This window comes from Streptomyces sp. NPDC104309 (assembly GCF_055584025.1).
In genome coordinates this window covers 1-55,010 of the sequence record NZ_JBVJMV010000042.1, presented here as the reverse complement: position 1 = coordinate 55,010, position 55,010 = coordinate 1, and the positions used below count along the sequence as shown (strand labels likewise).

Annotated in this window: 59 protein-coding genes and 6 pseudogenes (1 of these 65 running past the window's edge); 13 read left to right on the top strand and 52 right to left on the bottom strand. The window is 66.5% G+C overall.

The genetic code is table 11. The features are described from left to right. The 4 genes and pseudogenes from ACZ68L_RS37530 to ACZ68L_RS37515 all read left to right on the top strand — a co-directional run. Window positions 1–318, top strand: the 3' portion of a protein-coding gene (locus tag ACZ68L_RS37530) for a hypothetical protein (protein WP_469586729.1). It extends 24 nt beyond the left edge of the window; the window shows 318 of its 342 coding nt (coding positions 25–342); its start codon lies off the left edge, out of view; the stop codon is at window positions 316–318. A gap of 212 nt (window positions 319–530) precedes the next feature. Beyond that, window positions 531–950, top strand: a pseudogene (locus ACZ68L_RS37525) (NADAR family protein); the annotation flags it as partial. Window positions 951–1,020: 70 nt separating this feature from the next. Next, window positions 1,021–1,512, top strand: coding sequence for a hypothetical protein (locus ACZ68L_RS37520; RefSeq protein WP_469586726.1), 492 nt, complete (start codon window positions 1,021–1,023; stop codon window positions 1,510–1,512). 210 nt (window positions 1,513–1,722) lie between these two features. Beyond that, window positions 1,723–2,427, top strand: coding sequence for a hypothetical protein (locus ACZ68L_RS37515; RefSeq protein ID WP_469586722.1), 705 nt, complete (start codon window positions 1,723–1,725; stop codon window positions 2,425–2,427). A 9-nt stretch (window positions 2,428–2,436) separates the two neighbouring features. On the opposite strand, the pseudogene ACZ68L_RS37510 reads toward ACZ68L_RS37515, so the two are convergent. From ACZ68L_RS37510 to ACZ68L_RS37395, 24 genes and pseudogenes are all read right to left on the bottom strand, one after another. Then, window positions 2,437–3,483 (bottom strand): annotated as a pseudogene (locus ACZ68L_RS37510) (transposase); the annotation flags it as partial. A 102-nt stretch (window positions 3,484–3,585) separates the two neighbouring features. After that, window positions 3,586–4,663 (bottom strand): annotated as a pseudogene (hydA, locus tag ACZ68L_RS37505) (dihydropyrimidinase); the annotation flags it as partial. Window positions 4,664–4,827: 164 nt separating this feature from the next. Next, window positions 4,828–5,142 (bottom strand): annotated as a pseudogene (locus tag ACZ68L_RS37500) (amidohydrolase family protein); the annotation flags it as partial. Window positions 5,143–5,287: 145 nt separating this feature from the next. Further along, complete coding sequence (locus tag ACZ68L_RS37495) at window positions 5,288–5,848, bottom strand: hypothetical protein (protein WP_469586719.1); 561 nt, start codon at window positions 5,846–5,848, stop codon at window positions 5,288–5,290. Window positions 5,849–5,902: 54 nt separating this feature from the next. Next, a complete protein-coding gene (locus ACZ68L_RS37490; protein ID WP_469586716.1) occupies window positions 5,903–6,745 on the bottom strand; it encodes a hypothetical protein in 843 nt (280 codons plus the stop codon). 65 nt (window positions 6,746–6,810) lie between these two features. Continuing rightward, window positions 6,811–8,124 carry a hypothetical protein gene (locus tag ACZ68L_RS37485; protein WP_469586714.1) on the bottom strand — a complete coding sequence of 438 codons (1,314 nt, stop codon included), beginning with the start codon at window positions 8,122–8,124 and terminating at the stop codon, window positions 6,811–6,813. A 977-nt stretch (window positions 8,125–9,101) separates the two neighbouring features. Further along, complete coding sequence (locus ACZ68L_RS37480; protein WP_469586711.1) at window positions 9,102–9,428, bottom strand: helix-turn-helix domain-containing protein; 327 nt, start codon at window positions 9,426–9,428, stop codon at window positions 9,102–9,104. Then, window positions 9,425–10,453 carry a tyrosine-type recombinase/integrase gene (locus tag ACZ68L_RS37475; protein WP_469586758.1) on the bottom strand — a complete coding sequence of 343 codons (1,029 nt, stop codon included), beginning with the start codon at window positions 10,451–10,453 and terminating at the stop codon, window positions 9,425–9,427. The genes ACZ68L_RS37480 and ACZ68L_RS37475 overlap by 4 nt, the downstream gene beginning before the upstream one ends. A 342-nt stretch (window positions 10,454–10,795) precedes the next feature. Continuing rightward, window positions 10,796–11,149, bottom strand: a complete 354-nt coding sequence (locus ACZ68L_RS37470; protein ID WP_469586708.1) for a hypothetical protein — start codon at window positions 11,147–11,149, stop codon at window positions 10,796–10,798. A gap of 317 nt (window positions 11,150–11,466) precedes the next feature. Beyond that, on the bottom strand, window positions 11,467–11,736 hold the full coding sequence (locus ACZ68L_RS37465; RefSeq protein ID WP_469586703.1) for a hypothetical protein: 270 nt from the start codon (window positions 11,734–11,736) through the stop codon (window positions 11,467–11,469). Window position 11,737: 1 nt separating this feature from the next. Next, the gene (locus tag ACZ68L_RS37460; protein ID WP_469586700.1) at window positions 11,738–12,286 is read right to left on the bottom strand and encodes a hypothetical protein; all 549 of its coding nucleotides are present in this window, start codon (window positions 12,284–12,286) and stop codon (window positions 11,738–11,740) included. Between the two features lie 162 nt (window positions 12,287–12,448). Beyond that, on the bottom strand, window positions 12,449–13,069 hold the full coding sequence (locus ACZ68L_RS37455; protein WP_469586697.1) for a hypothetical protein: 621 nt from the start codon (window positions 13,067–13,069) through the stop codon (window positions 12,449–12,451). Between the two features lie 30 nt (window positions 13,070–13,099). Next, window positions 13,100–13,240: a hypothetical protein gene (locus tag ACZ68L_RS37450; protein WP_469586694.1), complete on the bottom strand. Its 141-nt coding sequence runs from the start codon at window positions 13,238–13,240 to the stop codon at window positions 13,100–13,102. Between the two features lie 134 nt (window positions 13,241–13,374). After that, on the bottom strand, window positions 13,375–14,532 hold the full coding sequence (locus ACZ68L_RS37445; protein ID WP_469586687.1) for a hypothetical protein: 1,158 nt from the start codon (window positions 14,530–14,532) through the stop codon (window positions 13,375–13,377). A gap of 127 nt (window positions 14,533–14,659) precedes the next feature. Beyond that, on the bottom strand, window positions 14,660–15,415 hold the full coding sequence (locus tag ACZ68L_RS37440; RefSeq protein WP_469586683.1) for a hypothetical protein: 756 nt from the start codon (window positions 15,413–15,415) through the stop codon (window positions 14,660–14,662). A gap of 79 nt (window positions 15,416–15,494) precedes the next feature. Beyond that, the gene (locus tag ACZ68L_RS37435) at window positions 15,495–16,115 is read right to left on the bottom strand and encodes a hypothetical protein (protein ID WP_469586678.1); all 621 of its coding nucleotides are present in this window, start codon (window positions 16,113–16,115) and stop codon (window positions 15,495–15,497) included. Window positions 16,116–16,134: 19 nt separating this feature from the next. Next, window positions 16,135–16,569: a hypothetical protein gene (locus ACZ68L_RS37430; RefSeq protein WP_469586672.1), complete on the bottom strand. Its 435-nt coding sequence runs from the start codon at window positions 16,567–16,569 to the stop codon at window positions 16,135–16,137. 657 nt (window positions 16,570–17,226) lie between these two features. Then, a complete protein-coding gene (locus ACZ68L_RS37425; protein ID WP_469586669.1) occupies window positions 17,227–17,529 on the bottom strand; it encodes a hypothetical protein in 303 nt (100 codons plus the stop codon). Between the two features lie 107 nt (window positions 17,530–17,636). Continuing rightward, window positions 17,637–18,128 (bottom strand): single-stranded DNA-binding protein, encoded by a 492-nt coding sequence (locus ACZ68L_RS37420; RefSeq protein WP_469586665.1) that lies wholly within the window; start codon window positions 18,126–18,128, stop codon window positions 17,637–17,639. Between the two features lie 231 nt (window positions 18,129–18,359). Then, a complete protein-coding gene (locus ACZ68L_RS37415) occupies window positions 18,360–18,572 on the bottom strand; it encodes a hypothetical protein (RefSeq protein WP_365688694.1) in 213 nt (70 codons plus the stop codon). Continuing rightward, a complete protein-coding gene (locus ACZ68L_RS37410) occupies window positions 18,569–18,886 on the bottom strand; it encodes a hypothetical protein (protein WP_469586661.1) in 318 nt (105 codons plus the stop codon). Before ACZ68L_RS37410 ends, ACZ68L_RS37415 begins: the two co-directional genes overlap by 4 nt. A gap of 72 nt (window positions 18,887–18,958) precedes the next feature. Beyond that, window positions 18,959–19,291, bottom strand: coding sequence for a hypothetical protein (locus ACZ68L_RS37405; protein WP_469586658.1), 333 nt, complete (start codon window positions 19,289–19,291; stop codon window positions 18,959–18,961). A gap of 276 nt (window positions 19,292–19,567) precedes the next feature. Further along, a complete protein-coding gene (locus ACZ68L_RS37400; protein WP_469586654.1) occupies window positions 19,568–20,494 on the bottom strand; it encodes a hypothetical protein in 927 nt (308 codons plus the stop codon). Between the two features lie 92 nt (window positions 20,495–20,586). Beyond that, window positions 20,587–20,760 (bottom strand): annotated as a pseudogene (locus ACZ68L_RS37395) (transposase); the annotation flags it as partial. A gap of 293 nt (window positions 20,761–21,053) precedes the next feature. Between ACZ68L_RS37395 and ACZ68L_RS37390 the strand changes: the two are divergent. Beyond that, window positions 21,054–21,923: a PP2C family protein-serine/threonine phosphatase gene (locus ACZ68L_RS37390; protein ID WP_469586651.1), complete on the top strand. Its 870-nt coding sequence runs from the start codon at window positions 21,054–21,056 to the stop codon at window positions 21,921–21,923. On the opposite strand, the gene ACZ68L_RS37385 is transcribed toward ACZ68L_RS37390, so the two are convergent. The 21 genes from ACZ68L_RS37385 to ACZ68L_RS37285 form a co-directional block, all read right to left on the bottom strand. Next, a complete protein-coding gene (locus tag ACZ68L_RS37385; RefSeq protein WP_469586648.1) occupies window positions 21,907–22,098 on the bottom strand; it encodes a hypothetical protein in 192 nt (63 codons plus the stop codon). The genes ACZ68L_RS37390 and ACZ68L_RS37385 overlap by 17 nt on opposite strands. Beyond that, window positions 22,095–22,469 (bottom strand): hypothetical protein, encoded by a 375-nt coding sequence (locus ACZ68L_RS37380; RefSeq protein ID WP_469586645.1) that lies wholly within the window; start codon window positions 22,467–22,469, stop codon window positions 22,095–22,097. Before ACZ68L_RS37380 ends, ACZ68L_RS37385 begins: the two co-directional genes overlap by 4 nt. A 2-nt stretch (window positions 22,470–22,471) precedes the next feature. Next, window positions 22,472–22,774, bottom strand: coding sequence for a hypothetical protein (locus ACZ68L_RS37375; RefSeq protein WP_469586642.1), 303 nt, complete (start codon window positions 22,772–22,774; stop codon window positions 22,472–22,474). Window positions 22,775–22,776: 2 nt separating this feature from the next. Then, the gene (locus ACZ68L_RS37370) at window positions 22,777–23,559 is read right to left on the bottom strand and encodes a hypothetical protein (protein ID WP_469586640.1); all 783 of its coding nucleotides are present in this window, start codon (window positions 23,557–23,559) and stop codon (window positions 22,777–22,779) included. Between the two features lie 3 nt (window positions 23,560–23,562). Then, entirely contained in the window at window positions 23,563–23,694 is a 132-nt protein-coding gene (locus ACZ68L_RS37365) for a hypothetical protein (protein ID WP_469586637.1), read from the bottom strand. Between the two features lie 75 nt (window positions 23,695–23,769). After that, entirely contained in the window at window positions 23,770–24,486 is a 717-nt protein-coding gene (locus ACZ68L_RS37360) for a GGDEF domain-containing protein (RefSeq protein ID WP_469586634.1), read from the bottom strand. Between the two features lie 92 nt (window positions 24,487–24,578). Then, complete coding sequence (locus ACZ68L_RS37355) at window positions 24,579–24,890, bottom strand: hypothetical protein (RefSeq protein WP_469586632.1); 312 nt, start codon at window positions 24,888–24,890, stop codon at window positions 24,579–24,581. Window positions 24,891–24,985: 95 nt separating this feature from the next. Continuing rightward, on the bottom strand, window positions 24,986–25,294 hold the full coding sequence (locus ACZ68L_RS37350) for a hypothetical protein (RefSeq protein WP_469586629.1): 309 nt from the start codon (window positions 25,292–25,294) through the stop codon (window positions 24,986–24,988). A 116-nt stretch (window positions 25,295–25,410) separates the two neighbouring features. Next, a complete protein-coding gene (locus ACZ68L_RS37345) occupies window positions 25,411–26,037 on the bottom strand; it encodes a hypothetical protein (protein ID WP_469586627.1) in 627 nt (208 codons plus the stop codon). A 183-nt stretch (window positions 26,038–26,220) separates the two neighbouring features. Beyond that, on the bottom strand, window positions 26,221–26,601 hold the full coding sequence (locus ACZ68L_RS37340; protein ID WP_469586624.1) for a hypothetical protein: 381 nt from the start codon (window positions 26,599–26,601) through the stop codon (window positions 26,221–26,223). A 77-nt stretch (window positions 26,602–26,678) separates the two neighbouring features. Further along, window positions 26,679–26,990 (bottom strand): hypothetical protein, encoded by a 312-nt coding sequence (locus tag ACZ68L_RS37335; RefSeq protein WP_469586622.1) that lies wholly within the window; start codon window positions 26,988–26,990, stop codon window positions 26,679–26,681. Window positions 26,991–27,203: 213 nt separating this feature from the next. Next, window positions 27,204–27,512 (bottom strand): hypothetical protein, encoded by a 309-nt coding sequence (locus ACZ68L_RS37330; RefSeq protein WP_469586619.1) that lies wholly within the window; start codon window positions 27,510–27,512, stop codon window positions 27,204–27,206. Then, entirely contained in the window at window positions 27,509–27,961 is a 453-nt protein-coding gene (locus ACZ68L_RS37325) for a hypothetical protein (RefSeq protein ID WP_469586616.1), read from the bottom strand. Before ACZ68L_RS37325 ends, ACZ68L_RS37330 begins: the two co-directional genes overlap by 4 nt. Continuing rightward, window positions 27,958–28,872 carry a hypothetical protein gene (locus tag ACZ68L_RS37320; protein ID WP_469586613.1) on the bottom strand — a complete coding sequence of 305 codons (915 nt, stop codon included), beginning with the start codon at window positions 28,870–28,872 and terminating at the stop codon, window positions 27,958–27,960. The genes ACZ68L_RS37325 and ACZ68L_RS37320 overlap by 4 nt, the downstream gene beginning before the upstream one ends. A gap of 123 nt (window positions 28,873–28,995) precedes the next feature. After that, a complete protein-coding gene (locus ACZ68L_RS37315) occupies window positions 28,996–29,322 on the bottom strand; it encodes a hypothetical protein (RefSeq protein WP_469586610.1) in 327 nt (108 codons plus the stop codon). Further along, window positions 29,319–29,534: a hypothetical protein gene (locus ACZ68L_RS37310; RefSeq protein ID WP_469586607.1), complete on the bottom strand. Its 216-nt coding sequence runs from the start codon at window positions 29,532–29,534 to the stop codon at window positions 29,319–29,321. The genes ACZ68L_RS37315 and ACZ68L_RS37310 overlap by 4 nt, the downstream gene beginning before the upstream one ends. Window positions 29,535–29,546: 12 nt before the next feature. Beyond that, a complete protein-coding gene (locus ACZ68L_RS37305; protein WP_469586604.1) occupies window positions 29,547–29,696 on the bottom strand; it encodes a hypothetical protein in 150 nt (49 codons plus the stop codon). 84 nt (window positions 29,697–29,780) lie between these two features. Continuing rightward, on the bottom strand, window positions 29,781–30,119 hold the full coding sequence (locus tag ACZ68L_RS37300; RefSeq protein ID WP_469586601.1) for a hypothetical protein: 339 nt from the start codon (window positions 30,117–30,119) through the stop codon (window positions 29,781–29,783). Window positions 30,120–30,322: 203 nt separating this feature from the next. Beyond that, the gene (locus ACZ68L_RS37295) at window positions 30,323–30,832 is read right to left on the bottom strand and encodes a hypothetical protein (protein ID WP_469586598.1); all 510 of its coding nucleotides are present in this window, start codon (window positions 30,830–30,832) and stop codon (window positions 30,323–30,325) included. 80 nt (window positions 30,833–30,912) lie between these two features. Continuing rightward, entirely contained in the window at window positions 30,913–31,362 is a 450-nt protein-coding gene (locus ACZ68L_RS37290; RefSeq protein ID WP_469586596.1) for a homing endonuclease associated repeat-containing protein, read from the bottom strand. Window positions 31,363–31,396: 34 nt separating this feature from the next. Beyond that, a complete protein-coding gene (locus tag ACZ68L_RS37285) occupies window positions 31,397–31,687 on the bottom strand; it encodes a hypothetical protein (protein WP_469586593.1) in 291 nt (96 codons plus the stop codon). A gap of 350 nt (window positions 31,688–32,037) precedes the next feature. On the opposite strand from ACZ68L_RS37285, the gene ACZ68L_RS37280 reads away from it, so the two are divergent. After that, window positions 32,038–32,829: a hypothetical protein gene (locus tag ACZ68L_RS37280; RefSeq protein ID WP_469586590.1), complete on the top strand. Its 792-nt coding sequence runs from the start codon at window positions 32,038–32,040 to the stop codon at window positions 32,827–32,829. Between the two features lie 16 nt (window positions 32,830–32,845). On the opposite strand, the gene ACZ68L_RS37275 is transcribed toward ACZ68L_RS37280, so the two are convergent. Continuing rightward, window positions 32,846–33,322: a hypothetical protein gene (locus ACZ68L_RS37275; RefSeq protein ID WP_469586587.1), complete on the bottom strand. Its 477-nt coding sequence runs from the start codon at window positions 33,320–33,322 to the stop codon at window positions 32,846–32,848. 324 nt (window positions 33,323–33,646) lie between these two features. Between ACZ68L_RS37275 and ACZ68L_RS37270 the strand changes: the two genes are divergently transcribed. From ACZ68L_RS37270 to ACZ68L_RS37255, 4 genes are all read left to right on the top strand, one after another. Then, on the top strand, window positions 33,647–34,042 hold the full coding sequence (locus ACZ68L_RS37270; RefSeq protein WP_469586584.1) for a hypothetical protein: 396 nt from the start codon (window positions 33,647–33,649) through the stop codon (window positions 34,040–34,042). Between the two features lie 14 nt (window positions 34,043–34,056). Further along, window positions 34,057–35,214: a hypothetical protein gene (locus ACZ68L_RS37265; protein WP_469586581.1), complete on the top strand. Its 1,158-nt coding sequence runs from the start codon at window positions 34,057–34,059 to the stop codon at window positions 35,212–35,214. Continuing rightward, window positions 35,211–35,768: a hypothetical protein gene (locus ACZ68L_RS37260; protein ID WP_469586578.1), complete on the top strand. Its 558-nt coding sequence runs from the start codon at window positions 35,211–35,213 to the stop codon at window positions 35,766–35,768. Before ACZ68L_RS37265 ends, ACZ68L_RS37260 begins: the two co-directional genes overlap by 4 nt. Before the next feature lie 218 nt (window positions 35,769–35,986). Beyond that, complete coding sequence (locus ACZ68L_RS37255) at window positions 35,987–38,362, top strand: DNA topoisomerase (protein WP_469586576.1); 2,376 nt, start codon at window positions 35,987–35,989, stop codon at window positions 38,360–38,362. A 62-nt stretch (window positions 38,363–38,424) separates the two neighbouring features. Here ACZ68L_RS37255 and ACZ68L_RS37250 read toward each other — a convergent pair. Continuing rightward, a pseudogene (locus tag ACZ68L_RS37250) lies at window positions 38,425–39,042 on the bottom strand (transposase family protein); the annotation flags it as partial. Window positions 39,043–39,118: 76 nt separating this feature from the next. Here ACZ68L_RS37250 and ACZ68L_RS37245 point away from each other — a divergent pair. Then, window positions 39,119–39,622 carry a hypothetical protein gene (locus tag ACZ68L_RS37245; protein WP_469586574.1) on the top strand — a complete coding sequence of 168 codons (504 nt, stop codon included), beginning with the start codon at window positions 39,119–39,121 and terminating at the stop codon, window positions 39,620–39,622. Window positions 39,623–40,000: 378 nt separating this feature from the next. Here the strand turns inward: ACZ68L_RS37245 and ACZ68L_RS37240 are convergent, their stop codons facing one another. Both ACZ68L_RS37240 and ACZ68L_RS37235 read right to left on the bottom strand, forming a co-directional pair. Beyond that, window positions 40,001–40,531, bottom strand: a complete 531-nt coding sequence (locus tag ACZ68L_RS37240; RefSeq protein WP_469586571.1) for an SMI1/KNR4 family protein — start codon at window positions 40,529–40,531, stop codon at window positions 40,001–40,003. After that, window positions 40,528–40,767, bottom strand: a complete 240-nt coding sequence (locus ACZ68L_RS37235; protein ID WP_469586755.1) for a hypothetical protein — start codon at window positions 40,765–40,767, stop codon at window positions 40,528–40,530. The genes ACZ68L_RS37240 and ACZ68L_RS37235 overlap by 4 nt, the downstream gene beginning before the upstream one ends. A gap of 470 nt (window positions 40,768–41,237) precedes the next feature. Here ACZ68L_RS37235 and ACZ68L_RS37230 point away from each other — a divergent pair, with 470 nt between their 5' ends. Further along, the gene (locus tag ACZ68L_RS37230; RefSeq protein ID WP_469586568.1) at window positions 41,238–41,459 is read left to right on the top strand and encodes a hypothetical protein; all 222 of its coding nucleotides are present in this window, start codon (window positions 41,238–41,240) and stop codon (window positions 41,457–41,459) included. A gap of 237 nt (window positions 41,460–41,696) precedes the next feature. Here the strand turns inward: ACZ68L_RS37230 and ACZ68L_RS37225 are convergent, their stop codons facing one another. Further along, on the bottom strand, window positions 41,697–42,242 hold the full coding sequence (locus ACZ68L_RS37225; RefSeq protein ID WP_469586565.1) for a hypothetical protein: 546 nt from the start codon (window positions 42,240–42,242) through the stop codon (window positions 41,697–41,699). After that, entirely contained in the window at window positions 42,224–52,729 is a 10,506-nt protein-coding gene (locus tag ACZ68L_RS37220; protein WP_469586562.1) for a LamG-like jellyroll fold domain-containing protein, read from the bottom strand. The genes ACZ68L_RS37225 and ACZ68L_RS37220 overlap by 19 nt, the downstream gene beginning before the upstream one ends. A 380-nt stretch (window positions 52,730–53,109) precedes the next feature. Here ACZ68L_RS37220 and ACZ68L_RS37215 point away from each other — a divergent pair, with 380 nt between their 5' ends. Further along, a complete protein-coding gene (locus ACZ68L_RS37215; protein WP_469586560.1) occupies window positions 53,110–54,117 on the top strand; it encodes an IS630 family transposase in 1,008 nt (335 codons plus the stop codon). A 7-nt stretch (window positions 54,118–54,124) separates the two neighbouring features. On the opposite strand, the gene ACZ68L_RS37210 is transcribed toward ACZ68L_RS37215, so the two are convergent. After that, window positions 54,125–54,736, bottom strand: coding sequence for a hypothetical protein (locus ACZ68L_RS37210; protein ID WP_469586557.1), 612 nt, complete (start codon window positions 54,734–54,736; stop codon window positions 54,125–54,127). Window positions 54,737–55,010: the final 274 nt, after the last annotated feature.

The following is a 55,010-nucleotide window of genomic DNA, read 5'->3' as shown; positions in this document are numbered from 1 at the left end:
GCGCGAGCCCGGTTCGAGATTTCGCTGAGCCTTCCCACTCCGCTGCTGGCACTGTGGAACGTGAGGGACGGTCTGCTCACTGAAGCCGGCGTGGCCGTGTACTCGGCCGGGTGCATCGGCGAACGCAACACCACTTACGAAGTCGGGCAGTACGCACCGGGTTTCATCCTCATCGGCGACGACAGCGGTGGCCGCGGGTTCCTCCTGCGTGCCGACGATCCGGTCTCCGCCGTGTTCTCCTCCGACCTGGGCGATCTGGATCCCGCGGACTTCGGCGTCGAGTCCACGGACTTCGCGTCCTGGATCGAATCGCTCTGACTTCCGTGTCCCGCGTTAATGAGGATCTTTGGATTCGGCCAGTGCTGCTCGTCCCTTCACATCGTTGGATCTTGAAATGAGTGGGGAGGGTGGGGAGCGAAGAGCATGTGTGAGGACCCGGCGGCCGGAGGCCTGAAGGGTGGTAGAACCGGTTGCGACCGCAGCCCAGCGCCTGAGACCGTGCGGGTTCCCGCAACTGCCACGAGGCTCGGATGACGATCTGCTTCTACGGCGCCGACGAAGTCCCCTACGGCTGCTTCTCCAACTTCTCTGCGCACAGCCTGGATCTCGACGGGCACTTGTGGCCGGCCTCGGAGCACTACTTCCAGGCCCAGAAGTTCATTGGCACCCGCCATGCCGATCTCATCCGTCGGGTCCGCACGCCCTTGCGTGCCGCCGAGTTGGGTCGTGACCCGTCCAAACCGTTGCGGCGGGACTGGGACCGTGTCAAAGGTGACGTGATGCGTCGTGCCGTGGCGACCAAGTTCCGAGCACACCCAGACATCCGCGACATCCTGTTGTCCACCGCCGACGAAGAGATCGTCGAGGACACCACCACCGACCACTACTGGGGCCGCGGCAGGGCCGGTACCGGCAAGAACATGCTCGGCCGGATCCTGATGCGCACGCGCAATCAACTCCGCGCCGAAAGCACAAGGAAGCCACGGTCACTCCGGATAGCGCCCTGTGAAGTAATCGCTCATGCCGCGCCGAGGAGTCCTGGAGTACTTGTGGGGTGCCCGCCACGGCCTGCACGAGAGCGGCGACAAGACCATCGAGGCCTGGGTCGCCCGCACCGCCCACACCGTCCTGGCCGGAGACTGCGGCAAGGCCGCCGCCGCGATCCGCGCGGCCGCCGAACAGGCAGGGATCACCCTCGGCCACCACAAGGGCATCGACGACGCCGTGGCCTACCTCACCAACAAGGCCGAATACCTCCGCTACGACACCGCCCTGGCCGCCGGCCGGCAGATCGCGACGGGCATCATCGAGGGAGCATGTCGCCACCTGGTCAAAGACCGTCTCGACATCACCGGAGCCCGCTGGGGCCTGGCCGGAGCCGAGGCCGTGCTGAAACTCCGTGCCCTGCGCGCCAACGGCGACTTCGACACCTACTGGGCCTGGCACGAAAAACAGGAGTTCACCCGCAACCACCAGGCCCGATACCGCACCACCCTCAGCCTCGCAGCCTGATCAACCAGCACCCTCATTGGATACGCACGCTTCTCAAACCACCTGGCAACCTCACAGGTCAGCACCCCACCAGCTGCCAACTCGAATCGGACAGGACAGCGAGTGTCCTATGGGGAGGGTTAACTGTCCCTCGATCGATCTACATGTGCCTGGCAGCCTCGGCCGATCGCCGGGGGAAAACGGTGGAGGCTCACGATGCAGGAAGATGTCATGACAGCCGGGACGGAGTTGCGGGTCTATCCCGAGCCTGCGGAGGTGTTCGTCGTCGACCAGGTCGAACTGGCGGAGCACCTGAACCCGTTGATCTCGATCGATCTCGCCGGGGTGGACTCGGCCTGGCATGGGTGGATCCACCTGGTCAGCCCGCTGGAACCGGCTGAGGGCTACCTCGGCGACCACACCGAGGCCTTCCACTCGCCCCTGCAGAAACCCAACTGGCTCGGGTTCTCGATGGAGGACGACCGCTACCGCCTGCTCGGCGACCTGCACTACTTTGCGCGTGCGACGACCCCCGAGGAGCTGCCCGACCCCTGGCCTGGGTTCCGTACGCGGCTCGACGAGCACTGCGAGTCCGAGAGGCGCAGCTACCTGGCGCACCGGGATGCCTTCCGCCGTGAAGGTGTCCTGCTCATGCGAGGCGAGGACGGGTCCCCGCAGTACGACGGGGCTGATGCGGTGGCATTGCTGGAGCAGCTTGGCGGCGAGGCGGATGCGAATGGCAATTGGGTCCAGCCCGATCTGTTCCACGTCGAGCACGACGACCAGATCGCGTGGCCGGTAAGTCCGGCCGGGAACCCGTTCCGATTCGTGGCGTCGGTGCCGGGCTGGCACTACCGACGTAGCGGCGCCGACTCGATTCTGCTGTTCTTCGAGCCCGTCGACCGGCTTGCGCTCCTGACTTTCGACTGGAGCTGAGCTTGGCGTTCAACCTCGGCGGGCTTGGTGTTCTTTGATCGATTCGGCGCGTTTGACGGTCTTGCCGACGTCGTGGTGCCTGGTTGGCTGTTTGTTCCTCGAGCCGGGTGGCCGTCCGGGGCCTGGCCGGGACGGTTTTGGTGCGGCCGCCGGACGGGCTGCTGCCGTCGCGCGGACGTTGCGAAACCCCCGGCGGACCCGGGCGGGGGTGAGCCGGCGCGGTGCGGCAGGCCGTTCCCAGGGGCGGCGCAGGTCCTCGGCCAGGGGCCGGGCGAGACGGAGCTGCGTGTGGGCGGCGGTGATCAGCCAGGTCCACAGGTCGGCGGTGTCCGCGTGGCGGATCTTCGGGCAGGTCCAGCCGAGGGTCTGTTTCATCAGCCGGAAGGTGTGCTCCAGGTCGAAGCGGCGGAGGAAGGAGTGCCACCAGCGATCCACGGCCGCCGGTGCGGCGGCGGTGGCCGAGCGCCACGGCCAGACCGGTTTCGAGTCGCGGTCGCCGGGCAGGCGCTCGAACTGGAGGCGGATCAACGTGCCGTGCAGGATGGGGAGTTCTTCCTTGGCGTGGTCCAGCCAGGGGCCGCGGTGGATGAGCCGGGGGTGCGTCCGGTCCCAGGCCGTCGCGGTGGCCGCGCCGTAGCGGGTGGCGTCCGTGGCGGTCGTGACGTCGGGCTCGTGCCAGCTGTCGGGCTTCTTGAACGTGAGGACGCCGCCATGCCGGCGGGGACGCCCGCCCCGGGGGCCCGACCGGGCGGGGCCGGGGTCGCGGAGCATGACGCGGTCCGAGCGCAGGCGTCCGACCAGCACGACGGGAAGGTCGGCGAGAGCGTGGGTCAGGTAGGCGACGTCGTAACCGGAGTCCATCACGATCACGATGTCCGGATCGCCCGGCTCCCAGTGGCCTGCGTTCGTCAACCGCTCGATGAATTCGCAGAGTTGGGCGGCAGTGACGGTGGTCGCGTCGCCGGTCGGGCCCAGGCGGACCGCGTCCAGCAAAGCGACCCAGGAAGTGCGGCCGGACTCCAGGGCGGCGACGAAGGAGTAGGGCCGGCCGGGCAGCAGGCAGTGGCCCATCAAGCGCGTTCGCACCCCACCCCCGGCCGATGCCCTGAAGTCCCATCAAAGTACCTCCGAGATTTCGACCACAGCACCGTTACGACTTCAGTTCGTGTACTGGCAAATACCCCGCGGCAAGTAGGCCCCGTGTCCAGACTTCCCCACATACGCACGATTGTCGATCACTGGAACCCCGCGAGACAGCACGGTCTCAACCCGCCCCACCACACGCTTGCCCTCGTAGGCCGAGTAGTCGACATTCATGTGGTGCGTCTCGGCGGACATGATCTGCTCGGCATTCGGGTCGTAGATGACGATGTCGGCGTCCGCACCCGGAGCAATCGTGCCTTTCTTCGGATACAGCCCGAACATCCGGGCAGGCGCAGCGCAGGCAATCTCGATCCAGCGACGGCGGCTGATATGCCCGTCGACGACGGCCTGGTGCAGCAGGTCCATGCCGTTCTCGACACCCGGCATGCCATTCGGAATCTTCGAAAAGTCCCCCCCGGCCCATCTCCTTCTGCCCCTTGAAGCAGAACGGACAATGGTCCGTGGACACCACCTGCAGATCATTCGTCCGCAACCCACGCCACAACGCCTCCTGATGCTCCTTCGGTCGCAGCGGCGTGGAGCAGACGTACTTCGCGCCTTCGAACTCAGGCTCAGCAAGGTTGTCGGTCGACAGAAAGAGGTACTGCGGACACGTCTCACCGAACACGGGAAGCCCCTCATCCCGAGCTCGCGCCAATTCAACAACGGCCTCCTGAGCTGACACATGCACCACGTAGAGAGGAGAACCCGCCACCTGGCTGAGTTTGATCACCCGATGCGTCGCCTCCGCTTCAAGGAGTGCCTTACGAACTTCACCGTGATAGCGCGGGTCCCTCTCACCGCGTGCCAGCGCCTGCTCCACCAGCACGTCGATCGCGAGACCATTCTCCGCGTGAGTCATCACCAGCCCACCGTTCGAGCCGGCGCGCTGCATGGCTCGAAGAATCTGACCGTCGTCGGACAGGAAGACCCCCGGGTACGCGGTGAAGAGCTTGAACGAGGTGACGCCGGCCGAGACGAGCCCGTCCATCTCTCTGAGCGAGGACTCGTTCACATCGGACATGATCATGTGGAACGCGTAGTCGATCGCGCACTTTCCATTCGCCTTTTCATGCCAGGCATCGAGCCCTTCACCTAAGGGCTGTCCCGTAATCCCTGGCGGGCGCGCGACGACAGCTACGGCGCCTCGCCGCTTTGTCGGAACGTCCGAATACGTCCAGTATGCGGACGTTCCTCTGCCTTGCGATGCACCGCATCTGACGCCGCTCGCTGATCCACCACGGATTACGGGACAGCCCTTAGGGACCCGCCCTTGGACTGGATCGCAAAGTCGATGACGGTTGTCGTGCCGCCCCACGCCGCAGCCCGGGTACCGGTCTCGAACGTATCGGAAGCAAACGTGCCTCCGAACGGCATCTCCATATGCGTGTGGCCATCGACCCCACCCGGAATCACGTACTTCCCGGCAGCGTCGATGACATGGTCGGCCGTCCACCCATGACTGTCATGGGTGGCCATGGCCACGACGCGGCCACCGTCGACGAGCACATCGACGTGCAACTCGTCGGAGGCTGTGATCACCAGTCCGCCAGTGATGAGAGTGCGTGCCATAGCTTCTGCTCCATTCGCGTCGGATCAACGGCGTTCGCTCCTGAACCGTTCTTGCTCGCCCGGTGCGCCCCGATGAGGCTCTACCGGCGGGACAGATAGGCGACTCCGCCCCGCCGGCCGTTCGAGATCTCCGTGTCCCTGCAGGTCAGACGCCTACGAGGACTGAACATCCCTGGTCACCCGAGCCAATGAAACTCTTGTAGAAGTTGTTCAGCGCGTGGAACTGATAGCTCGTCCGCAACGGGAGCCTGTCGGACATCTCAGCCGGAGCGTGGCGGCTCATGATCATGTGGTCCGCCCGCCCTAGCTCGCGTTGGACAGACCAGCCATTGCGCACAGCGGTGACCAGCATCTCTGCGTCTCCGAGGTCGGCAATCGGCTCGCCGGTATTGGTCGGGCGTGGCAGCTCGATCCAGGCGGTGATCGCGTCGGTGTCCATCATGGGTCGGCCGATGCCAACGAACGCCCTGGGCTCGCTGCCGATCTGAGAGGTGACCATGAGGTGGTTGCCCATGCTGGAGATCCCGAGCTGAGCGGCCAGAGTGGTCTCTACCCGGTCGAGGTGCATGATCCAGCCGATGGGCGCCGGGAAATCGGCTCCAAGACCTTCGAAGCCGAGGAAGACCATGTCGATGCGGCCGCTGCGGACCGCTCGCTGAGCCAGCTCCACGAGGGATATGGGGATACTGCGGTCGGTGCCAGTCATGGGCTCCTCCAGGTAAGTCGTGAGCACGGGGAACGGCGTGGCGGCCTCAACGGTTCATGCCGGGCTGGTGGGCTCCGTGTCCTCGGGCTCACCGGAGGACGACGGTTCGTTCAGGGTTTCCTCCTGGGGTACGTGTGCCCACCAGATCTTGGTGGCGAGCGTGATCACCGCGAAGGTCTTGTCTGTAGCGGGATCCCACAGGGCGTAGAAGCCCTCGTCCGTGTACAGGACGTCGACGGGCGTGGACTGAGTCGGCCCGGAGGAGCGGGCACCCCCCTTGCCGCCGTACAGAATGCGGGTGTTGTGGCTGCTGGCCTTCACCCCGGGGACGTCGCTGAGCTTGGTCATGGACCACATTCCCGGTTCCGGCTCGGGGGTGCGCTTCACGGATCCCGCGTCGGGGAAGAGGGTGGTCCAAGTGTTGCGCTCGCTGGGGTCGGTGCCCTTGGCGCCGACGCACAGCCGGAGTCCCTTGGCCGGCGATCCGTTGCGTCGCGCGTTGACGAGCTTAGGCTCGGCGAGCAGGTAGCCGGTGCGGGTGACCTCGTGACCACGGGTGTCGGAGCCGGTGGCGGTGATGTGGTCACCGACCGAGATGCCGTCGATCGTCTTCTGGAGTTCGGCCTTCATGCGGATGTTCCTTCGTCTGGGGGTCTGGGCAAGTTCGTGCTCGGGGATGTCCTCGAGGACGGTGAGTTGCGGGGCGTGCAGAGTGCCGGCGCACACTGTGCAGTCGCAGTCGTGGCAGCAGTGGCTGCAGCTGATGTCGTCGCAGAAAGGGTCGGGACCGTGGTAGTGGCTTGGATCGGTTTCTTCGCAGCCCCAGCTGTGGCAGGACCGGTCTCCCGACTTCGGGAAGACCCGGTGCTCGCGGGTCAGTCCGTGGGCGAGCGGCACGCCGGGGCAGGCGAATGTCGAACGGCGGGCGGCTACTGGTGAAGAGGCAGTGTTCGAAGGCTGCGCTATTCGGTCTTCTCGCGGGCGGCCAGGTAGTCGGTCCAGCTGTTCTGGGCGAGTCGGGCCCAACTGTGGGCGGTGCCGGGGTGGATACCGAAAAGGTCGCTGATCACGATGGGCGGCATGTCTGCCACGGCTTCGATCATGGCGGTGTTCCTGGCGGTGATCACTGAGACGTCGTGTTCCCTCAGCAATCCGTGGAGACGGCTCTCACTGATCGGCCTGCCGGGGAAGTGCCCGGGGAACAGGTAGGTCGGGCCGCTCGTCTGCGGGGGCTTGAGCATGAAGCGGCCCACCGGACGTGCCTCGATCTGCCGCTCGATGAGACGGGCCAACTTGGGTGGGAGGAGGACGGGGTTGCGGCTGATGGTGAGGTATGAGCTTTCGCCGTCGCGGTGGAACCGGTCGCATGTCAACTCGGCGGCGCGGGGGATCGTGAGAGCGTATAGCCCGACTAGCACGCCCGTGATCCGAACTTCGAGCGGGATCGTCTCGTCGTTGAGACACCGCTTCAGCTGTGCTTGATACTCGTGCTCACCCATGAACCGGGAAGGCAGGCCGGACTTCCTGGTGACGAGGGTGATGCCGCTGATGAGCCGCCGGGCGGTGGCCCAGCGGATGAAGGCGCCGATGTGCCTGTGGAGTGACGGACGAGTCGTCAGCCAGAGGTCGAACACCGCCTGGTCGATGGCGTCGAGCTTGAGTTGGTGGTCTTCGAGCCAGGTCAGGAACTCGATGGCAGCACGGATGTCCGCTCGGTCGATTCCAGCGGAACCGACCGTGTAGCGGCCCCGGGCTGATCGGCGTCGCGCGTCACGGATCACGCCCCATTCAGCGAAGGGACGAATGATCCGGGCTCGGTGCGGCGGCAGGTGCTGCACTGTCTGGGCGAACCAGACCTCCAGGCGAGCGAGATTCTCCGCCCGCGCCGGCAGGACGCCGGTGGCCCGCAGAAGCCCACGGAGGTAGCGGGTCGTTCCGTCCTGGGGCAGGACATCCAGAGAGGCGTGGGTGATCGTTGTGTTCTGGTCCACGAGCTCGGCAAGGATCCGCGCGCCGGAGTTGGGTCTCCTCAACCAGTTGATCACCGAGATCGGGTGGTCCGCGGCGATGAGCGCGTCCGCGAGGGGCTGAAGTTCCGGGGCGAGGGAGCCGTCCTCCTGGCTGAGCAGGTCTCGGACTCGGTCGCCTGCGATGCAACGGCCGCAGGTCCCGTCGGTGTAGAGGTCGCCGACGGTGCCGCAGCGGTTGCAGGCGAAGGTGATGTCCGTGCCGCAGCAGGGTCCGCAGAGGCCAGCACCGTCATCGGCGCGGCCCACGAGAACCTGGGGCTGTTGGCATCGGGAGCATGGTGCCGTATCACGCCGGTGCCGTCGGTAACAGGGGCTGCAGACCGGGCCCAGTGGCCAGAGGGCATGTACTGTCCGGTGCTCCCCGCAGCCACCGCATTTCCTGAGGGGGCGCGGTCCGCAGGACAGGCAGAGGAAGGCGCCTGCCCGCTCGATGACGTGGCGGCCTGGGCGGTGGCGGCCGCAGACGACACAGTCGCTGACCGGTCCCCGGTAGCAGCCTGAGCAGAGATCCGCCTTCCCGTCATGGGCCCGAAGCACGATAGGCCTGACCCTGCCACAACGGCCGCAGAGCCGGGCAGGGGGCTCGTAGCAGTTCTTGCAGACCGGCCCGTCCTCGGTGTTCGCATGGACCGGCCGCACGGCTTGGCATCGGACGCAGGGGCGCTCGGGCCGCGGGGCGCATGCCTGGCAAAGGACCCGGCCTTCGGGGGTGCGGAGGTTCGGGAGCCTGAGCCGGCCGCAGTCGGCGCACTCGACCTTGGAACGTTCGTCCTGGTCGTAGCAGTGACGACAGATCGACCCCTCTTCCGCCTTCTTCACGATGAGGCCGTCGAGGCCGCAGCGGGCGCATTGCCGCAGTGTGGTCCGGTGGACGCACCAAGTGCAGCAGCGGCCCTGCGGCATGGGGCGGCTGACATCACGGCCGGGGATGCCGCAGATCGCGCAGGCCAGCTGGGTGACTGCGTCTCCGTGGCCATCGGCGTCCAGCTGGCGCAAGAGTCGGACCAAGCCGTACGGACAGTGCGGCGAGGGAGCCGTGAGCGCGTCGGCGTGCTCGGCGAAGTGCCGGTCGAGTTCCCTGGCCGGGACCGGCCCCCATACCTTCGCGCGTTGGAGGATGTCCTCGGCGGACTGCGCGGTCAGGACAGGTATGCGTTCGCGGATGCGGTCGACGAGGCGGGCCCTGGCGTCGGCGAGTTCGAGCCGGGCCTTCTGCTTGTGGTTCACGGCTTTCCGGGGCGGCGGACGACGGCGCGACGCGGTGTGATCGGCGTCGGATCGCTGTCACCGCCTGCGGTCTTGCGGAGCTGGGTGTTGACGACCTCGGGTTTGATCAGGTCGTTGGGCGTGCACTGGAGGATGTCGCAGAGCGCGACGAGGGTGTCCATGCTCATCCGCTGGGGTGGCTGGGTCACCAGCCGGTAGACCTGCTCGCGTGAGAGGACGATCCCGCGCTCGGCCAGCAGCGGCACCAGGTCCGAGGTCTGGAACATCTCCTGCTCGGCCATCAGCTTCCGGAGCTGCCACTGGTAGCCCATCTTCTTGATCATGTCGTCACGTCCCAGTCGTCGCCCAGCCGGTTCTTCAAGGAAGCCTCCAACAGCGTGTTGCGGTACTCATTCGAGACACCCATATAGATCGCCGTGGTGGCGGCGTGAGAGTGGCCAACTTGCTCTTGGACGAAGCGTGCAGGGTAGCCGAACTCGGTCAAATGGGTGATGTAGCTGTGGCGGAGGCAGTGCAGGTCGAGGTCCTCGTCGAGGCCGGCTGCTTCACGGGCAACGACGAACGCGTCGTTGATCGATCGGGGCGACAACCGCCCAACCCGCTCGGTGACCCAGAGGGCGGGGTGACGTCCAGGTGAGAACTGCGGGCGTATCTCCGTCACCCACTGGTCCAGCACATCGACGCACCAGTCCATCTCTGGAACGGTCAGCACCGTTCGCCGCTTGGGCGGCGACCCCTTCGAAGACTTACCGAAGCGGACCATCGCACTGCCGAAGTTGCCGAACTGGGGCGCCTTGCGACTACGACGCAGGTCGACCAGGTCGAGCCGGGACGATTCCGTGCGACGGGTTCCGTAGGCGTAGACCGCCTTGAGCAGGGCCGCGTCACGCAGAGCGCAGAGAGCACCCTTGCGGCCCTGGCCGCGGATCTTGCCGGGCCGGGCGTCGGCGGCATCAAACAGAGCCTGGATCTCGTCGTAGTCCAGCGGCCGGCGCCGCGGGTCCCCCTCGTACTCGACGGTGTGCAAGACCGAGTTGCCCTCGTGGAAGACCTGCTGGGGCACCTCACCAAACCGCTCCGAGCAGGCCTGAAGCCAGCCGTACCGGACGTCGAGCAGGTACTCCAGGAACAGCCCGATCGTCACCTCGTAGGTGCGAGCGGTCGACATCTGGATCGACGTACTGCCGCCCCGCAGGTGGGAGATGAAGGCTTCACCGTCCGCCGGCGTCCACTGCCACGGGTACAGGCCGGTGAACTCCTCCAGCCGCTCGATGAGCCGTACCCGCGGATCGATCGTCGTGGCTCGCAGAAACCGTGCTGACTGCTGCCTCGCCCAGCCCTCCTTCATCGCGTCGAACACCGCTGGCGCAGGGTCGAGATGGATGACGTTGCGGGCCAGGACGAGGTGCGCTGAACCGGGTGCATGCGTGCTCACCAGGCTGTTGTATCAGATGCATCATTGATGCCTTCACCTGCTAGCCTGCAGGTCAGGTGATAGATCATCTGCCGAGGCGGCCTCTGCCTCATCGGCTCCGACCAGGGCAAACAGCGCTCTGACTACAGTGCGCAATGTTGCATCCGATGCAATTCATCCTGTTTGGCTTCGGTGGGCCAGGCTGCGCGGCATGCGGTGCACTGGTACCGGCCCTCCGGGCGGAGCCGTGCGGAGTGACTCATGGGGAGTCGCCTCTCAGCCTGCCGTCAGCGGGAAGCGGCCGTAGGGATCGAGGATCAGTTCGCCGTTTGTCAGATAGCGTGCGAGGTCGGGGCCTTGGGTCGCAAGGCCGCCGAGACCCTGACCACGCAGGAAATCCGTACCGACGACGTAGTGAGGGCGGACGATCAGCTCACCCACGATGAGCTGGTGGGTGCGATCGCTGTCGTAGCGAAGTGGGTGCGCCGCGCGGTCGACGCGACTGGCTCCAGCGAGGGAGACTGTGCCGTCGGCGGCGGTCTGCACGCACATCCAGGCGGGTACGTGACGGGCTTGAGGGTCCTGCTGGAGGCTGGCCAGAACGTCTCGGTCAGGGTGGAAGCCGGGCATCGGGGATCCTTGTTCGTCGGGGGCGTGGCGGCCGTTTGGTGGTCGCCGGACTGGTCGTATCAAGGGTCGTTTTGTGTGCTCCAGAACCTGGAGCGGCGGACTCGGGATCGTCTGAGTGATCTCTGAGGCCGTGGCCGGATCAGCTGCGCTGATCCCCGCCCCGCCTTCAAGGGCTTCAGGTTGGTCACTTCGAGGATCTTCCGGGCGATCTCGCAGGCGTGCACGTTCGGGCCCTGACCGTCGATCGCCTCACGAACCAGCTCGAGAACTGCGGCGAAATTCGCCTTCTTCTTTTGGATCGGATCTGTACCGTGGTTTCAGTTCTGGGTCGCGCTTATGAGCGCCTTCCTGGCGCGGCGCTTCTCGGCAAGAGCCCGCAGGGTACGCAGGAGGATCCACCAGCACAGGCCGCTGAAGGCGATACTGACGATGATCGGCGTGTACTGGCCGGTCACGACGCAGAAAACCGCAGCCGGCGCGAGGACGATCACGTTCGTCGCGAACATGAGGGTGAACAGGACCCGGCCGACAGTCTTGACCGCGCGGTCGTGCCACGTTGAACCGGAGGTACTGGTAGTGGCGTTCATGTCAGCGCTCCTCCTCCATGATGTAGATCTTCTCGGCGACGTAGGCGTTGTCCTGCTCCTCGGCTGCGGCTTCCACCTCATGGGAGATCTGGCTGATCACCGGGATCTGCGTCAGTCGGTCGATCGGATAGGCCGTGCGGATGGTGATCACGGCGGTGGTGAGGCCAGCAGCAGATGGGAACGTCACGTCGTCGAGTTCCGCGTGTGCGCCACGGATGCTGTAGCTCGCCGCAATGGGCACCGTGAGTCGCGACAGCTCCGGCATCTGCTCTGCACGGGTCTGCAGTGCAGCGCTCACTGCGCCGTGAACGTCAGCGAACTCGCTGGAGTGCAGGACCACCGGCGCAGCGTGCTCGTAGCCCGCCGCCACCTCGAAGGCGACCTTGGCGGCCTCGACGACACGCGTCGGGCAGTGCTGTCCCGAGTGGACCTCGTCTCGCCCCGTCATCTTGGAGCACAAGTGGCAGTGCGCGGGCTCCAGGTCCAAAACGCAGTTGCAGCGCATGTGGTCCGTCTGTCGGGGATCAGTGGATTCGAGAGACTGGCTCATGGTTGCACTCCTGGCGTGGACGTGATCTTTCGAAAACCAGACCGAATCAGCTCCGCCGATCAGGCAGAAGGAAAGAGCCCCCCGCCCGGCGAGCATCATGCTCAGCCGGCGGGGGGCTCTGCGGAATTCACATGCCGACGCCCAGAGGTGAGCTCCAGTCGGCTACGGCTGGATGCTGCCGTCCGGCACGAGGATCGTGATCCGGTCTTGGCACAGCTGCTGGCCACCGTTGGAGAAGAGGCCACTCAGGCTTCCTGCGTCCGTGCCTTCCTGGTCGGGTCCGATCTTCAGCCGACCCCTGGCGTGCGCATCGCCGGTGTAGCTCGGCTTCGACGCATCGATGGGCTTGACCGTGCAGCGCAGCCGCTCAAGGCGTGGCGTCCGGTCTGCCTCATGTGGACCGATGATCCGGACCTCGATGTCGTTGGTGAATGTCAGACGGCGCCAGGGGAACTGCCGCCGCTCGCTTTGTTCTTTCACCGACACGCTCTTGGGCACGACGACGTCGTGGTCCTCGATGGTCGTGTACTCGTAGATGCCGGTGTTCGGATCCTCTGTCGTAAGGGTTGCCTTGTAGTAGGAGCCGTCGGTGCGCTTGACGAGCTTCTGCACAGAGTCCGCGACGTAGACGATCTTCGTGTTCGCCATGGCAGCGCGCTCTTGGGTCTCTTCTTGCCCCTTGATGTGGTTGAGCCAGAGGAACACGCCTGCGACCAGGGCGGCAATTATCGCGATCGAGATCGCCCAGTCACGCAGGCGTTGGCGTAAGGGGGTGTTGTACATGGTGCTGGGTCTCTCTCATTCTGGGCGTGGTCAGGTGGTTTCGATGTTGCTGCGCACACGCAGCCGTTTGGCGAAGAAGCCAGCCTGGACGGTGAAGTGGCCCGGCAGCTGGTAGAGCTCAGGGCCGACGCCGGTCGGGCGTGGGGTGGGGCGGCCGTGGGAGCCGCGCACGCCGTGCCCGAGGCCCAGGTACTCCGTGGCCCGCAGCCACCGGCGCGCGCCGACCGCTTACCGCATGCTGGCCGTGTGGCGCCGGACCAACCGGCCGCGCGCCGCGGTGATCGTGGCAGTCATGGTGCCGCCACTCAGTAGCCCTTGCGGGCCGCCGCGCGGGGCTGTGCTTCGGCGTCACGGTCGGGGATGGCGGCGAGGAGTTCGCCAGGGTTGTCGGCCCTGGCGAGGGACTTGGTGCGGGCCGGGTCGGCGTACAGGGTCCACACGTCGCCGCCCATACGGGGCCAGTAGGAGAGCTGCCAGAACCGGCGGTTGGCGTAGCTGATCCGCCAGGAACGCGGGCCGGACGGGTGTGCGCTCGCACCGGCCGGAAGGTCCGGCAGTTCCGGCGCGGGACCGAACGCGCGGTCTATGTAGGCGAGGTGTTCGGCGGTCGGCACGATGGCGACGCGCACCGTGTGCGGCCACCGGTGTCCGTCGGGCAGCATCGGCGCCCACTCCTTCCACTGCGCCTCGCTCGTCGCGCTGCCGGTGTACGGCGCCCAGGCCGCGCCGGGCGCGTAGTTGAAGCCAAGCCGCATCAGGTGCCACCCGGCGGCGATCTTCAGCCCTTCCGTGTTCACACCGTCGGTGATGGCGTCCAGGTAGATCCCGGCCGGGTCGTTCTCCCGACCGGCTGGGCCGCGCTCCGTGAGCGGGATCATGTGGCGTTCCGCCGTGCTGCCCTCGGCGGTCATCAGCCGCAGCGTGGCGGCCCCACCGGCCAGCGGGTACGCCATCCGGATTTCCGCGACGGTCGGCAGGGCGGAGAGCTGGCTTGCGCGCATGCGCGCTAGAAGCCGTTCGTCCATGGTGGCCGACACCTGGGTACGCTCGCCGCCCTCGGCGGCCATGCGCCACGCGGCGCCGCGCGCACGGGAGCCCTGGTCGCAAGTTGCCAGCGCGGTCGTCTCGGGCGCGGCAGCGCCCTTCTCCCGCTCGTGGGCAACCGCGCGGACCGCCAGCGCGAGCGCGCCCTTACGGGTGGTGCTGTGGCTGCCGACCTGCCGCCGCTCGCCGCCGACTTCGCGCACCATCCAAACCAACTCGGCGTTCCTGGTCACCTGGTACGTCGCATAGGTGCACTGCGGAAACCGGCGGCCGTTGAGCGTCTCACCGGGAAGGTCGAACAGCCAGCCGTCTACGCCGTATTCGGTACCCTCCGGCGCACGGCCGTTGGTCGGGGTGCACCGGCGATAGGAGCGGGTGACGATCTCCCGAACGATGCTGCGGGCCGTGGTGGTGGTCATGGTTTGGGGTTCCTTCCCGAGTGCTGCCGTGGTCTCCGCACGCCGACCGGCGTGCGGTCAGTGCCCCCGCCCCGCCTCGAACGGGGAGGGGCCGGCCAAAGGCCCCGGATCCGGGGGCGCCGTGGCGTTAGAACGGAGGGCAGCAGAGGTGATCGGCGCACACGTGCGCGGCGGCCTCGGCCTCTTCGGCGGCGCGCTTGCGCTCGTACTCGACCGCGCGCTTCTCGGCTCGCGCCACACACGGCGCGTTGTCGCACCGGCTGTGACCGGTGATCCCGTCCGTGGACGGGTCATAGTGGGTGATCAGGCCGTAGTCTTCGCATGAGCCGCACAGCGGTTCCGGGGCGTGCAGAGTCTCACCGGACACGCGCCCGGTCCAGTTGGACGAGTCGTACCAGGCGCCTTGCCCGTCGTCCTCGATCCACTCGATACCGCGTCCGCAGTGCACACAGACCCGCTCCGGCTCAGGCAGCATCAGCCCGAAGTGTTCGGCGACCGCGGCAGCACACTGCCCGGACTGAATGCCTGCGGACGCCGTGGGCTTGTGCTCGTCGTCGAACCCGTCGTAGACGAACCGGGTTCCCTCGTCGTCGGTGACCGTGGCGGCCACGGCCCACAGTGCGACGGCGGGCAGGTCGTAGTGATCGGAGAACCGGCGCCCCTCCGGGGTGCGGGCGGACGGGTCGGCCACACAGTGAATCCACACCCGCGCACGTCCCGGCACGCTGCACACCACGTACTCCGTAGGCAGGTCGCGCCACGGTTTGTCTACGCAGTACACAATCCCGAGCGCTTCGAGCGCCTCGCGGAGCATGGCGCCGGTGTGGCCGTCGTACGCGGGGCGCGTCTTGGTGAGGCTGGGGCGTGCGGTGAGCGTGGACATGCGGGGTTCTCCTCGGGATTGGTGCGTGTGCCGTGGTCGTGGGGGCGCCGCCGGTCGACGGCGCCCCGTAGGGAAGGGATCAGAAGAGCGGGGCACGGTTGTCGGCTGTGCTCGCCGGGATCAGTCCGGCGGTGGCTGCCAGGGCGCGCACCGCGCGCCGGTCGCTCGCGTCCAACTCGGTACCGCCGTCCGTCTCCGGCTCGACTGTCCCGTGCTGCGAGCCCCGGTCACGCTGCACACGGCACGGCTTCGGGGGCTGCGTGGCCGGATCGGGCGCCGGTCGCGACGCTGTGGCGGCCAACGGGGCCAGGGCGGTGGCGAGATCGATCTTCCGGCCGCGGGCGATCTCGGTGGCAGGGACGTCGATGCGGAAGCCGCCGGCCGGGTAGCTCGGGTGGGTCGAGAACACCACGGCGCACATCCAGGAACCGGAGTGGCGCTTACGTGGCACGGGCTCTTCCTCAACGCCGTCGGGCAGAGCCTCCTTCCGGAACTCCATCGGCACTACGACGACGCGGTAGGACTGGTTCGTGCGCGGCGGCTCCCAGGGCAGCTCGACGAGCAGGTCCTTGGGCCACTCTTCGATAGTCACGGGCAGGGTGGACAGGTAGTGGTTCAGCGAGCCTTCGGGGGCCTGGGCCAGCCGGGTCCGCTCCTGCTCTTCGGTCTCGATGAAGCCGATGCGGCTGAGGAAACTCATGATGGTCAGTGGTCCTTGGTCAGTGCCTGTGCTGGGGGTGGGCCGCCGGCATGGGTTCGAAGAAGGCGAGCTCGGCGAGCTCGCAGCGCACGCCGTAAATGCGTGCGTCCTCCAGGGCGGCGAGGTCCTGGTGCACGAGGTCGTCTGGCTTCGTCAGCCAGTGGACGAACACCCCGGTGTCGTCATGGCCGTTCTTGGAATGCCGGACGATGATGCCGATGTTGCCGGGGACTGCGTCGGACTCGTATTCGAGGTATCCGCTGGGCTCGGCGAGGAGGACGTAGCTGCCGACGGCGGGCCGGACGCGCTGCTCGGTCTTGCTGCCGTAGTCCTTGGCCCGCGGCTTCCATCCGATCAGGTCCGGCAGGAGGAAGGCGAGTCCCATCGTCGCGAGGGCGGCAGCGAAGACGATGAGGATGATGGGCAAGCCGGGCGTGGTCTGGAGAGTGTTCATCGGCGTGGTTTCCTTCGCGACAGCAGTAGAGGGGAAGAGGAAAGGCAGGGCGAAGAAGCCGCTGGTCAGCGTGTCTCGCTGTAGCCGCACTCGGAGCACGTGTGCGTGACCTTCTTGGCCTTCTTGCTGGCGCGGACGCCGTGGGCGTTCGACTCCATGTCGATGGCGCAGTTCGGGCAGTTCATGGCTCGGCTCCTGACGTGACGAGGATGTTCTTCAACGCCAGATCCGGATCAGCTCCGCTGATCCTTTGTGCTCACTGCCTTCACGGGGCGAGTAAGGCGAGCCACGAAGAAGAAAAAACACAGCACCCCGGCGCCGCTGCTGCCCGAAGGCAGAGCGCGCACCGGGGTGCTGGGGAAGCCGGAGCCGCGGAGATCTCCAGGGACGCGCCGCAGGGATCAGCTGCAGCGCTCAGGAACCCTTTCCGCGGTTGGTCTGCACGGTGTGTCCACTTGCGCACGCCGAGGATCAGTCGGCGCACTGCGGATTCGAACCGCTCCGTGCAGAAGTCTATGGCGGGTCTGTTGTCGATTGCCCGGATCAGCTGTGCTGATGACTCGAGAACAGTCGCGGTTTGGCCGGCAGTGAGGTCAGATCCGGTTGAGGGCGTCGAAGAGCAGGTCGCGCCAGCGGGCGCCCCCGGAGGGGGCGGGTTTACGAGCGGTGGGCGGAGGTGTTGGGGCACGCGGCGTGGTCGAGCGTTCCCTTGCCCCGGCAGACGGGACAGCTGGTGTTGAGCATGTCCAGCAGCAGTGCGTTGAGGGCCTGGACGGTCGCGGCGTGGGTGCGCTGGTCGCGGTCGTGCCCGATCGCGGCGGCCTCCAGCATCCTGCGGGCGAAGAGGGCGATGGCCTCGCGGACGCCTCCGACGCTGCCCAGGTCCAGGGCGGCGATCTCGGTGTTCATGGGCCGCTGGTGGGGGCGGCGGGCGGGGACGGTCGGGGTGGTGATGCTCAACGCGTTCTCCTATCCAGGCGAGTTGGGCGGTGCCGGGGGGAGGCGCCCCGCGGACCTGGGGCAGCCCCCGGCCAGGCCCGCCGGGAGGGGTGAAGTTCTAGAGATCGTCAAGCGGCCTGAAAGGGCAGCTGCTCGTCCTGCACGGCGCTGGCGGCGTGCACGACGGCGGGCGCAGCAGCGGCGACCGGGGCGGGAGCCTGGGCCTGCAGGTTCTGGTTCTGAGCCTCGGCCTTGGTGACGCGCTTGGCCAGGCGGGCCTGGGTGGTAGCGCGGGACTCCAGGAAGGAGATGTTCTGGATCTCGAGCTTGACCTCGAAGACCTCCGCACCGTTCTTGGTGTAGCGGTTCATGCGGGGCTCGTAGCTGAGGGCCACCAGGTCGCCCTTGTGCACGTGAGCGAACGGTCCGGTGCCCGGGGTCTGGGCGCGGACGAATGCCTCGAACGGCAGGGCATCGGAGATGCGGTTGCCCTGGGCGTCGGTGTAGCGGTCGACGAAGGCGGTGATCATGACCTTCTTGGAGCCGTCCTTATTCTCGAAGACCTTCGGGTCGTTCGCCAGGCGGCCGATGACGGATGCGGTGCTGTTCGGGTTCGACATGGTGGATTCTCCTTGAATACAGCGCAGCGCTCGGATCGACGTCGTCGTCCGCGCGCAGTTGGGTGGGTTGCTGAGATGTTCAGTTGTCTGTCATGCCACCATCCGGATCAGCTTCGCTGATCAGATGATGTTCTCTTTCAATGCTTCTTCCGAATCAGCTGTGCTGATCGAATGCTTGTCATTCCGAGCCCCGAATCGGCTTCGCCGATCAGACTCGTGTTCTTCGCCGGGTTACCGGCCACTCCCCCGACCAGACCTCCGGCCCGATGCACGGATGTCCCGCAGCTCGGCTTCCAGCTGATCTGCTCTGGCGGTGTCGCCGACCTTGCAGGCGAGCCGGTAGGAGTGTTCGAGATCGACGATCTTGCCTCGGTGGACGATTGCCAGGGTGAACCAGAACGCCAGCAGGACCAGCCCGACGGCGATAATGATTCCGACGCTCACAGCGTCACCCGCACCTCGTAAGCCTTCAAGAGGTACGGTCCGACGGTGAGTGAGTGCACCACCTCCACCAGACCGGCCCGCGCCAGGCTAGCCATCGGGCCCGAGTACTCAGGCCAGCCCTTGATGAAGACGTTTCCGGGCTCGGGCGTGAGACCGTAGCCCTGCAGGCTGACCGAGATGGGCTGAGCGGGACCTTCGCCGCTTTCGAGTTCCAGCACGCGGTTCTCGTCGTCGTGCACGAGCGACCCGGTCAGCTCGATGCCGCCGAAGTCGATGGTGACGTCGTGCTTCACAGTGGTCGTGGACTCAGCCATGGTGGTCTCTCTCTTCTCGTGATGTGGATATAGGAACGCCCACGGGAGCGATCGGCTGATGCCTCCGCGGGGTCACGGGCGGCTCCCGTCGTCGGCGGGCACCTCGGCGAGCAGTGCGGCGCCACCGGCCCCGTCCACGAGGCCGGTGCCCCGGCAGTGCCCGCAGTAGCCGGTGCCGTCGGAGTGGGCGGCGCGGAAGGTGTCCAGCTCGCCGCGTACCAGGGCGGTCACCCGCGCCAGCTGGCCGGGCTCGATCGGGACCTGATACTGCTCGCCGGTCGACGGGTCGGTGACCGTGACGGTCACGAGCTCGGTCCCCTCCGGGTCGGTCGGGTATCCGTCGGCCAGCTCGGTGAGCGTCTCGGCGAACGCGCCGGCGGCCGGGGTGGTGGTCTGGGTGCTCATGCGGTGACTCCATCCGTGGTGGTGTTGGCCGCGAGGAAGGCGCCGGCGGCGGCGCTCGTCTCCCCGCTGGTGTCGTACTTGACGTCCCCGGGAGCCTCGGCGGTGAGGCCGCTGGCGGCGGTGGCGATCCGCCACCACCCGTCCGTCGTTCGTGTAAAAGCTGACGCGTGCCTCGCCGCCGAACGCCTCGAAAAGGCGCGGTGCAATCGCGCCGGTGGGCGAGGGGATGCAGATGCCTCTGCAGATCTACTTCCGGATCGACTGCGTCGATCCAGATCAGTCACCAGCCAGCGCCTGCTCGCGATAGAGCTCGCAGATCCGCGTAACGGCTTCAGCCGGAGGCTCGTAAACCGGCGGCAACTCGCCGATCGCGACGTCGAGTTCCCGGACACCTGGCAGTGGCGCGGGCCGCGGCATGACCTTGCCCTCGGCGGTGTCGAGGTACTGCGAGATCGCACGCTCGATGCACCGATTACGGGTCAGCACCCCGTTGATGCCGTCGGCCGGATCGAGGTTCAGGTCGAGTGCAACTGCCTGGTTGAGCACCTGGCGCATCCTGTACTCGATGGTGCGATGCGCGTTCAGATCGATGACGGTGCCCTTGTCGCCGAGCAGCACCGTGTCGAAGACACCCTCGATGCTGTCCGAGAGCTGCCAGCCGGGCAGGTGCTCGAAGGTGCCATCGGTCTCAGGGTCTTCAGCGTCGAGCAGAGAGTTCCAGTCGCCGCGCCGGCGCTTCCACTCGCCATCCGAGATGTTCGCCGGCCGGTCAACCTGGCTCTGGTAGTGATAGTCGATGAAGATCGGGTGGCCGTCGGCTTCGAGGGCCGTGAGCGCGTCGGTGTACTCGCGTTTCCTGGCGAACGGGTACGCCAGCTGGTGCGTGCCCCACTCATCGGCGACTTGGCCGAAGACGATGCTGAAGCGCAGCGGGTCGTGGAACGTCATCCGGTCATCCAGTCCGGTCTGCTCGTCGAGCCAGAGCTTCCGGGCCAAGAAGACGAGGTAGTTGTGCAGGGGGCCGCCCATGTCGCGTTCGCGTACCTCGGCGTCGTCGACGACGCGGGCGACGTTCCTGGCGATGATGGGTACAGCCAGCTCGCGGAAGACCTCGCGCATGCGCTTGGAGATCACGCGGGTGAGTTCGAAGAGGTCGGGCGCGTGGGCGGTCAGCCGCAGCCCGTCGTGCAGTTTGGCGCTCATCGGAATTTCCGTTCTCGGGACGCTCATACAGCTGTCAAGCAGCTGGAGCGAGGTCGTTCGGAGTGAGGTGGCGTTCGACGTCAGTGTGGGTGCGCGTCGAAGCACATCCGGATCGGCACGATGGTGTGCAGCGCGCTGTTCGCGGCCCGGTCACCCCTGCGGTTGAGGCGGTGGCGGTGGGTGCGGCCGGAGGAGGCCGGGATTCGAGCGACACTGGCGAGATGCGCAACTGCCCCTTCGGACCACATGCGTGCGGGATTGCCGCCGACCTAGGCCAGCAGCCGGCCGGCAGTCTCGGGGCTGTGCCGAACAGCTCCAGCAGCGCGGGGGCCGCCTGCCTGACCGGTGGGTTGTCGAGTTGTTCAGTTGTCTCTCATGCCACCATCCGGATCAGCTTCGCTGATCAGATGATGTTCTCTAGCTGTGTTGTCTCGGGAGATTGGCTACGACTCATTCCCAGCCACTGACGCAGCCGAGAGCGTCAGTGGCTTCCTTGTCAACCCGCCTCCGTTAGTCGGACGTTAAGGGCCATCCCTGCTGCCTCCGTAGGCTTCTGTTCATGACGACCGACCGCACGAGCGTCACTATCGGCCTGTCGACCCGACCGGGTACGGCTGGCCCTACCGGCGATGCCGCCGTGGTGCACACCCTGGCCGACCAGACCACGGCGGCCGCCGTGGTCGACGGCATCGGTCACTCCGAACGCGTGTCCTTCGTGGCCACGCTACTCGCCGAGGTGGCCGCTCGCGTCACCGCCCGGCGCGGCGCCCTGGCCGGACTCCTCAGCGCCGGCGAGCTGGTGGCAGACCCCGGAGTCAGAGAAGAGCCCGAGCCGGATGCGGTCGCGGTGGCTGCGGTCACCGGCCCTGGAGATGACACCACCCGGATCGCCTGGGTCGGGGACGCCCGCGCGTGGGGATGGGACGGAACGCGGCTCCGCCAGTACTCCACCGACCAGACGATGGGCCAGTTTCTACGGGAAGTGCACCCAGGTGGCCCCCCGGAGCGGGCCGAGCACCACAACGCATGGGTCCGCGTGTCCCTCGCGACCGCCGTCGTGGCCACCGTCCGCGAGGCCGAGATCCCCGACCGCCTTGTGCTGCTCACCACCGACGGCATCCACGACACCGTCAGCCACGCTGAGCTGGTAGCCCTGGTACGTACGCACGAGGACCCGCAGGTACTCGCCGATGCCCTGACCGCTGCTGCTCGCGATGGCCGTGATGGTGCACGTGACGACGCCACTTCCGTGGTCCTACTCCATCCCCTCGGCTTCGGCGTCGGACTTTCCCCTCATCCGCCGCGTCTTGCGGTACGGACGGTCCATGTCCACGACGGTGACACCGGCGGCACCCAGCACCCGGGCGAGCCCGGCAGCGTAGGCGCCGGAGGAGCGACGGAAGCAGGCGGCGTCAGCTCTCCTCGCTGATCTCGATCAGGTGGGTGCGGATCGCGCCCGACGGGTCCGGCGCCTGCACCCGCAGGCGCACCGGCTCGCCGGGCACAGGCGGGATCTGTTCGACGGTGAGGATATCGCCGTACTGTGTGCCAGCCTTCTTGTTCAGCGCGGTATGGATCAGTGTGCGCAGCTCGATCGGGCTCATCGGCCAGCTCCCTTCTTGGCGGCGCTGTACGTGGTGAGGGCCTTGGTGTGGCGGTTCAGGTCGGCGACGATGTCCTCGACGATTTCGCGGTTCTGGTCGGTGCCGCCGAATGTGCCCCATGGCTTCCAGATCTTGCGCTCGGTCGGCTGGAAGCGGTCGATGGCGTCGAAGGAGAAGACGTTCTTCGGAGCACCGGAGGCCTTCGCCTCCGCGCAGCGGTCGATGATGTAGTAGGCGTTCGAGCCCAGCAGGATGTGCCAGGCGACGATGTAGTGGTAGCCGTGGTTGACGGCCGGGTCCGCGAGGTGCTGCTTGCCGTCGCGCCACTGGATCGAGCCGCCGTAGCGGCTACGGAAGACGGGGACATTCATATTCAGCTCTCCTCGGTGGCGGTGTCGGGGGTGGTGAGCGGGATGTAGAGGCGGCGGCCGTCGATCGAGCACTTGGAGGAGAATCCGGTCAGGTGCGCGACGCGGTTCGGGTGCAGCGGCTCGACGCCGGCGGTCAGGACGCAGGCCCAGTCGTCGATCTCGTCGGCGGCAGTATCGGCCTTCGCGTAGTCGTCGAAGAGCACACCCATGTGTTGCTTGGCCCTGGTCTCCAGCTTCGGGGTGACCGCGACGGCGACGAAGAAGTGGTCCAGGGTCTCCTGCTCGGCGAGGGTGTAGCGGGGCATGGTCAGTTCTCCTCACGGTAGGTGTGGGCGGCGCAGTAGTTGGTGAGCCAGCCCTCGACGATGGAGCGCAGGTGGGTGTTCTCGGGGGCGTAGTACTCGTTGAAGTCGCGGATACGTCCGGCGAGTGCGCGCGCATCGCGGTGGTCGTCACCGTCCACGGGGACGTTGCCCCCGTCGATCGCGGCGATCTGTTCGAACGTCGTGCGGAACGGATGGGGCAGTTCGGCAGTCACCGCATCGGCAGCCGTAGTGGTGCTGATGTCCTGGGTGCTCGACACGCGGGCATCGTTGAAGCAGTAGGGAACGGTCGGCTCGTCGGGGTGGTAGTCGATCGACTTGATCCTCCACTCGGCCGGGTCTTCCTCATTGTCTTCGATGAAGGCCCAGTTCGCGGTGGCCATGGCCTCGTTGTCGTTGACCAGGTAGGAGTACTCGCCGCGGCACGGGTCGCAGCCGTTGGTGTACGCGAACATGAACGACCCGCCGTCGGGGTACCGGTCGATGTCGAAGTTCGGGCCCTCGGTCACCAGGATGTCGAGGCCGTCACCTATGTGTTCCATGCACGTCGGCCGGTTCGTGATCTCGTGGTGCTCGACGGTGCCGTAGACGAAGTACCGCTGGACCAGATAGATCGCCCGCATGAGCGTCGCGGCCTGGGAGATGTACTTGCCGTCCAGAATGACCCGGCGGTCCGCGCCGTCGTAGGTGCCCTTCGGCATCTCGATGACGGTGTAGGTGCCCGGGTCCGCGCCGCCGATGCGGACCTCGCGCTTCGTCGCTTCCACGGACTAGCCGACGCGGACCCACTCGGTGACGGTGCCCACGACCCGGTCGGTCGTGCCGCGCCGGTTGTAGCGGTACTCGGTCGTGAAGTCGTCGCCCCAGTGGTGGTGCATGTTCTCGTACTCGGTCTCGGACACCGGGTCGAGACCGAGCAGTTCCAGGCACTTGTTCTGCGCGGCGCGGATGTCGGCTACGGGGATCAGGGGGGTCCTTCACTCGGAGGTCTCCTCGGTGTTGTTGGCGGCGGTGATCACGGGGCACGGCTCGCCCCAAACGCTGGTGCCCGGCCGCCCGGCCCGGCGGCCGTTGACGGATGGAAGCGTGGTGTGCGCGGCGGTGGCGAGGTGCGCGCGGCCGGAGTGCTTGCCGTCGTACAGGGCGGCGTCGGCAGCCCGCTGCAACACGGTCAGGTCGCGGGTGCCGAGAACACCGGTGGCCGCGGCGCCGACCGAGGCGGCGACGTCGACGGTGCGGCCGTCGTCCAGGACGACCGGCGTGTGCAGCATCCGGACCAGCTGCGCGAGGCGCTGCTCCAGGAGCACGGCGGGTACCTGGACGACTACGGCGAACTCATCGCCTCCGAGGCGGCCGACGGACGCGCGCGGGCCCGCCCACGCGGTGAGCCGGGCGGCGGTCGCGGCCAGGACGGCGTCCCCGGCCGGGTGCCCGAAGTCGTCGTTCACGGCCTTGAAGTGGTCCTGGTCGACCATCACCACGACTAGGTCGTCGCGGCGGGCCAGGAGCCGGTGGGCCCGGGCGGTGTACGCGTCGCGGCGCAGGAGGCCGGTCAGCGGGTCCTTCTCCTTGGCGGCGATCTGCTTGTACAGGGTGACGGCGTGGACCGCCCAGCCGGTCAGCGGGACGGCTGCGGCGGTGATCAGGAGTGCGCGCGGGCCGAACCGGCCCCGGGTGCGCAGGGCGGAGTGCATACTGGGGATCTCCCTCTCCTCTCGTACGGGTTGGGTGGGCCCGGGGCGGTCGACGTGGTTACCAGGCCGATGGCGGCCGTCCCGGGGCAGAGCTACAGCTCGAAGGTGCTGGGCTTGGTCCAGCGGCAGGGGTTCGTCCAGCGGCAGGCGGTCGCGGCGGGCCAGTCGAGTTCCCAGCCGGGCCGGAATCCACAGGCACCCCAGGCGTCCGGCCGCCCGTGCGGGATCTCCAGCCCGGCCTCCGTCGCGGCGCGTGCCGCGTCGTAGACCTCGTGCGCAATTTGTACGGCGGCGCTATGGCTGTCGGCCCGGCCGGTGAAGATATGCAGACCGCGCAGGCCGGGCGCCTCGGTGTTGCGCATCGGGACGCTCACCTCGAAATACGGCAGCGGCATGACGTCCATCTTCTCTCCTGTGTTGAGGGGCCACTGCGACCGCCCCGGCCCCGGCGTGTGCGGGGTCCGGGGCGGCACAGAGTGCGCTCAACTCGGGTGAGGGATCAGCTGGCCTTCTCGATGCCGTCGCGCAGGTGGGTGCGTGCCCAGGCCAGGAGCGAGCGCTGGTCGCCGCCCGGGCTGGTGAGTGCGTCGGTGAGGTGGGTGGCGGCGGAGTCCAGGTCGTTACTGGCGTCTTCGAGGTGGCTGAGGCGGGACGCGGCGAGGACATCGCGGACCTCCTCGACCAGGTGGATGAACCGGTTCGGCGTGAGCCCGCGCGGCGGTTCGCTGCCGATGAGGACCGCGAGCTCTGAGGTGAAGCAACTGTCGAGCGCGGTGAAGGTGTCGGCCCAGGTGGTCTGGACGGCCATGAGGGCCTCCTCGTCAGAAGTCGAGCCGAAAGGTGATGAGGGTGCTGGGGTCGCCGTGTCGCGGCGGGGCAGCTGCGTCGACTGGGGAAGAGAGCGGGGGTGGACCTTGGGCACGCTCACTCTTCGGTTTCCTCCGCTTCCTGGGCCTCCTCGGCGGCGCGGGCGTCCGTGCGCTCCCGCGCGGTGTCGGTGATCAGCGGGCAGGGCTCCGTGACGCAGTTCTCGCAGGAGGTGCACTGCTCCTTGCGGCAGTTGTGGCCGCTGGTCTCGATGGCGTCGGCGAACTTGGTGCGGACCGCGGCGGGGATTCCCGAGTTCGACGCGGAGTCGTACATCGAGCAGGCCCAGGCGTGGCTGCCACCCGAGCGGCCGGGGTCGATGACGTGTTCGTGGATCTTCCGGGTGATCTGGGCGAAGATCTCCTGACCGTTGATGAAGTACTTGGTCTCCGGGTTGCCGTCACTGTCGACATAGGTGATCACGTCGGTCCGCGTCCGGGCCTCGATCTTCGGCAGCACCTTCGGGCCGCCGACCTCCACCGGGGCGATGCGACGGATCTGGTCGGTGTAGTCCCTGGGATCGATCGGCTGGTTCCCGCACTGCCGGCACTCGGTCTCGGTGCTCTCGGGCAGCAGGAAATGGGAGAGGCTGACGCTGCCGTCGTCCGCCACGCTGAGGACCGCGCGAATGCAGATCTCGACCGCGGGGCCACAGCCGGGCGTCGCGCACGTCATCTTGTCCACAAGTTTCTCCTCGGAAATGAAAGGGGCCGACAGCTCCGTACAGGAGCCATCGGCCAGCGAATCGCTATGTCAAGAGAAGGTGAGGTAAATGATGCGCTCTGGTGTCCCTCAGCCGGCCTACTTGAGGTCCTTCTCCTTGAGGACCAGCTCGGCTAGCTCCATCGCCACGCCGGGGTCGTCCCATTAGCCGGGCTGCCCCGTCTCCCCGGACTGAGTGGAGATCAGCAGCGCCAGGTCCGTGGCGTCGGGCTTGCAGTTGATCTCGCGGAATGCGGCTACCGGCGCGGTCTTCTCGCAGTCGGCACACGTGAACGTGAACGTGCTTGGCGAGAACGTCTTGAAGTCCGGGTTGTCGCCGACACTCTCGCCGGTGTTCGACAGGTGGTGCCCGTATTCCGCCAGGTACTTCTGCCGGATCGGCCTCGTGAACTCGCCCGTGCTGTCGTGGAGGATCAGGTTGTCGCCGTCGGTACGAATGTAGGTGAGGGTGTAGTTCAGGCTCGGGATGGTGAACGTCTGGCCCGGCTCCACAGTCCGGCCGGTCTCACCGATGTGAATGACCATGCGGAACTCCTTCTGGGGATAATAAAAGCGGCCCACCAAAATGGGTGAGCCGCCGAGTCGTTGTGGTGTCCTTGGTTCTACCGCTCGTCTTCGTGGCAGAGCCCGTTGTCGATCAGGTACGACTTGTCGGCAGCGAGCTGCCGGATCTTCTCGGTATAGCTGGAGCTGGTCCTGGCCCGCGCCGCGGCTGCGTCCGTGACAATCCCCATTGCGGACCGCCACTCATCTGCACTGCCTTCCGCCTGGTACGACCGCTGTAGTCGTTTGAGCAGGCGGTGGGACCGCACGAGATCCTGGGCCAGGTCGCTCGGTGCGGGAAGTGGCATGTGGTGGAGGCTGCTCCACGGCATGGTGAGCAGCCCGGCCGAGCTGACTACAGCGATCTTCATCGGTTAGGGCTTCCTCTTGAAGATAAAGACGCGCCCGTTCCCCTGGACGAGGACCTCGTCCTTCCTGGGCACGTACGCCTTGAAGAACTTCGCGACGTCATTCACGTGCTCGATCGGAAAGCCGTCGTACATCCGAAGCCTCTCTCCTCCGCGGCCTGGTGGGCGTCTTGCCAGTCCCTCTCGTCGTACAGCTCGTTCATCGTGGCCGCCCTTTCAGTTGAAGCGGGTGAGGGACGCGTACGACTTCTCGGCCTCGACCCGAACGTTGTGGGCGAGCTGCCTGTCGAACTGTGCGTCCGTCAGCTTCTTCGTGCCGTCGGCTGCGGTCACGCCGACGTTCTCGCGGACCTCCTTGACCGTTGTGGGTAGCTCGGCGTCGGCGTCAGCGTCCCAGCGGGAGCACCGGACGGCGACCTCCCACATCCGGATGCGGACCCACACCTTCTCGGTGTTCCGTGCGGTTATCTTCTCGATGCCGACGATCCGCAGCATCTTCGCCAGGTGCTCCTGCACGTCGCTCATTGGTGCCCCTCCTGCTCGATGATCGCGGCCAGCGTCAGCTCGGCCCACTGCTTCCTGACGTTCTCCACTCCGAGTTTGGAGTTCGGGTAGCCCTCGCGCGGGTTCGGCATGTTCTCGCGGATCGTCATACTGCCGATACGCGAGCCGTCGCTGAGGCTGAACCGGTGGCCGTCGAACTCTGCGTACTCGCAAGCCTCGGTCGACTCGCAGTTGCAGACGCTCGTGATGCTGTCGGTGAAGATGTTGTTGGGCGCGAGCCTGTTCTCGTAGTGCTTCGTGGCGAGTTTGGCGCGGATCTCGCCGAACACCCACGGTGACGCGTTGTGGTGATCGGCGTACTCCTCCAGCAGGACCACGTCCGTCCTCCGTTCCGCGGCCTCGCCCTGGCCCACGCCGCCTCGGGGCTCGCGGTGCCACCAGACCACCTCGACCGTTCGAGCCGGATTCATTCGGACCCCCCCTTGTTCTTGATCCACTTGTCGGCCCGCTGGTCGAGCCACTCGATCACGTCCTGGTCGGCGGCCTGCTCCTGGGGCCGGAACACCCAGAGGTACTCGTTGTCCGGGAGCGGCTTGCCGAGAACCGGGCTGTAGACGTAGGCGTAAAGGTGGCCCTGCCAGGTGAAGTTCCATCGCGTGCCGTCCGCGTCGGTCCGCTGTGCGTGCCAGGGGTGGTCACCGAGGTGACGCTCGTAGCCGCCCAGGTCCTTCCATTCCTCCACGCGGCCGTCGCGCCAGCCGGTGCGCATGGCCTTGTAGATCCATTCCTCCCAGTTCCCGACGATGCACTCCTTGCCGTACGGCGGCCGGTGCTTCTGCACCCAGTCGGTGTGCGCGCGGTCGAAGTCCTTGGAGGCGCCGGTGACGCCGAGAGCCTCGAAGACGGCCAGCTCCCAGCCGTCACAGCGGCGCATCAGCCAGCCCGTGGTCAGTCGGGTGCGGGTGTGGCCGGAGGCCGCCAGATCGATCACCGGCTTCCAGTCGTTCTGCTCGGCCGGGCTCATCTCGATGTGCAAGCCGCCCGTGTAGCGGAACTCCATCGCCCCCATCGACCGACCCCAGGACCGTCTCGTCCAGGGGTACTTGTTGTAGTCCCGCAGTCCGGCAGCAACGTGTCGGCCGCGGAAGAAGTCGTCGCACATGACCTCGAACGCCCCCTGTGTGCGCGGCACGAAGTGTACGGACGGGTCGTAGGCACCGTCGTTGAAGAAGTTCTCAATCCGCAAGTCGGGCTCACGGATGTCGAAGCGGTCCGGGTAGGCCCCGTACGGAACGGACGGGCCCGGCCTGATCATGACCTGCATCCAGCCGTCCCACCGGAAGGTGAGGTCCGCGCCAGGATGGTGGTACTCGAATTCCAAGGGAATCCTCCTCGTACTCTTCTGCGCGGTGCCCGCGCATAGCGCCCCGTTCCAGGTTCGAACCGGAGCCGCACCCACGTTCGTCGTGCGTACGGAACGGGCTGATTGGGTGCTGTGCTTAGCTCACGATGCGGAGGAACGCTCGGCCTCGGGACGTCCGTGGAGGACTTCGTTCGCCGCGTCCTCGCGGAGGATGAACGTCGGCCACCCGCGTTCGTAGAGGAAGTCCGCGGCCCACTCCTTGGACTGAATGACGGGGATGCGCGAGGCGTCGTTGGCCGTGTCGGGCTGGGCGACCCACGTTGTGGTGCCGTCCGCGAGAGTGTGCTCCCACACGTAGCCGTACACCGTGTCGTGGGCGACCTTGCGGACGACGAGGAAGCCGGTGGTGTAGTCGTTGCGCGCGGGCAGGAGGTCGACGTGCTTGGCGAGTCCGGGCAGCACGCTCACACCTCCGGGGTGGGAAAGATGCGATGCTGGCGGATACGCCGTCCGACCGGCCCCCAGGCCCCGGCGAGTTCCTGTACCGAATCCGAGGACACCAGTCGGCGCGGCTGCCACGACAGCACGTCGCGGAACGCGGCCTCCGGGGTCCACAGCCGCACGAAGTGCTCGCCGTGCGTCCACGTGGCGAAGGACAGGCTGCCCGAGGCGGTCACCATGTTGTGGAAGTGTCACGTGACCGTGCGCTCGCCCTTCCCTCCAGTGTTGTCGATCTCCTCGGTCTGCGGCAGGTCCGGCTGCTGCTGTCGCCAGTACCTGCCGCAGGCGCGGGCCTGCTCCCGGATTTCGTCAGCCAGCTCGTGGCCGGCCGACGTCGTCATGTACGTGCACGGCTTGATCTCCGGGTCGTCGGGCTCGGGCGAGATCTCGTTCCGAAGGTCGGGCGCGGATGTCGGAGGGTGGGGCTACTCCCAGAGGCCGGCCACGCACAGGTCGGTGACACTGGGCAGCTCGGACAGGATCGAGTGGAACTCCTGCGGCTCGTACTTCCTCTGGCGCGTGGCCTTGGTCAGCCGCAGCCAGAGATCGATCTTCACGGGAGATTCCTCGTGGTCGCGTGTGGCGATGTATCCGGCGTCCATACACGAGTACTGGACTCTGTCGACGACCGTGATCAATTCACCGAAGGCGATCCGGTCTCTTCTCCGGGGAACGGGGAGCTCGCCCGTCTCCCAGGCGAATTCGGCGGTGTGCTCGACCCCGTCGTGTTTGAAGCCGAGGTCGAAAGCCGCGTAGACGCGCACCTCTGTTCTCCTTCTCTGACTGGTCCGGGTAGCGCCCTGTGCACAGCCCGGCTGTGTGGAACGGAATGAGGGGGCGGAAGCCGGCGGACAGGGACCCGTGCATCCGCATCAGTCTCGCCGTCTGCTCTACGGCCGCTCTTCCGCTGGGACTACAGGATCTGGGGAGGCAGCGGGTCTTCGCTCCCTCGCTAGCTCAATACGTGCTACGCCCAGTCGTCGGCGGTCAGCTCAGTTCCGACCTTGACCGTGTAGGACGACCAGCGCACCACCGTGTCCTGGTCGCCGACGATGTTGTAGAGGATCTGCTTGTGGTGCCCGCCGTCGGGATACTCGTGGTACTCCTCGGCATACTCGCGGGCCAGGTCGATGGTCGGGAACGGGATCTCGACCGGCTCCCCGTGCCAGCAGTGCGTGGTCAGGGTGCCCTTGATCGGCATGATCCGGAACCGCTCACCCTCCGGCGGCATCTCGCCCTCGTACAACCATCCATCCGTCGACCCCCAGCCGCGCGCCTCGCCCTGGTACTCGGCTTCGGCCTCCTCACGCGTCTCGTACTCCGTGATCGTCGCCTTCCGCCGCTCGCTACGGAGGTGGTTGCACGAGTCCGACCAGCCCGGGGCGCGCACGTAGTAAGGCTTCGGTCTCGGCGTATAACCCGGCTCCGACTTCTCGCAGCACGGCTCCAGAATGCAGACGGTGACTACATCCGCCATGAGTCCCCTTCCCAGGAGAATCTGCCGACTCGGGCTTATCCACTGTGCGGCGTGAACGGCATCGCAGATGCCGATGGACTTCAGCTGCAAGCCAGCTCGGTGGCTCGTGACCAACTGCCCATCCGGAAGCGGATGGTGGTGGCCGGCGGAACATCAGACTTCGGATTCGCCGGATCCGTGCGCCAGGCTTCGTAGGCCGCCAGCGTCGTGGATCCCGTTACCAGCAGGCACCGCCGGATCGCGGCGATGAGCTGTTCCTGGGTCCACTTCGTCGTCGCAGCGTGGAGCTGCTGGGGCTGTTCGACCACGGCGAGGCCCGCGAGTTCCAGCGCGCGGTTCCAGCTGCCGAAGCGGCGCTCGTACAGCGGAGCTGATGGATCAGCCGGGTGCCGGCGCTGCTCGAAGGTGCGCCGGCCGAGAGTGCCCTCCCCCTGCGCCAGGTGGACGAGCACGCGCAGGAGCTGTTGGTCGGTGTAGACGACCGGCCCGGACTTCACGGGCGCGGGGACGTGCACAGCAGACAGAGTCATGGTCGGTCCTCTCGTTCTGGAAGCCGGCTGCCCGTCAGATCGTCTGCACCTGCACGAGCTGCTGGTCACGGGTGATGGACGCGAACACGGCGTTGAAGGTCCTGGGGAACTGGCCGTAGCAGGTCGAGTCGTCCATCTCGACGGCCAGGTACGGACGCTCCTTGAGCCAGGTGGCGGCCTGCTTGTCGACGTAGACCGAGCTCTCACCCTCGAAGACGATCGGGTGCCAGGTCTTCTGGTCACCGCTCACGTGCAGCGTGAGCGTCAGCAGATCGGCGTCGGTGGTGGCAGAGGGGGCGACAGAGCGCGAAGCAAGAGCAGTCATGGCGAGCAGTCCTTCGTGGGAATGAATGAGAAGCCCACGAGCAGCCGCCCGAGAAGGGGCCACCCGCAGCCGACACGCGCACGACGTGTCACAGAGTCCTCCGGATCAACTCCGTTGATCCCCACACGCCAAACAGACCCGCAGACACCCTGCGGCGCCGAGCTCTGCTCGGCGCGCCCTCTGGACTCTTTATCTCGCAGCATTCTGACTCATCACAGACCGCCATTCAATAAGCACTCCGATAAGATGCCATCAAAGGCCAGTCAAGCCAGTCCGACTAGAAGGTGACAGGAGAGGCGAGGCGAGACGCAATGAGGACTTGGAGAACGAGGAAGGCCGGGCTCTCCGCTGTGACGCTCGCGGTGGCTGCGGGCGTTGCGCTTGCCGGGTGCTCCAACGACAACAGCGGCACAGCCCAGGAGGTACAGCCCGCGCCGAGTCCGACTGTGAATACAGTCAAGGTCACCGACAAGGCTCTCGGTGAGGCGCTGGACAAGCTCGCCTTTCAGGGCACCGGGAGTTCCAGCAGGGACGGCGGCGCCTGCCTGGCAGCCGCCGTGCGGAAGGCCGGCATGCCAGACGAAGCGCTGGCTTACATCGTCAAGGCCGACAGCGACGACACGGGTTCAGTCATCGACGGACTGAACAAGGTCAGCGAGGACGACGCTGCGCGGCTGGCCTCGCGGTCGCTGCGCGCGGACTTCGACACATGCATCGACAAGGCTGTGCTGCCGAGCGGCCTGAAGGCCCAGACCTACGTGCCGCCGAAGGTAGCCGGGAAGCCTGTTGCGGGTAAGCCGAACTTGAAGCCGGTCTATCCGGCCCGCGTGGATCAGGCAGTCGGCTCGTCCATCGAGCTGACCAAGGGCCTGGTTTCGATGTTCTCCTCCTACGCTCAGGACGAGGGGCAGAAGAAGACGTACGCCGCGGCCGGCCCGTGCGTGTCGACCCTGGTATACAACGCCGGCTTCAGTCAGGAGGCGCTGCACTTCCTCGCCGGCGGCGCACCCCTCGGAGCCAGGTCGATCGTCGAGCATCTGCCCAGCGATAAGGACAAGGCGATCTGGCAGTCACCGAGGTTCACTCAGGGGATCGTCGACTGCACGACGAATGCGACGGCGGCTCCCACTCCTGGTTCCTGAGCGGAGGAGTGGCCAGCTACCGGCAGCCGGCAGGAATACGGCCCTCGGGTCGGTACACATGAATCGGGTCAGCGATCGTCTGCCACGCCGGCCTGCGACCCTCGCGGGCCCCGGTCACGGTCATGACGGCGTCCGTCGGGGCGATCGAGCCGGACACGTACAACTCACCGGCGAGGTACCGCAGGGCGTCTCGCCGGATTCCAGGGAGAACAGGCCGACCGCGGTCGTACTCGGCACGCCACGCCCGCCACGCCTCGGTGGGAACGTCCACGCTCCAATGCATCCGGGCCACGATCCGGCCGTCGACGATCCGAGCCGGCCCCGTGTGCACCGTGTAGAACCACACCTGGCATTCCTCGACGCCTGGGATGGACTCCCACACGCACGACAGGTACGCGGTGAACTCCCATGGAGCACGGTCCGGCTCGTATCCGGTGGTGTTGATCCACGAGTCCAGACTGATGGACCAATGAGTGAACAGTCGGCACCTCATGGGCGCTCCTTCGAGTCGGGCCGTTCAGTCGGCGGGCCATCGTGGAATGGCAGAGGACCTGGTGCGATGCCGCACCAGGTTCTCGTTTTTCTTGCCGTCACCCGAAGGTGGATGCGCTCCGCAGCAGGTGGCCCCGCCCGATGGGAAGGGAGTCGAGTAAAGCCCCCCACTGCGGCGATGCGCCGCCAGAGGGGGGAACTGACTGGGCGCGGCTGCGACTCTACTGGTATTCGAGCCGAATCGCAAAGAGCGCAGGTGACTTATTGAATAGCATTGATAGGATGACCTCATAGATTAGTCAAATAAGGCAAGGAGACGCCGCGCATGACCGTCACACAGGAGTTGGAGAGGGCGCTGCAGCCTGCGCGCGGCGCGAAGACGAAGCCGCCGGGCGCGACGCCGAGCAACAGCAGCAGCCTTGGCCGTCAGGGCATGTTCGTCCGGCTGGACCCGGACGACAAGCAGCGCGCAAAGTACTGGGCCGACAAGCGCGGATTCTCCTCGGTGAACGAGTACGTGGCCGAGGCGGTGGTCGAGAAGATTCGGCGCGAGAACCTCGACTACGACCTGCCGACGCTGGAGATCGCGCGGCTCAACGAGCTGATCGACCAGATCAGGGCGCTCTCGACGAACAACGCGAACCTCGAGCGCGTGGTCACTCAGGGCTTTGACTCGCTGATCGGGCTCACCCGCGGCGACAACTACCTGCTCGACGACTAGGACGGTGAGCTCGCATGAGCCGGGACTTCGCAGAAATACTGGAGGCCGCCACGTCCACCGCCGAGGTGATGGAGGTGGATACGTCCTTCCTTGACGCCTACCGGCGCGGTGGGAGCGAAGAGTTGAAGCGCGTCCAGGCCGAGGTGGCGCAGCCTGAGCCTGAGGTGGCAGCGGGTGAGCCCGATGTGCAGCTTGATGAGGCCGGCGACGCCAACTCTCAACCCGAGGTTGAGGGTCCGCAGCCTGATCTCGATGAGGATGCCGAAGAGGACAGCCTGAATCTGGAGCCGGACTACGAGCCCGACGCCGGTGACTCTGAGCGGGCCGGCGGATCCAGCCAGCGCGGTGGTGGTGCCGGCGGCGGGCAGGAAAGCACAGCCGGGACGCTCCTGGGCAGTGCGCCGGCGGGCCCGGTGGCTGATGCTGTGCCGGTTTCCGGGGCACAGCCGGGCGTCGAGAACGCGGCGCATAACACTGCCGCTGCACCGGATGATGCCGAGCACATCACGCCCGGCTCGCTCCAGCTCACCGACCATCAGGAGGCCGTACAGAGCGCGGCCTCGAAGGGAGGCTCAGGCAGCCCGACTGACGGAACTGCTTCGCTCCCCCAGTCGGGCTTCCGGCTTGCTGGTGTGAAGAGCCAGCCGCATATCAAGGCACTGCCTGAGGGCATCATGAACGCGCTGCGGGAGCAGCTGCGGGCGGCCGCGGTCCGCGAACTGGGCGTGAGCGACAGCGCCGCGCGCGAGTTCAGCCAGCGGCTGAGCCAGGGCACGCTGGTGACGGCGTTCCTGCTGGCGCAGCTCGACCTCCGCATTGATGCAGACCCGGCCACCGAACGCGCCGTCGAGCTGTTCCGCTCACGCGATCCGCTGCTGGGCAGCGTGGTGGCACGGCTCGCGGGCATCGAGGCCGCCGAACGCGAGCGGGACAGGCTTCTGCACAAGCTGCACGACGAGCTGGCCGACGTGCGCCAGACCAGCGCTGTGGTCGAGCAGGCGCTGGCGTACTCCATCGCCGACCGTACGGAGAACTTCCTGCGGGGCTCGCACAACATCCACGACGCGCCGATCACGCACAAGGAGGCGATCTACCTCCGGGACAAGGCGCGCGAGGCGACCAGGAAGCAGATGAAGCTCGAGCGCGAGCGGGAAGGGCGGCCGATCCGATGAGCGCGACGAGCAAGGAGAAGCTCTTCCCCGAGCGCCAGCGCTGCAGGAAGTGCGGCAAGGGCCTGGGCCTGCGGGCCCAGGACCCGGTGCACCTCGGGCTCTACTGCATGCCGAAGTGCGCAGGTATGGCTGTGCCAGCTTCGCGTCCCGAGGACGCGCCGCGCGGATGCCGGACGCAGCGCGATGGGGCGTGGGTCTTCAAGCGCCGCTACCGGAGTGAGCAGGAGATCCCGGCGAAGCTCCGGGAAGATGCGTCGACGAGCTGGTACTGGTGCGAGGAGAGCTGCGGCGCGATCCACGTCGGCCACACCCGCATGGGTGAGCGTGAGAAGTTCAGGATGTTCGAGGACCTGGCCGCGGACCTGCCGGATCTACTGATCAAGCTCAGGGGCCAGGCCACGCGCAAGCAGGTGGCCGAAGTGGCCGGTGTGCGGCCCATCCGGCTCAAGGAGCTGGAAGAAGGCGCTGAGCATCCTGAGGGGCTCAAGACGCTCGGCAAGGTGCTGAAGGTCTACCGTGTTCGGCTTGGCGTGGCGATGCCAGCCGGGCGGTAGTAGGGCTGGGCAGACGACGACCCCGAGAAGCAATGGCTTCTCGGGGTCCTCTCTTTTTCGATGAGCGGTGGCTGTTCGAACAGCGTGCCGGCGCTGGCTTTCTCTGCACGATCAACGCCCCATTCAAAGCCTTTCCGAATCCCTATCGATTCTCATTCGACTGTCTTTTTCGAGTAGACTCGTACTAGATTCTGAGTCAATGACGAGAAGGAGTCGACATGGTCGCGATCGTGGTCGCAGAGAAGCCGAGCGCAGCGAGGAACATGGCCAGCGCCCTCGGCGGGACGAAGGGCAGTTACAAGGGCACGGCGTATGAGGTGGCGAGCCTGAGGGGCCATCTCTACGAGTTTGCCCAACCGCACGCGATGGTGGACTCCTCGCTCGTGGACGCCTATCAGAAGTGGGACCTGGGCCATCTGCCGTGGAATCCGGATGACCTGACGTGGAAGCGCGAGCCGCAGAAGAACGTCGCGGACGTCATCAAGGCTCTGCGTAGTGCACTCGGCCGCGGTGACGAAATCGTCATCGCTACGGACTTGGATCCATCCGGCGAAGGCGATCTGCTCTTCTGGGAGGCCATCGACGAACTCGGCTTCCACGGCAAGAAGTTCAGCCGCATGGAGTTCACCGACGAGTCGAAGGCGTCGATCCAGAAGGCGTTTGAACAGCGCCGGCTTGTGAAGTCCATGCGGGACGAGGGTGATTACCGCAAGGCGATGTACCGCTCGCAATGGGATTTCCTTTCCATGCAGTTCACGCGCATCGCGACGGCGATGGGCCGCCAGTCCGGCCAAAACCTCGTGCTGCGCCAGGGCCGGCTGAAGTCGGCGATGGTCTCTCTCGTCGGCGACCAGCAGAAGGCTTTCGACGAGTACGTCAAGAAGCCGTTCTTCCAGATCCGCTTTCGCGACGAGAACGACGTCATGTACACGAACCCGGATGAGCCGCGGTTCGACCAGAAGGGCCAGGTGCCACAGCAGTACGGCCCCTCCGCTGTCGTTCTTGATGGCAAGGCGGACAAGAAGACCGCGCCGCCGAAGCTGCTGGATCTGGCGTCCCTGTCCTCGATGCTCGTCGGCAAGGGTGTGAAGGCCAACCTCACGCTGTCGACGTACCAGAAGATGTACGAGGATCAGGTCGTCTCGTATCCGCGCACCGAGGACAAGACGATCACGCCCGAGCAGTTCAAGGACCTCGCGCCGCTGGTCGACAAGATCGCAGGCGTGGTCAGCGTCGACGCTGGGCTGCTGACGCACCGGCAGCCCCGCTCTACGCACGTGAAGCCCCAGGGTGCGCACGGTGCGAACCGTCCGGGCCCGAAGGTGCCCTCTTCGCTGGACGAGGTCGAGAACAAGTACGGCAAGGCCGGGCGGCTCATCTACGAGATGCTCGCCAAGAACTATCTGGCCATGCTCGCCGAGGACTACCTCTACGAGCAGCAGAAGGGTCACGTGGAGAAGTACCCGGACTTCGTCGGCATCGCCAACGTGCCCAAGAGCCCCGGCTGGCGGGCCGTGTTCGATCCGGACGCCAGCGACGACGCGGCCGAGGGTGACGAGAGCGAGTCCAGCAAGGGCCTGGGGCAGAACGCTGAGCCGTTTGTTTTCGAGGGCGCGAACAAGCGCCCGGAACACCCGACCATGAAGTGGCTGATGAAGCAGCTGGAGAAGCGCGACGTGGGCACGGGCGCGACCCGCACCTCGACGTACTCGGAGGTCACCAACAACAAGGCGAAGTACCCGCTGCTCTCGGAGAAGGGTCGCAAGCTCAGGCTGGCGCAGGCCGGCGAGATGAGCTGGCGTCTGTTGCCGGGCACGCGCATCGGCGACCTCGGGCTCACCGAGAAGGTCAACGCCGACATGCGCGACATCGCAGCCGGGACGGCGACCGCCGAGGAGCGCCTGGCTGTCGTCGCCGACTGGGTGCGCGAGGACGTCGCCACGATGACCAAGAACGCCGCGACCATGCGCGCCGAGCTGGGCCTGAAGGAGCAGGTGGTCGCCGCCCGCGCCGAGGGCGTGTGGCAGACCGCTCCGGGCGGGCCGAAGAAGGTCGCCTTCAAGAAGATCTGGTCGGGTCACGAGTTCAGCGACGACGAGGTGGCGAAGCTGCTCGTGGGCGAGACGATCTCGTTCTCGGCCACGAACACGGCGGGCCGGCCCTACACGGCCACCGGCGCGCTCGGTATCGGTGATTACAAGGGGCGCAAGTTCGTCGGATTCCAGCTCGATGTGCCCGACAGGCCGACGAAGTGGTCCGGCCGGACCTTCACACCGTCGGAGGTCTCTGCGCTCCTGGCGGGCCGGGCTCTCGAGATCGACGACTTCGTGAGCGCAAGGACCGGCAAGACCTTCGGCTGCAAGGTCAGCTGGGATGCGAAGACGAAGAAGATCATTCCGGACTTCGGCTCCGGCGACGAGCCGCCGCGGTCTTGGTGCCAGCACGTGTTCACTCAGCAGGAGCGAGACGATCTGGCTGCGGGCAAGACCATCCAGGGCAAGGGCTTTGTTTCGGCCAAGGGCAAGACGTTCGACGTCAGCGTTGCCTGGCGAGAGGAGGGCGGCAAGAAGAAGATCGTCCCCTCCTTCAACTAAGGGTTGTCCCGTAAATGATCTTCTGGTCGCCTCAGGCATGGTTGGCCGCTGTGCCCGCTGCCTTTGTTGTGCGCCTGCTTCCACTCGGGCAGTTCTTCGCCTTTGCAGTGGCGGTGGGGCATGACAAGTCCGGTGCCCGGGTAGCCGCCGTCGGCGATCGTCATGGTTCCGCCGACGGCGGCTTTTGCGCCGGATTCCTCCCATGCCTTGCAGTCGTTGCGGTTCCCGGCAAGCGGCTGGCCGACCACGACGACCAGTCGGGTGTCGGCGTCGATGACGACCTGGTGGTTGGTGGAGTACCTGTAGTTTTTGGACTTCGCAGCAATGGCGTGGTCCCGGGTGGGGACCAGGGTGCCGTCCACGATGAGCACGGCGTCCTTGGCGAACCGCTTGCGGGGCTCGAGCGCGAGCATCGGCCCGAGGTGGTCGATGATCCGGTCCACGGCCGACTTGGACACCCCGAACAGCGGGGCAAGCTGCCGCATGGTCAGGTTCGTGCGCCAGTAGGCCGCGACCAGCAGGGCCCGGTCCTCCAACGGCAGACTCCACGGTCGGCCCCTGCGGACTGCGTCCGCACCCTCGCGCCGCAGAACCGCCACCAACTTCCCGAACTGGCGCGGGCTCAGCCCGGTGAACGGGACTATCCAGGACGGCTCCGACGCCGTGATCACACCAGCCACTACGTGATCGTTTCACTCGATGAGAAGCGACCACCGTCCCGTACTCTCTCGGCCTGAGTTGGTCCAGAATGTCGCCGTGGCAGACCAAGAGCACGACGAGGCAGCGGCACGCACATTCCTATCGTGCGCCACCGAGGTGGCGCGACTGATGGATCTCGGGGACGCGGCCGACGTGCCGGAAGCACGCCGCGCACGGCACCTGGCCCACGCGTTGCGCAAGCCACTGCTCGAACGCGCCCACCTGCCCGAAGAGTTCTTCGCCCCGTTGACGGCCGCAGCCGTCTACGATCCGGACCCCAGCTTCTGCCGCTGGTTCGTCGAACCAGCGGTCTACGCCTTCGGCCGCCGCCGGGTCATGACCGCACTGCTCGACTACCTTCGGACCGGTACGGCCGCCGAGCAGGCAGGCGCCGAGCGGGCCTGGTACTGCGCCCATGTGCCGCTCTGCGCTGAGCGTTCCCCGGCCTATGCACCAGGCGGAAGCCGCGATCCTGCCCTGGATGAGTCCCGCGATGTGAGGGACGAGTGGCGGGAAACCCTGCGGCGATCGGCAAGGCGACCGGGCCGCCTCGAAGACTGAGCCAGCCCGATTGCCGTGGAGCAGCTACTCTTCCTGACCAGTTACGGGACAGATCTTAGGGATACATCTCGGGATTACTCCGAGACAGCTCACCGTAGGTATACGCCGCCTGCTGCCACAGCAACTCGAGTCCGAGCCCCTCGTCACCACCCGCGGCCCGCGGGTGGAACAGGTAGAGCTGGTCATTGACACAGCCTGGGCCGTAGGCGGAGACAACCGCCTTGTAATCGCCTGGGAGGCGGCCCCCATAGCTTGATTCCAGGGCGCTCCAGTCTCGATCCACGTCACCGTTCACCTGTGGATCCCCCAGCATTTCACGGAATCGAATGAGTTCCACCCGAATACCTTTCGCCCTGGAGACTCGTTAGGCCACACTGTTCACACGACAGGACTGCCATCCATCGACTTCCACAGCGGGCGTCCGGAGGGCCACCCTCGGGGGAGCTTTCCTTCCTCCAACAGGAGCCGTATGAACTCTGTGATGCCTCCGTGAATGACCAGGAATTCCGGGCACTGGCGAAACGCGACAGCCACAGACCAGTCACCCCCGGCCAGCGGTGGGACCAGCAGGCACACGTCTCCGTTCCAGTCGTGATACGCCCACGGCACCAACTCGTCCCACGCCAAAGACACCGGCTCAGGAAGGTTCCGAGCCTCGCCGTATGCGGAGTGGAAGTACCTCCGCTCCTCTTGCATGAAGGTCAGCAGAGGGTCGCCTCCTTCAGGGTGGGGAAGGAAGAGATGGCCGAGCAGGACCGCATCGCCATAGCCGTCCACCAGGTCTTTGTAGTCGAGCGGAAGCTCCCTGCCCAGCCAGGCCTCGGCAGACCTCCAGGACTCGGCAGAAGCCGGGCGGAAGCGCTCCCGCTCACCCAGGAGCGACTCAATTGACCCGGGCACCTCGGTCACCTCTCGTAGTCCTCGGAAGAGCAGACAGCGGAATCTGCGCCTGCCTTGTTGATGATCCAACAGTCGACATCCATGCCTCGATTTCCGTGGGCTTCCATGTGCACCACATCGGGAACCCCTGTGGGCTTGGAGTACACCGGCGTCACTTCGTAGTGCACAGCCTGACCGCCGCGTATTTGATTGGCTATCCGATTCTCGACGGTGCTCATGGCCGGGCTGTTCGCGGCCCGGTGCAGAGGAACCAGTTACGCAGATCTGTACCGGACCCACCGAACTGGCAGCCGGCAGGGTGGCCACGCGCCCTATTGCGGCCGTCGGCACGATCGTTGCCGGACTGTTCCAGCACAAGAGCGCCGACCGAGCTGAGCGCGCCGAAAAAGCCAAGCAGTTGCGCCGAGACCGGCTGGACGCAGTGACAACGCTCGCTGCCACAGGCTCCCGATCACCGCCGCGCCCTCTGCATGCGTGGCGAGGCCCGGCTTCGCAATGAGCCTGAGGCCCGGCTGGGGGAACTGCGAAGAGCGTCCCACATCACCCGGCCTCTCATCGCGGTCCATATTCTCGTACCGGACCCGGACGTACGCGCCTCCGCGCAGGTCTCTTGCACAGGCGGGTGGTTGCGATCACCGGGGCGGACAAGGGCGTGGAGACGATCGCGAGCAGCGCGTTCAGGCCCTTGACCTTGGCGTAGCCGTAGGTGCGGCGGATGGTGTCGTCAATCTCCACAGAAGCGACCTGGTCCGCGCCGCGCAGCAGAGGGGGTGGGCGCGGCGAGGCCGAGCAGGAACCTCCGGGCCACGGCGTGGAGTTGCTTGAGCGACTTCCTGGGCCTGACCGTCACCCGCAGGCATACCGCTTCTTCACCTACGTCATCGACCACGCGCACCTGCCCGAACTCGTCACCCTCGCCGAGACCATCGAGCAGTAGTGGGACGGCATCGAGACCTACCTGACCACCGGAATCACCAACGCCGCCTCCGAATGCAACAACCGCCTCATCACGCTCGAAGCGCGTAACGCCTTCGGCTTCCGGAACCGAGTGACCAACGCCTCCGCTCACGCTGTGCAACCACCCGGTGGAGCCGACGGGAGGCACACCCTCACTAAAATCGAAGATCCGTCAAGTCGCCACCAGCGGGTCGGGCCTGTAAATGCTTTCCTTTCATCACCCCAGGGGGATTACAGGCGAATCGGAAGTGATCGCCCCCGCCGGGAGCTCGCCAGAGTTGCATGTGCCTTCGACCAGGCCGATGATGAACTCGATCAGTCCGCAATCGACCTGCCACCAATAGCCATTCGCCCCACCTACTACGACCGGCCAAGCATCGGGGTCAGGGCCACTTACGCACCAATAGAAGACGTCTCCGTCAAGGGAAGCCCCCCACGGGATCAATCCCCCCTGAGCGGGATAGGGGAGCCACTCGCCGGACTCACCGTCTTCCGCAAGATATTGAAGAGTCTCCAGTGCTTCCTTGACCGCTCCAACGTACTCCGCTTCACCGCCTTCCGATGGAATCCAAATGCGGAGAAACCCTCCAATCTCAAGAGGTGGAAATCTGCGAGCGATGTCTTTGAAATCCTCTGGCAGGTCAACTCCGAGAAGATTCTCAACTCTTTTGAAGTCTACAGCCTTCCCTTCCTCTGCTGAATGCTCGGAGAGACCAGGAAGGGAAGCGATGAGATCACGGATCGTCAGCAAGTGGTCTGCCAATCTTGAATGTTCTCGACTCTGACATTGAACAGCATCCCGCGTTCTGTGCGCGCAGTCATCTGAATCCCAGTCGGTATCAAATCGTCTCCGTCATACGTAGGCGTTCCGGTATATTCGACCCAATTATCATTTTTGAGTTCGCGCTCGATCTTCCGCTCGCATCTCCGCATTCCGCTCTTATTCATGCGGTCACGCCCTGGAAACAGGTTTTCACTCCGTGGTGCACCGTAGAACTGGTCGCCGATGATATGGGTCTTGTTGTACCTCGCCACGCCGGGCGAGATGGAGTTTTCAGCTGGCGACGGCATTCCGGCGACGGAGACCGCCCCTATTCCGTCTCGCGCTGTGCCCTTGGGCTTCAGGTCTTCGGTCCCGCACATGAGCGCCGTAGCCCCTCTCGCTCGACGGAGACCGTCAAGCGGCTTGTAGCGATACCGCTCCTCCCGGGAACTTGCGCAACGATCGTCCTCATCCTGCCCCCGCCCGTTGGACACGTCAGGACCTGCAGCGAGCCCGGGCGAAGTATCGGCTCCCTCATCGGGCGTGAACCCGTGGTCGCCGGCGAGGCCAAGCATGTCGGCCGCGGTGACGGTCAGCTTCCATTCGTCGCCGGGCTTCCAGCCGGCGGCCTTGGGGTCCCAGTCGGGTTTGGGGGTGGGGCGGGTGGGAGCCGGTACTGGGTGCGGGCCGTTGTTCGGGTTCTGGTCGATCGGAGGTGCGGGCGGAATGATGACCCCGCCACCATTGCCTCTGCCACCGCTACCGCCACCACGCGATCCACTTGCAGCAGCCGACGGGCTATACGGCTGTCCTTCCGAAGGTGCCAGCCAGGACCTCCCCTTGGGCTGGCGCGGCGAATTCGGCTTCGTGTTTGGCTTCGGGCAATATCTCCCACATGTCTCGTGCGCCCCGATGCTGTCTGACCCGAGCATGAATGCCCATGCGAAGGTGCGCACCGCATACGCCAGAGGTGATCGGCCGATTCCCCAGCGGACCGCGCTGAAGATCCTCGACAAACCCCAGGGCAAGTCCTGGTTGGGGGAGGAGTAGACGACGTTCCGGTGTCCCGGCGCGCGGACGTCGACGCGATTGTCGTGACCGGTCGGGTCCGTGTAGTTCAGCGGGCCGGCGATCCCGTAGGTGTAGCGGTTGGCCTGGCCTGAGGGGGCCGGGTCGAGCTGCCAGGTGTCTCGTGATGCGAATCCGCCTGTGCCGGGCTGGTACCAGCGCGCGGCCATGTTGACGTCGCCGCTGCTGGGGTCGGTCCAGCCTGACTGGTAGCCGGCGGCGGGCGTTGTGCCGTTGGTGGCTGTCTCCTTGCCGAACGGATCGTAGGCGGTGGAGCTGGAGAGCTGTGCACCGTCGGGAGTCAGGCCCGCGACCAAGTCGGTGTGCTGGTCGGTCAGCGCCCACTGCTTGGTCGTGCCGGTGGAGGAGGAGAGCAGCCCGCCGGCTGGGGTGCGGTTATAGGTGCTCGTTCCGTCGTCGGCCAGGTTGTTCGAGCCTCCATCGTAGGCGAAGGTGGTCCCGCCGCGTGTCTGGACGCGGTCCAGCGAGTCGTACGAGTAGGTGACCCCGGCGTCGGTGATCTTCCGCTCAAAGGCGTCGAAGGTCAGCGTGCGTGGGGTACCCGAGCCGTCGTCGACCTTGGACAGGGTGCCGCGCGGGCTGTAGGTGAAGCCCGTGCTGCTGTCAGTCAGTTGGCGATTGCGGGCGTCGTAGGTCGCTGAGCGCGATCCGGCCTTGGTGCGATTGCCGGCGGCGTCCCACTCGTATGCCGTGGTCGTGGAGCCCTGGGTCCAGGACTTCATGCGCCCGGCGTCATCGTAGGCGTAGGTGTTGGTGCTCGCGCCCGCCGTGCCGGTGGTGTTCTTCGAGGTCAGTCGTTCGTCGAGGTCGTAGCCGTAAGTGGTGGAGGCCAGGGCGACCGTGCCGTCCGGCTTCGTGATCTTGTCCGAGGTCAGCCGGCCGAGGTTGTCGCGGCCGTAGGTGCGACGCTCCGACTCGCTCCAGGTGGAGGAGCCGCTGGGCTTGGTGGCGTACCGCTCCAGCGACGGCCGCCCGGCGGCGTCGTAGTCGTACCAAACGCCGTTGCCGGTGACGGAGTCCCAGGCCCAGTCGAGGCGCCCGGTGCTGTCGTAGGTGTAGTCGGCCGAGCCTGCCTTGGTCTGGCGGTGCGTCATACGGCCGTCGTCGTCGTAGATGTAGCTCGACGTGCCGGCCGAGCCGTCTGCGCTCAGGAGCTGGCCGCGGTCGTTGTAGGTGTAGGTGTTCCGGGTGAGGGGGTTGCTGGATGCGACTGCCGTCAGGCTGCCTGCCAGGTCGTACTCCAACGTGCGGTCCGTCGTGGCCGCCTCGGCGCCCGTGCCGGTCTCGTGGGTGAGACGGCCGAGGGCGTCGTACGTGCGCTCCCGCTTGACCCCGCCCGGCAGCAGCTCGGTGACGGGCTGGCCGGCCTTGTCGTAGACCGTGGTCCAGGTGCGGTCGGCGGTGTTCGGGTGGGCGGTGGTGGAGGGTTCGATGGTGGACTCGGGCAGGCCCCAGGAGGTGAAGGTGTACGTGGTCGAGTTGCCGCGACCATCCGTCAGGCGCGTGCGGTTGCCCGCTGCGTCGTACCCGAAGGTTGTGGTGATCGAGTTGGTTCCGGAGACGGGCTCCACTTGCTTGGTCAGTTGACCGAGGGCGTCGTAGGTGTAAGCCGTTCGGGCCTTTGTCGTCGCCGATATCGCGGCGGTGCGGTTGCCTTCGGTATCGAACTCCGCCGACAGCGTGCGCAGCGCGATGGTGCCCGTGCCGTAGTCGGTCGTGGCAGTGACGTCGCCGAGCGCGTCGTACGTGGTTGTGGTCCTGCGGTTGGTGGCGTCTGTGGTCTCGGTGCGGCGGCCGAGGCCGTCGTAGTCGAACTTGGTAGTACCGGCAGGGTTGGTCACGGACTTGACCTCGCCGACTGCGTTGTACGCGGCCGTGGCTGTAATTCCGCCGGGGGTCTTGGACGCGGTCTCGTTGCTCGCGTCGTCCCAGGTGTAGCGGCTGGTCAGGTTCCGCGTGGTCGGGAACCGCTCGACGGTCGTGGACGTCAGCCCGCGACCGATCTGGTCGTACGTGGCCTCCGTCCGCGCCCCTGTCGGGTCCGTCGCCGACAACTGCTGACCGGTCGGCGTCCAGGTGTAGCGGGTTACTCCGCCACCGCTGAGGTCGGTGAACGAACCCTGGAGCAGGCCGGGTTCGGACTGCGTCTGGAGCTGTGAGGAGGCGTTGGCCGCGGGGTCGGTCTTGCTGGTGAGGTTGCCGAGCTGGTCGTAGCCGTAGCGGGTGACGCGGCCGAGCGGATCGGTGACCGTCGCGGGACGGCCGAATGCGTCGTACGTGGTGCGGGTGACCACGGTGGTCGTCGTGCCGCCCGGCGGGGTGTAGTCCGGCAGGGTCATAGCGACCGTGCGGCCGAGCCGGTCGACCTCGGTGCGGGTCACCTGACTGCGGGGGTCCTTGGTCTCGGTGGCTTCGCCGAAGGTGTTGTATCCGGTGCGGGTGACCGGCTTGACCGCGCTCGCGGATCCGCCGTTCTCCTCCGCCTGCACCTGCGGTGCGGTCTGCTGGACCAGGCGGCCCAGCTCGTCGTACCGGTTGGTGGTCGTGTAGGCGGCAGGATCGGCATCGGAGACGTTGCCGCGCGGGCTGACCGTGGTCAGGGGCAGACCCCGGTCGTCGTAGGTGTACGTGGCCGTGTGGGTGGAGGTGCCGTCGGTGACGGTCTGCTTGTTGACGTTATCCGCGGTGTCGTACCACACACTCGTCGTCAACTGCTTTGTGCCGCTGATGGTCTGGGACTGCGACGTCACCCGGTCGTCGCCGTCATAGGCGAGGGTCGTGGCGCGGTTCAGACCGTTGGGGTCGAGCACGCTGCGCGTGGTGCGGCTCAGGGCATCTACGGTGAACGTCCGCGTGGCTGCGCCGTTGCCCGTGACCTGCTTGGTCAGGTTGCCGGCCGGATCGTAGGTGTCGCTCTCCAGGACAATGTCGTGCTTGCTGCCGTCGGCCTGGATGACCTGCTTGGCCGTAGTGGTGGCCGCCAGTCCGTCGTTGTAGTAGGTGTACGCGGTGGTGGCGCCCATCGCGTCTGTGGTGGTGGCCAGCCGTCCGGCCGGGTCGTAGGCATTGGAGACCATGGTCAGGTCGCGCGGCTGACCGGATGGGTCGCCGGTCCAGTCCTTCAAGACCGTCGTCGCGTGTTGTCCGCGCGGGGTGTACGTGTACGTGAAGTGGGCGCCTGCCGCATCGGTCAAGTCCGTGACACGACCAAGCGTGTCGTGGCTATAGGCGGTGGTGTTCTGTTCGGCGTCGGTGGCGCTGTCGTTCAGGCCGTGCGAGTCGTAGTGGTACGTGGTGGTGCGCTTGAGGTCGCCGCCGGTGGTGTCCTCGGTGGACTCGGACAGCTGGTTGCCGTCCTCGTCATAGGTGCGGGAGATCTTGGCGGTATGGGTGATGCCGGTGATCTCGTTCTTCACGCCCGCGCCGGATTCGGTGATGACATGCGAGGCCGCGTCATACCCGTATGTGGTCGTCACGCCGTTCGGATACGTGCCAGACATCTGGGTCTCGGAGGTCATTCGGCCCAGCCCGTCGTACGCGTACTTGGTGACCAGCCCCGATGGTGACGTCACCTGCGCCGTGTCGCCGTTGGCGTAATAGCGGTACGAGGTGGTCGCGCCCCCCGGCGTGCTCTGCGTGGTGACCAGCCCAGCCGGCACCGTGCCACCACCGACTGCGGACTCGCTGCCCGTGGTGTAGATCGTGGATGCGCTGCTGTTGTCCGCCCGGACAGCGCTCGTGGGCAGGCCCTGAGTGTTGTAGGTGTACGACGTCTTGTACGTGTTGTCCTTGTAGTCCGTCGATCGCTGGTCGCGGTAGGTCAGCGGTTTGTCGTTGCGCGGATCGAGGGGATCGGACGCGTTGAGGTAGTAGGAGCGGAACTCTGTCCAGCACGAGTCGGCGTCCCGGCACTTGGTCGTCGACACCACGTTGCCGCGGGCGTCGTGGCCTGTGACGGTGGCGTGGCCGTTCGGGTCGGTGACGGTGTGCAGGAAGCCGCCGTTGTCGTAGGCGTAGCTGGTCACGCCGCCGCTCGCGTCGGTGCGCGAGACCAGGCGCTGGCCGTGCAGGGCGTCGTAGCTGGTGCTGCTGGTGTTCTGCTGAGGGTCAGTGACGGTCACAGTGGCCGTCAGACCGGAGCCGGTGGCCTCGGCCTGGGCCCGGTAGTGGGCGGAGACCTGGTCGGCGGTCAGCGACTTGCGGTAGAGGGCGACCTCGTCGACGTCACCCTGCAAGTAGTAGGTGGTCGAGGGCAGGCCCATCCAGCCGGAGCTTCCGTAGCCGCCGCCGATGTACGCGTACGGGCGTGACTGCTCGTCAATGGTGCCGGCCAAGGAGCCGACCTTGACGCCGTCCAGGTAGAGGGACTGCGTGGTTCCGGCCCCCGACAGCACCACGTGGTGCCACTTGCCGTCCGTCACGGTCGCGGCCGACACGATGGGCGTGGCCCCGGAAACCCCTGACAGATAGAACTCGCCGCGGAGCTTGCCCGAGCCGTCGATGTTCAGCACCGGCCGCCAGGATGTCGGGGTCTGGCCGATTGGCGCGTTCTGGAAGCTCAACAGCACGGCCGGGGCGATGGAGGTGCGGAACCACATCTCGGCGGAGAGGTCGGTGGTGCCAGCTGGGATGTCGCCCGGTATTTGCACATTGCCGGTGCCCGCCAGGCTCACGGCCGCGTTGTCCGCCGGACCGAAGACTCCTGACACGGCAGGCTCCGACGAGCCGCCGGCGTGGTAGGTCGCCGCGTGCTCCGGGCCGCCGACCTGGCTGGCGAACGTCGGTCCTGCCTCTTCGTCGAGCCTCCAGTAGGCCGCCGGAGCATCGGAAACCGCGACCCCGCGGTACTGGCCACCGCTGCCGGTCACCAGTGACTTACGCGCCTGGAAGTGGGTCCTCGGTGCTGGGGTGGAGGAAGGCACCGGAACCCAGCCGATCCACTCCGCAGGCTTCCACCAGGAGACGAGGGAGCGGTCGTAGACGGCGACCTCATCGATCTGGCCCGTGAAGTTGCGGTACCCGCTTGCCGCGCCGTCCCAGCCTGAGGAGGCGTAGCCGCCGCCGATGAAGGCATGGGGGTGGCGGACGGTGTCCACACCGGTCTGGCCGGTGCCCTGCAGCTCTCCGTCGAGATACAGGGCCTGCGCGTCGGCTGTTCCGGTCAGTATGACGTGGTGCCAGGTGTCGTCCGTGACCACCCGTTTGGACAGGACCGACGAGGCGGCTGGCTGGAACTTGCCGCGCACCTTGCCGTCGGCGTCGATCAGCAGCATCGGCCTCCAGCCCGTAGGGGTGTCACCGAACTCGGTGTTCTGCATCGTCACCAGAACGCCGGGGTCGTGCGTCTTGAACCAGAGTTCGATCGTCATCGCGGTAGCCTGGCCGACAGAGCCGGAAGGCACCTCGACTGCGCCGTCGCCATTGAACGTGGCGGCCGTGTCGTCACCGTCGCGGAAAATGCCGGGGCCCCCTGTACGGGCTCCGTCCAGGTAGCTGCCGTTGAGCGCGTCACCCAGAGGGCTGGCCGCCTCCGCGCCGCCGCGGTCGCCCAGCCTCCAGTAGCCGGTGGGGCCACTGCGCTGAATGGTATCCGCATAAGAGGACGAGGCGGTCGAATACGAGGGCGCCGACACCTTCCAGGTGCCGCCGTTCTCGTCGGTGTGCTGCGTCAGCCGACCACTGACCGGGTCGTAGGCTGCGGTGGCGTGCACCCGGCCGGAAGGCAGGGTGACCTTCGTCATCTGGCCGGTCGCGGCCCGGGCGGCGTAGTGCTCCGTGACGGTCGCTGTATCCAGCGGGTGGCTGTAGACGGCCGCCTCGTCCATCTGGCCCTTGAAGTGGTACTCGCCCGTGGCGACGCCCATCCAGCTGCTGCTGGCGTACCCGGCACCCAGGTAGGCATAGTCGAGGGTCTGCTCGGACACAGAGCCGTTGATCGAGCCGACCGCAGTGCCGTCCAGATACATCGTCTGGCCGGTGGCCGAGGCGGTCAGCACTGCATGGTGCCAGGCGTTGTCGGTGACAGCGGCCGTGGACGTGATGGGGCCGCTCGCGCCGGTCACGCCCACGCGTTGGAACTCGCCGCGCAACTTGCCGTTCGCATCGATGTTCAGCACCGGCCGCCACGAGGTGGGCTTGTCACCCACCTCCGCGTTCTGGAATCCGACGAGCACTCCGGAGGGCGTGCTGGTCTTGAACCACAGCTCGATCGTCGGGAACGCCACGGCCTTCAGGGTGTTCGCGGGCAGCTCCACCGCCGAGTCCGTGCCGTTGAAGCCGACAGAGGTGTCCGCGGTTCCCGCTACGGCCGAACCGGTGCCCAGCTGGACATCCCGGTAGACGGCCTCGTTCAGGCCGGTCCGTGAGACCGCTTCGCTGGCCGCCGCGGAGCCCTCGCTCTCGCCCAGACGCCAGTACGAGGTGGGCGCCGCGTCGAGCACACCGCTGCGGTAGACCGAGCCGTCTCCGTACTCGTACACCGTGCACTTGGTAGTCGACGACGGCGGACACACCTTGGTCAGACGGTCGCCGTCATACGTGTACGACCAGGTCAGGCCAGGTGTGTTTGCGTCGACCGGGCTCGTGGTCACCGAGTCAACATGTGCGCCGGACCAGTGGAACGTCAGCGAGCGGCCGGACAGCGAGTCGGTCACCTTCTTGATCGGCCCGCCGTCCTCCGACTCGTGGGTCACGAACTGGGTGCGGCCGGCAACATCCTTGATCGTTGCCAGCACGCCGCTGGGCATGAAGTGATAGGCGGTGCCGGAACGATCCCGCACAAACCAGCCCTCCGCCTCGCGCCCGAGGACAAGCTCTCCGCCGGACGGACCGGTGTACGTACCGTCAGGGTTCTTCCCGAACCGGGCTTGGGAGCCGTCGGCCAGGGTCACCAACGCGCTCGATGTCTCCGGCTCCTCCCGCACCTGCATGTCCCAGCGCGTCGACCAGCCGGTGCCGAAGGCACCCTTGGTGCGCGGGTCAAGTGAGTTGTAGGTGCGGGTGACTGCCAGCTCGGGTCCAACTGTGGTGACGGCCGCGTCGGTGGCGGCGGTGACGTAGTTGCCCGCCCGGGTGCCGATCTCCTTGTCGCCGTCCGCGCCGCCCAGGTGGCCTGTCACTGTCGGCTGCGGCACCTGCGTGGTCAGCAGCGCCGGGCCCGGCCTGGCCGAGGTGGCATTCCCGTCGTAGGCGTACGCGTACCAGGCGTACGATTTTCCCCACGCCAGCCAGCCCGAGGGCACCGCCCACTGCTGCTCGCCGCTACGGGTGCCCGTCTTGCAGTTCTTGCGGACGTTGCTGCCCTCGACCTCGCAGACCTCGAATGTGTACTGCAGCGTGGACTTCGGGTAGCTGTCCGCGTCCGTGCCCTTGGCCCACAGGGTGGGGGTGAGCGAGTCGACCGTGACGCCGCTGCCCGGCACCTCGGCAGTCAGCTGCGGCGGGATGTTCACCGCGGCGATCTTGACGGCCGGTCCTGGTACGCCTGCGGTGGTGAAGCGGCTGACGCCGTAGTCGTCCATCGTCCACTGCACGGTGTACGTGGCGGGGGCGAGCGGCGCGATCTTGGCGTCCAGGGTCACGGACTCACCGGGCGACACGGCCTGCGGCATTTCCGTGTATGCGATCTTCGAGCTGTCGGTAATCTCCTTTCCCGAGGAGTCGTAAAGGTTGTAGCGGAGCTTGTAGTTGCCGCCCTTGGGCCAGGTCTCCTGCCCCCGGTTGGTAACGGTGACCTTCTCGACGCCCTGAGTGGTGGCCGTCACCGGGGCGGTGAAGTCGCCGAGCTTGTACGTCGCGCCGTACTTCGTCCAGGTCACATCCAGGCTCGGCTTGCCGTTCGGGTAGTCGTCCGACCCGAACTGCTTCCACCCCTTGGAGTCACTGGTCGACGCCTTCACCGCGAGGCCGTAGTTCTTCTTGCGGCCATGGGTCCAGTCGTCCACAAGGTTGCGGCCGGCCGAACCGAGCTTGATGCTCTCCCACGCGGCGCCGCATGACCAGGTCTCCGTGCCCTCCGGGCGCCAGCCATGCGCGAAGCTCTTCGAGCCGAGCGAAGAACCTGTTGCGGGTCCTGGGTACTTCGTCGTCGTGGACTCCGACCAGTTCGACGTGATCGGGTACACGGTCACGGGACGCGCCGAACACGACTGTGACCAAGTGTTGTAGAGCGCGAGGCTAGCGTTCACCACCCAGGCGTTCTTCAGCGTGCTCTCCACGCCGTTGAACCGCAGGAACGCAGCCGCCTTGTGACTGCCCCCGTCGTACGTGCCCGCCTTCAGCACAGTGTCGGAAGCGAAGTTCTGGTCATACGGGGACTCGACATAGGTGCCCGAGGTCGCGTCAAACGACCTGACTGACGGATCGACCCGGACGGGAAAGACTCGCTCCGGCGCGTCCAGCCAGTCGGCATCGAGCTTCATCACTACAACCTGGCGGCCGTCCTGTTCGGTCAGGCTGTAGGTGACGCCCGAAGAAACCGCACCCTCCTGGGAGCCGTCCGTGGAAGCGGAGTCCTGCATCCATCCAGCAGGCATCCACGCGCGCTCCGTACCGTCCGCGTCGATGAACACGATCCCGCCGTCGCCGTCGGTCCGCGCGGTCAGGCCCTGAAGCTCCAGAGGGAACCGCCACTCGGTGGGTGCGTCTCTACCCTTGAGGACCACCGTCTCCTTCACCGAGGAGCCGCCCGCGACCAGTTCGAGGTCGGAGCTGTCACGGAGGTCCGGGTAAGTGATCGTACTGCCGTCGGCACTTCCGGTGACCGCGCTCGCACCATCCACCGCGTACCCGACCGACAGCCCGTTACTCAGCGCCATCTGCACCAGCGGATCAGCATCGGCGGCACCCGCGAAGGAGATCGGCGACTGAGTCGACTCTGTTTCCCAGCCTGGGTCGCTCACGCTCATGGTCCGCGTGCCGACCGCCCCGTCGGCGCCCTCCGGCCGCACCAACGTGGTGTCGATAGCCTTCCAGCTGCCATCCTTGGCTTGGAAGTTGACCGGTTCGTCGTAGAAGCGGGTCGTGAAGCTGCCGTCATCGTTGAGATAGGTGCGCTGCCGCGCCTTGCGCTTAGCCTTCAGCTCCTTGCTGTGCTTGACATTAAAGGCCTTGGGGGCAGGCACATCGGGCGTCCGGACGCGCTTCACGCGGCCGGGCTTCGGGGTCTTCGCGGTACTGGTCAGGCGCACGGGATGTGCTCCCTCGGGTGCAGACAGCTCCCCGCGGCCCTTCAACGGGCCAGCGTGGCCGCCCTTCGCAGAGGCATCCGTGGCATCCGTCGACGCGGAGTGGCGGCGGCCCGCAGCGGAGCCCCACTGCTGATCCGGAGCCCCGGCGGTTTCGGCCACCGGTCGGCTGGCGGCCAACGCAAGCTGCTGCGTCCCGACCAACACGGACATGACGAAGGCAACAGCAACAACAAGCGGACGCGCTGGACGCACAGATCCCCCCACCTCAACGATCAAGACAGGGGCAAGTTTTAAGTCTTCTCACAAGAACCACACAAGAGATGCACATGGTTCCAGACGCCTGAAGAGATATTACTCACAAGGCATTTCGCGATATACCGATCCAAAGAAGCGGCTGGGTTTTCTTGAGCTAGTGGCTCGTCACGCAGTCTTGGCCGGGTAATCGACCTGCTGCCCGTCGGCCAGCAGACTGTCCCCAAGATCTGATCTTGGAGGTGGTCGTGGGGCGTCGACCGAGTGTGTGCGTCCGGCCGGTGAGCATGGCGGAGGGCCGGAAGCTGCAGAGGATCAGCCGGACTGCGAAGGACCCGGTGAAACTCCGCCGGGCGATCGTGGTGCTGATGTCCGCCCAGGGCCAGACGGTCAAGGACATCACCGTGCTGATGCAGGTCAGCGAGGACTACGTCCGCGATGTCATCCATGCCTTCAACGAGCAGGGGCTGGACACGCTGGACCCAAAATGGAGCGGGGGACGCCCCAAGACGATCAGTGACGAGGCGCGCGAGCACATCTGCCTGATCGCCCGGACGTCCCCCGCCGACTGGAAGATCACCGCGTTCTCCACCTGGAGCCTGAGCAAGCTCGCCGACCACCTCATCAAGCAGAAGGTAACCGCGGCCATCAGCCGGGAGACCCTGCGCCGGATCCTGCGCGCCGGCAAGGTCTCCTGGAAGACCACCACTACGTGGAAGGCGTCCACCGACCCGGAGTTCATCGCCAAGATGCACCGCATCCTGTCGCTGTATGACACCCCGCCCGCCGACGGGCGGGTGATATGCGTCGACGAGTTCGGGCCGCTGAACCTGATGCCCCGCAAGGGCAAGGTGTGGGGGCCAGTGAGGCGTCCGCGCAGGCTGCGGGCGACCTACAACCGCTACGGCGGCGTGAGGCAGATGCTCGCCGCCCTCGATCTGGCCACCGGCAAGCTGTACTACCGCATTCGCCAGCGCAAGCGGTGGCGCGAGTTCCTTGACCTCCTCAAGGCCCTGCGCGCCCGCTGGCCCGGTCAGAAGCTGTATGTGGTGCTGGACAACTTCTCTCCGCCCAAGCCCGCCAAGGTCCGCACCTGGGCGACCGACAATGACATCGAGTTGGTCTTCCTGCCGACTTACGGCTCCTGGCTGAACTGGATCGAGGCTGAGTTCGCCGCCTTGCGCTACTTCGCCCTCAACGGCACCGACCATCGCAGCCACGACGAGCAGAACGCCGCCATCGCCGCCTACATCCGCTGGCGCAACACCCGCGCGGAACCGAAGATGAACTTCGCCCTCGACTCACCGATCCGCACCTGGACCGACTACCCGGCCAAGGCTGCGTGAGAGCACCTCAGCGAGCCGACTGACGCACGGATCGCAAGCCTCGGGGGGCGCCCTGCCCGCTGTCGAAGACGATGCTCGAGCAGGGCTTTACGATCACTGGGCAGGAATTCCACAGCTCCACCCCGGCCGTGATCAGTTCCAGTACCGCGCGTTGCTCGTCGGGAGTCCATGCGGCGCACTCGCCTCCGAACAGCTTCTCGTAGGCGCTGTTATGCACCGCTCCTTGCTGGGGCAGCCGGTGGACCTCACCGAGTCCTCGGGCCAGATCTTCGAAGAGGTTCCACGCATCCAGCACCGCGCCCGGCGGGACCTGCCTGCGCACCGGATCCTCCAGCCAGTGCTCGACACGGACGAGCTCCAGCGTGTTGGCCTCAGAAGTGGCCAGCCTCCGCCCCCGGCGGCTCACATACACCCGCGCCTGCCGAACAGTCACGAACATCGGCACCTGACAGTGATCAGCTTCTGGCAACGCCAGCACCTGATCGGGTTCATCACGCCTGCAACCGATCCACAGAACTACCCCGCTGCGGCCGAGCCCGCGCACCCGATACGCATAGAGACTCCCACCCCCACCGCGGCGTCCGGCCGCAAACACATCTGCCATCTCGATCTTTGCCACGCACTCACACTGGCACGACCCGCGAGAACCGTCGCGGATTTTCTCCGTAGCGACTGGCATCATCGGAAAGCCCGGAGAGGTCCGCTACCCGGCCAACGATTCGAGCAGAGCCACTAGTAGGGCTTGGTCAGGTCGGTGCGAGTGCTGGTATGTCGCGGTGGCAGGTGGGGCAGGCGCCAGTCCAGGCTGCGAGCAGTAGCTGCAGTTCGCGGACGACTTGGTAGAGGCTCAGGCCGGCGCCGTGTCTTTTGGGGCTCTGGCCAGTCGCTGCAGG

Bases quoted from the DNA above. Each gene is read 5' to 3' on its own strand.
- ACZ68L_RS37520 (WP_469586726.1), top strand. From the start codon at position 1,021: ATGCCGCGCCGAGGAGTCCTGGAGTACTTGTGGGGTGCCCGCCACGGC.
- ACZ68L_RS37375 (WP_469586642.1), bottom strand. From the start codon at position 22,774: ATGCCCCGCTACACCCTCGCCGAGCAGGAGACCCTGGACCACTTCTTC.
- ACZ68L_RS37410 (WP_469586661.1), bottom strand. From the start codon at position 18,886: ATGGCTGAGTCCACGACCACTGTGAAGCACGACGTCACCATCGACTTC.
- ACZ68L_RS37380 (WP_469586645.1), bottom strand. From the start codon at position 22,469: ATGAATGTCCCCGTCTTCCGTAGCCGCTACGGCGGCTCGATCCAGTGG.
- ACZ68L_RS37515 (WP_469586722.1), top strand. From the start codon at position 1,723: ATGACAGCCGGGACGGAGTTGCGGGTCTATCCCGAGCCTGCGGAGGTG.
- ACZ68L_RS37390 (WP_469586651.1), top strand. From the start codon at position 21,054: ATGACGACCGACCGCACGAGCGTCACTATCGGCCTGTCGACCCGACCG.
- ACZ68L_RS37420 (WP_469586665.1), bottom strand. From the start codon at position 18,128: ATGTCGAACCCGAACAGCACCGCATCCGTCATCGGCCGCCTGGCGAAC.
- ACZ68L_RS37460 (WP_469586700.1), bottom strand. From the start codon at position 12,286: ATGAGCCAGTCTCTCGAATCCACTGATCCCCGACAGACGGACCACATG.
- ACZ68L_RS37495 (WP_469586719.1), bottom strand. From the start codon at position 5,848: ATGACTGGCACCGACCGCAGTATCCCCATATCCCTCGTGGAGCTGGCT.
- ACZ68L_RS37325 (WP_469586616.1), bottom strand. From the start codon at position 27,961: ATGAATCCGGCTCGAACGGTCGAGGTGGTCTGGTGGCACCGCGAGCCC.
- ACZ68L_RS37265 (WP_469586581.1), top strand. From the start codon at position 34,057: ATGAGCCGGGACTTCGCAGAAATACTGGAGGCCGCCACGTCCACCGCC.
- ACZ68L_RS37285 (WP_469586593.1), bottom strand. From the start codon at position 31,687: ATGACTGCTCTTGCTTCGCGCTCTGTCGCCCCCTCTGCCACCACCGAC.
- ACZ68L_RS37310 (WP_469586607.1), bottom strand. From the start codon at position 29,534: ATGGTGACCGCCTCGGGCAGCCTGTCCTTCGCCACGTGGACGCACGGC.
- ACZ68L_RS37220 (WP_469586562.1), bottom strand. From the start codon at position 52,729: ATGTCCGTGTTGGTCGGGACGCAGCAGCTTGCGTTGGCCGCCAGCCGA.
- ACZ68L_RS37355 (WP_469586632.1), bottom strand. From the start codon at position 24,890: ATGGACGTCATGCCGCTGCCGTATTTCGAGGTGAGCGTCCCGATGCGC.
- ACZ68L_RS37330 (WP_469586619.1), bottom strand. From the start codon at position 27,512: ATGAGCGACGTGCAGGAGCACCTGGCGAAGATGCTGCGGATCGTCGGC.
- ACZ68L_RS37255 (WP_469586576.1), top strand. From the start codon at position 35,987: ATGGTCGCGATCGTGGTCGCAGAGAAGCCGAGCGCAGCGAGGAACATG.
- ACZ68L_RS37335 (WP_469586622.1), bottom strand. From the start codon at position 26,990: ATGAAGATCGCTGTAGTCAGCTCGGCCGGGCTGCTCACCATGCCGTGG.
- ACZ68L_RS37270 (WP_469586584.1), top strand. From the start codon at position 33,647: ATGACCGTCACACAGGAGTTGGAGAGGGCGCTGCAGCCTGCGCGCGGC.
- ACZ68L_RS37350 (WP_469586629.1), bottom strand. From the start codon at position 25,294: ATGGCCGTCCAGACCACCTGGGCCGACACCTTCACCGCGCTCGACAGT.
- ACZ68L_RS37430 (WP_469586672.1), bottom strand. From the start codon at position 16,569: ATGAACACTCTCCAGACCACGCCCGGCTTGCCCATCATCCTCATCGTC.
- ACZ68L_RS37260 (WP_469586578.1), top strand. From the start codon at position 35,211: ATGAGCGCGACGAGCAAGGAGAAGCTCTTCCCCGAGCGCCAGCGCTGC.
- ACZ68L_RS37230 (WP_469586568.1), top strand. From the start codon at position 41,238: ATGGTGTCGTCAATCTCCACAGAAGCGACCTGGTCCGCGCCGCGCAGC.
- ACZ68L_RS37340 (WP_469586624.1), bottom strand. From the start codon at position 26,601: ATGGTCATTCACATCGGTGAGACCGGCCGGACTGTGGAGCCGGGCCAG.
- ACZ68L_RS37480 (WP_469586711.1), bottom strand. From the start codon at position 9,428: ATGATCAAGAAGATGGGCTACCAGTGGCAGCTCCGGAAGCTGATGGCC.
- ACZ68L_RS37440 (WP_469586683.1), bottom strand. From the start codon at position 15,415: ATGTCCACGCTCACCGCACGCCCCAGCCTCACCAAGACGCGCCCCGCG.
- ACZ68L_RS37275 (WP_469586587.1), bottom strand. From the start codon at position 33,322: ATGAGGTGCCGACTGTTCACTCATTGGTCCATCAGTCTGGACTCGTGG.
- ACZ68L_RS37405 (WP_469586658.1), bottom strand. From the start codon at position 19,291: ATGAGCACCCAGACCACCACCCCGGCCGCCGGCGCGTTCGCCGAGACG.
- ACZ68L_RS37475 (WP_469586758.1), bottom strand. From the start codon at position 10,453: ATGAAGGAGGGCTGGGCGAGGCAGCAGTCAGCACGGTTTCTGCGAGCC.
- ACZ68L_RS37445 (WP_469586687.1), bottom strand. From the start codon at position 14,532: ATGACCACCACCACGGCCCGCAGCATCGTTCGGGAGATCGTCACCCGC.
- ACZ68L_RS37290 (WP_469586596.1), bottom strand. From the start codon at position 31,362: ATGACTCTGTCTGCTGTGCACGTCCCCGCGCCCGTGAAGTCCGGGCCG.
- ACZ68L_RS37465 (WP_469586703.1), bottom strand. From the start codon at position 11,736: ATGAACGCCACTACCAGTACCTCCGGTTCAACGTGGCACGACCGCGCG.
- ACZ68L_RS37455 (WP_469586697.1), bottom strand. From the start codon at position 13,069: ATGTACAACACCCCCTTACGCCAACGCCTGCGTGACTGGGCGATCTCG.
- ACZ68L_RS37360 (WP_469586634.1), bottom strand. From the start codon at position 24,486: ATGCACTCCGCCCTGCGCACCCGGGGCCGGTTCGGCCCGCGCGCACTC.
- ACZ68L_RS37385 (WP_469586648.1), bottom strand. From the start codon at position 22,098: ATGAGCCCGATCGAGCTGCGCACACTGATCCATACCGCGCTGAACAAG.
- ACZ68L_RS37305 (WP_469586604.1), bottom strand. From the start codon at position 29,696: ATGACGACGTCGGCCGGCCACGAGCTGGCTGACGAAATCCGGGAGCAG.
- ACZ68L_RS37470 (WP_469586708.1), bottom strand. From the start codon at position 11,149: ATGCCCGGCTTCCACCCTGACCGAGACGTTCTGGCCAGCCTCCAGCAG.
- ACZ68L_RS37400 (WP_469586654.1), bottom strand. From the start codon at position 20,494: ATGAGCGCCAAACTGCACGACGGGCTGCGGCTGACCGCCCACGCGCCC.
- ACZ68L_RS37435 (WP_469586678.1), bottom strand. From the start codon at position 16,115: ATGAGTTTCCTCAGCCGCATCGGCTTCATCGAGACCGAAGAGCAGGAG.
- ACZ68L_RS37295 (WP_469586598.1), bottom strand. From the start codon at position 30,832: ATGGCGGATGTAGTCACCGTCTGCATTCTGGAGCCGTGCTGCGAGAAG.